The following is a 44,051-nucleotide window of genomic DNA, read 5'->3' on the forward strand; positions in this document are numbered from 1 at the left end:
GAAACGCTGGACGCCTTCCTGGTCGATCAGCCCGAGGTGCACATCCCGGTAATCGGCAAGGAGCAGCTCAACCGCAAGCTGGGCAAGGTGTTCGAGGTGCTGGAGCGCGCGGTGAAGGATAAGCGCCTGCGCTATTACGGCATCAGCACCTTCGAGGGTTTCCGCGTGGAGACGGACGACAAGATGTTCCAGTCCATCACTTCCATGCTGGGGCTGGCCGAGAACGCGGCCCGTGAGGCGACCGGCAGCCCCAATGCCCGGCATCACTTCAAGATCGCGATGATGCCGTTCAACCAGGTCATGCTGGAGGGGTTCACCCGCTTCAACACGGCGACCGGGCAGGGCAACGTGGCCTCGCCGATCCAGGCCGCGCACCAGCTCGAGGTGTACATGATGGCCAGCCATACCCTGTTCAAGGGGCATCTTGCCGGCCAGTGCCTGGACGTGGTGCGCCAGGCCATGCCCACGCTGGCCAATCCCGCGCAGTGCGCCATGCAGTTCAACCGTTCCACGCCGGGGCTGGGCACGTCGCTGGTGGGCATGAGCCGTCCCGAACACCTGGATGACCTGCTGGCCGTCGCCAAACTGCCGGTCATGGAAAGAAAGGCTTATCTCGCCATGTATCAAAAGGCCTGACCGACCGAACCTGTGTCCACCGGGACGTCCGCAGCCGGCGCCCCCGCCACCGAGTCGATTGATTATGCAAGCCGACCTCAAGCCACTGGAATTCGAAGCCGTTCGTCGCGTCCTCGAGCGTCTCACCAGCACACCCTACGGTGCGGATGCCGCACGCGGCCTCGAACCGGCGCCTTCCATCGATGTCGCGCTGAGCATGCAGCAGGCCGTGAGCACGGCCCGCAGCCTGCTCGATGCCGGCCGCCAGCCGGTCATCGGTCAGTTGCCCGATATCCGCGCCGCGCTGCGCCAGGCCTCATCCCCGGGTGCGACGCTCAATTCGCAGGCCATGTACAACCTGCAGGTGGTGATGCGCGCCGGCGCCCAGCTCGCCGAGCAGTTGGCGGGCACGGACGCCGGGGCGATCTATCCGGGCAACCTCGACGAGCTCAGGCCGCCCGCCGCGCTGACGGAACTGCTGGATAACACGCTGATGGGCGCGGGCACCCTGCGCGACGACGCCAGCCCCGAGCTCAGCGAGCTGTTCGCGCAGCGCGGCACCCTGCGCGAGCAGGTCGAAACGGTGGTGCGCAAGCGCATGGCCAGCGCCGATATCAAGGACCTGTTCGAGGACCCGAACAAGGTCAGCTGGCACAACGAGCGCGGCGTGATCATGGTCAACTCGGGCAATGCGGACAAGGTCAAGGGCGTGCGGCGCGGCACCGCCATGGGCGGGCGTGACGTGGTGGTCGAACCCATGGAATCGGTGCCGGCCAACAACCAGCTCGAAACCGTGGTCGGCAAGATCAGCGCCGAACAGCAGAAGGTGCTGCGCGCCATCACCTCGACCATCCGCGAACACGTGGACGCCCTGCAGAAACTGCTCAGCGCCATCACCTGGATCGATCTCGCCCTGGCCTGCGGCGAGATGAGCCGGGCCCTGAACGCCCATGCGCCGAAGCTGGTCGACGAGGCGCGCGTGGAACTGCGCGACGCCTACCATCCCCTGCTGCTGATGCAGTTCGCCGACGGTTCCGGCCCGCAGCCGGTGCCCTTGTCGATCGAGCTGGACGGCAAGGACAGCATTCTGGTCATCACCGGCCCTAACACCGGCGGCAAGACGGTGGCGCTCAAGACCCTGGGGCTGCTGACCGTGATGGCGCATTGCGGGCTGCACATTCCGGCCGAGCAGGACTGCGTGATCGGTAACTACCGCAAGGTCATCGTCGACGTGGGCGACGCGCAAAGCCTCTTTCATCATCTCTCGACCTTCGCCGGTCACGTCGAGGTGCTCAAGCGCATCCTGGACGAGGCGGGCGAGGATACCCTGGTGTTGCTGGACGAACTCGGTACCGGCACCGATCCGGAGGAGGGGGCGGCCCTGGCGATGGCCGTGCTGGACGAGCTGACCCACCGCCGCGTGCAGGGCATCGTCAACACCCACCTCTCGCCGCTCAAGGAGTACGCCGCGGAACGCCCCGGCATCCGCAATGCCTCCATGCAGTTCGACCACGAACGCCTGTCGCCCACCTACCGGCTGCTGATCGGCGCCCCGGGCGTTTCGCTGGGGCTGACCATTGCGGAAAAGAACGGCCTGCCCAAGGACCTGGTCGCCCGCGCCCGCGAGCACCTGGAAACGATCTGCGCCACGGGGCGGTGCGACTGAGCCCGGTAAAAGTCACGGTTTTTCCGTGAAATCCTCGGACGTTCGTATTAAGATGCAAGTTTTTCGCCCGCATCCGGGCGCGCCGTCCTAAACGGCGGTTTTTCATAAGGTTATTGCCTGCGGCCTGTTGGGAAAACAGATTCTTCCGACAGGCTGTTTCAATATTTTAAAAGTAACGGCCCTGTCCGCGGGGCCACTCTGGGCGGAGTATCGGAACGTGCAACTGACAGGTGCAGAAATCTTCGTGCGCGCGCTGCATGACGAGGGCGTGGATATCGTCTTCGGTTATCCCGGCGGCGCGGTGCTGTTCATCTACGATGAGCTGTACAAGCAGGATAAGGTCACCCACGTACTGGTACGCCACGAGCAGGGCGCCGTGCACGCGGCCGAGGGCTACGCCAAGTCCTCCGGCAGGACCGGCGTTGCCCTGGTGACCTCCGGCCCCGGCGCCACCAACGCCATTACCGGCATCGCCGACGCCTACATGGACTCCGTGCCGCTGGTGGTGTTCACCGGCCAGGTGCCCACGTCCGCCATCGGCAGCGACGCCTTCCAGGAAACCGATTCGGTGGGCATCACCCGTCCGATCGTGAAGCACAACTTCCTGGTGAAGGACGTCAAGGACCTCGCCGAGACCATCAAGAAGGCCTTTTATCTCGCCGGCACCGGCCGCCCCGGTCCCGTGGTGGTCGACATCCCCAAGGACGTCACCGCGCAGAAGGCCGACTACAAATATCCCAAGTCGATCCGCATGCGTTCCTACAAGCCGACGGTGAAGGGGCACAGCGGGCAGATCAACAAGGCGCTGGATCTGATCCTGGGCGCCAAAAAGCCGGTGCTTTACACCGGCGGCGGCGTGCTGCTGTCCGGTGCCGCGCGCGAGCTGACCGGTTTCGCCCGTACGCTCGGCTACCCCGTGACCAATACCCTGATGGGGCTGGGCGGCTATCCTGGTTCGGACAAGCAGTTCCTGGGCATGCTCGGCATGCACGGCACCTACGAGGCCAACATGGCCATGCACCACGCCGACGTGGTCATCGCGGTCGGTGCGCGGTTCGACGACCGGGTGGTCGGCAATATCGAGAAGTTCTGTCCCGACGCCAAGATCGTGCACATCGACATCGATCCGGCCTCCATCTCCAAGACCGTGAAGGTCACGGTGCCCATCGTGGGCGACGTCGGGGCCGTGCTCAAGGACATGAGCGCCCAGATCAAGGCGCGCAAGGAGAAGCCCGACACCAAGGCACTCAAGGCCTGGTGGGCGCAGATCGACGAATGGCGCGCGATGGACTGCCTGAAGTTCGACCGCGACAGCGACCTGATCAAGCCGCAGTATGTGGTCGAGACGCTGTACAAACTGACCAAGGGCGACGCCATCGTCACCTCCGACGTCGGTCAGCACCAGATGTGGGCGGCGCAGTTTTATAAATTCGACAAGCCCAACCGCTGGATCAACTCCGGCGGCCTCGGCACCATGGGCGTGGGCCTGCCGTTCGCCATGGGGGCGCAGATGGCCAACCCGGATGCGACGGTCGCCTGCGTGACCGGCGAGGCGAGCATCCAGATGTGCATCCAGGAGCTCTCGACCTGCCTGCAGTATCAGCTGCCGATCAAGATCGTGAACCTGAACAACCGATACCTGGGCATGGTGCGGCAGTGGCAGGAGTTCTTTTATCAGGGCCGCTACGCCATGTCCTACATGGATGCGCTGCCCGATTTCGTGAAGCTGGCGGAGGCCTACGGCCACGTCGGCATGCGCATCGAAAAGCCCGCGGACGTCGAGGGAGCGCTCAAGGAGGCGCTCGCCATGAAGGACCGCCTGGTGTTCATGGACTTCATCACCGATGAAACCGAGAACGTCTATCCGATGGTGCCCGCGGGTGCGGGCCAGAACGAAATGATCCTGGTCTAGGAACACGACATGCGTCATATCATTTCCATCCTGATGGAGAACGAGGCCGGCGCGCTGTCGCGGGTATCGGGGCTGTTTTCCGCACGCGGCTACAACATCGAATCGCTCAGCGTGGCGCCCACCGACGATCCCACGCTGTCGCGCATGACACTGGTGACCAACGGCAGCGAAGAGATCGTCGAGCAGATCATCAAGCAGCTGAACAAGCTGGTCGATGTGGTCAAGCTGCTCGACCTTACCGAGCATCGTCATATCGAGCGCGAGATGATGCTGATCAAGGTCGAGGTCGAAGACAGCATGGCCTGCGAGCAGGTCAAGCGCATGGCTGACATCTTCCGCGGCCGCATCATCGACGTTACGCGCAAGACGTACACCATCGAGATGACCGGCACCAGCGACAAGCTGGACGCCTTCATCGAAGCATTGAGTAACAACCGCATCCAGGAAGTGGTGCGGTCCGGTTCCATGGGTATTGCACGCGGGGACGTCGTGCTCAAAGTCTGAGCACGGGTCCGGCGGACAATCGCCACGGGTTGTTTCTGTATTTCGTTATTCGAGATCCATTGGGGTAAACAATGAATATCTTTTACGACAAAGACGCCGACCTTTCGATCATCCAGAACAAGAAGGTCACCATCATCGGTTACGGTTCGCAGGGCCACGCCCACGCCAACAACCTGAAGGATTCGGGGGTCGAAGTGACCGTCGGTCTGCGTCCCGGTTCCGCTTCCGCCGCCAAGGCCGAAAACGCCGGCCTCAGCGTCAAGCCGATCGCCGAGGCGGTGCAGGGCGCCGACGTGATCATGATTCTCGCGCCCGACGAGCATCAGGCCCATCTGTATCGCACCGAGATCGAACCGAACATCAAGCAGGGTGCGGCTCTGGCCTTCGCGCACGGTTTCAACATCCATTTCGAGCAGATCGTGCCGCGCGCGGACCTGGACGTGATCATGATCGCGCCCAAGGGCCCCGGCCATCTGGTGCGTTCGACCTACACCCAGGGCGGCGGCGTGCCGTCGCTGATCGCCGTGTATCAGGACGCCTCCGGGCAGGCGCGCGACCTGGCGTTGTCCTATGCCTCCGCCAACGGCGGCGGCCGCGCCGGCATTATCGAGACCACCTTCCGTGAAGAGACCGAGACCGACTTGTTCGGCGAGCAGGCCGTGCTCTGCGGCGGTGCCACCGCGCTGGTGCAGGCCGGTTTCGAGACCCTGGTCGAAGCGGGTTACGCGCCCGAGATGGCCTATTTCGAGTGCCTGCACGAGCTCAAGCTCATCGTCGATCTGATGTATGAAGGCGGCATCGCCAATATGCGCTATTCCATCTCCAACACGGCCGAGTACGGCGATTTCACCCGCGGCCCGCGCGTGATCACCGAACAGACCAAGGCCGAGATGGCGCGCATCCTGAAGGAAATCCAGGGCGGTGAATTCGCGCGCGAATTCATTCTCGAAAACCAGGCCGGTGCGGCCAAGCTCAAGGCCATGCGCCGTCTGGGCCGCGAGCATCAGATCGAGCAGGTGGGTGAACGCCTGCGCGACATGATGCCCTGGATCAAGGCCAACAAGATCGTCGACAAGACCAAGAACTGATCCTGCCCTTGTCCTGCCGGTATCGGGGATCACAGCCCTCGATACCGGCGGCGATCACCGTTTGACGCAAATGCCCGGCTTTAAGCCGGGCATTTGCGTTTCCGGGCCCCGTTTCTTCCCGGTGAATTTCGTATCGCCGTTCACCGGCGAAATCGGCACGTTCATCAGTATTCGATTAAATTATTAAACACTGTTTGGCACCCTGTAGGCGCGGGGAGGCACTTGTTCTGTATCCCGCTTTTATTCGTACAGCTATGGGGATGACGATCAATGTATCTATTCAATTTATTCATAAAAAAGCGTGTCTTATTGGTGCTGGGGCTGCTGGTATGGTCTGCCGCCGCCGAGGCCGGTTCCCATCCATATGCGCGTGCCCTGGTGGACATCGACGACCTGTGCGTCGTCACCAGTCAGATGGAGCGTGACTATGCGATCGAAGGCATGGGCGTTTCCCAAAAGGCCTCTGCCGACAGGCTGGCCCGTTCCGAAAAACTCTTCAAAAAGGAGTTTTCGGACGTGGAAAAGGCCAAGTTGTCGCCGGCGCTTCATCAGGAGGTCATCGGACTTCAGCAAAACTGGAATCCGATCCTGGCGATCCTGAAGGCAGCGCCGCAGAAAAATCAGATGACGAACCTGGATGCGGAAGTCCGGACGTTCGCAAGCCATTGCGAAAAGGTGGCGCAGGATATCCAGGCCAGGTCCGATGTGTCCGGTAGTGAGGATGCCCTGCTGCTCAGCAGGTACGACGTGGACACCCAGCGCCTGGCGGCGATTTACATGATGAAGGCATGGGGCGTTGCGGATGCGAACTACAGCAGCGAAGCAAAGGCGCTGCTGACGAAATCATCCGGGGTGATTTCCAAATTGCGTTCGTCCAGCCAATTGAGTTCGACGTCCAAACAGCGTCTGCAGCACATTCAGACGCAGTTCAAGCTTTTCGAGTTCATGGCGGTACGCGACACCAAACGTTTCGTGCCGGCGCTGATGAATAAAAAGGCGGACACCATCGTAAAAGAGGTCAATGCAGTCCTCGATAAAGAACTTGCGGTCCTGGGTATCGCCGGGCAAATGGGATTTCATGAGGTGAAGCCATGCTGAACAAAATAACCGGATTCAATAAATTCCTGCTGACCTTTGCATTGGCGTTTGTCGCCAACAACGCGCATGCGGCATCGGTATCCGATGATGTGCTGGCCATGGCCGGCGAACAACGTGAACTGACGCAGCAGACGGCCAAGGACTATATGTACATCGGCCAGCATATTTTCGAAGCGCGAGCCCGCAAGTCGCTCGAAACCCGCCTGGCGCGGATGGAGCACAACCAGGCTGTCTTGCGACAGGCCATCAAGGATAACGATAGCCGCGATCTGCTCGACTACGCCGATATACAGTTCAAGGAGTACAAGGCTTCGCTGGAAACGCCGTATGGTGCGGAAAGCGCTTCTCTGGTGATGGACAACAGCGACGTGCTGCTTGAGATTTATGATGAGGTCCTCAAGAAGATGATGGCGAACGACCATTCCCATTTTCTCCAGTTGTACGGTATGGCCAACTCGCAATCGGTGCGTATTGCCCGTATTGGTAAGTTTTATCTTGCCCAAAAGGATGGAATTACCGATTACAACTCAAAGAAGCAGATCCAGAGTGAGATAGTCGCGTTCGAAAAGACCAAGGCCCTGCTGGAGCAGGAAAAGGCCAATCCGGGCACCGTTGCCGATGGCCTTAATGAGGTAAATCATCTGTGGCGCCTTGTTCGCGGTTTCTTCCTGGATGTGAACAAGGAGGACCTGCCCATCGTCGTCGATACATCGACCAACTCCCTGCAGGAGTCGATGGACAAGATTGCCAAGCACTATCTCAAGGCACAAAGGAGTTAATCGAGGCACGGTCTTTTCAGGTCGGTCGGCAACACATATGCTTTAACGCATTGTTGATTGCCCGAGTCAGTCATTGATGCTGCCGATTGCTCCTGAAGGACGTTTGCTGCTACTGACGGCGGCGGCATTGGCCGCCGTCGTTCATTATTTTTTCGGTGCGGCGGTTGCCGCCCCGTTCTGGGGGCTGACGGTTTTGGTGCTGATCATGTTCAGGATCGTACCGCGGCACGTACAGGCCTCGCCGCTGGGAATCGTCAGTCCCGTTGACGGCCATGTCACTGCCGTACATCGCCAGACCGATCCCTTCCTGAAGCGCGACAGCCTGGTGATCGAGCTCGAACAGCGCTTGCTGGGTGAATTCAATATTCATAGTCCCACCGAGGGGCGGGTGATGGATGTCTGGTACCCCGGTGCGAACCCCGAGCAGCCGGGGCGTTTTGCAGTCCGGGTGCAGACCGACGAGGGCGACGACGTGGTGGTTGCGATCGGGGTCGGCGGTTGGACATCGGTCGTGCATTGCAGCCTGCAGACCGGGCACCGCATCGGGCAGGGGCATCGCTGCGGGTTCGCCGGTTTCCTCCGGCCGGTGACCATCTATCTGCCCGCCAATTCCCAACCTCAGGTACAGGCCGCCGACCGGGTGCGCTGGGGGCGGAGTGTGCTGGCCCTGCTGAGGCACGAGTAAGGCGTATACGTTGTTTCCATGAGTGTCGTCTGCGGCAGCATGCTGATATTATTGGAGATTATGAACGCACCCAACGAACAGCCCACGCTCGACAAGGACGATCAGGAACAACGCGCCCGGCGTTCGATCTATCTGTTGCCGAATCTCTTCACCACCGGCGCGCTGTTCGGCGGTTTTTATGCCATCGTGGCGGCCATGTCGGGGCGGTTCGAGGCGGCGGCGATCGCGGTGTTCATCGCCATGGTGCTGGACGGCATCGACGGCAGGGTGGCGCGCATGACCAATACCCAAAGCGCCTTCGGTGCCGAGTACGACAGCCTGTCGGACATGGTGTCTTTCGGCCTGGCGCCGGCGCTGGTCATGTACGAGTGGGCCCTGGTGCACATGAAGCTGTTCGGCGCCATCCCCGGTAAGATCGGCTGGCTGGCCGCATTCTTCTACGCTGCCATGGCGGCCATGCGCCTGGCGCGCTTCAATACCCAGGTCGGCAAGGTCGACAAGCGCTACTTCCACGGCCTGCCCAGCCCGACGGCGGCAGCCATTCTGATGAGCATGGTGTGGACCCTTCACGGTCTGGATATACAGGGCGAGTCCGTGCGCTTCCCCGCGCTGTTCGTGACCATCGTCGTCGGCGCCCTGATGGTCAGCAACTTCCGCTATTACAGCTTCAAGGACCTGGACTTCCGCAATCGCGTTCCCTTTGCCATTATCCTGTTGATCGTGCCGGTGCTGATGGTCGCCGCGCTCGCACCGGCCAAGGTGCTGTTCGCCGCCGCCACCGGTTATGCCTTGTCGGGCCCGATCCTGGCCCTCCTGCGCTGGCGTCGCCGGCGTGTCCGCCGTAGCGAGAGCCAGTAGTCAGGCGTCTGATCTGTCGGAAATTCGACGCTCTTGGTAGCGTTTTTGCCGCAGATAGTCATCACTTATTCATTCAGCATCTATACTTTCACTTCTCACCGGCTGTAAAGTCCGTGGGGCAGGCTGGGCTGGAAGCCCGGGAAGGTTCAATATCAAACCGGCGCCAGGGTAGAGGGCGTAAAGTCGAAATAATAAAGAGCCGGAAGGAATGGAGCGGCCAATCGGGTTCCAACGGGGCACACCGAGAAACCCGGACAGCAGGAGCAGCAAGGAGGACTTATGGGGGATAACCGCGGTCTGTTGTACTATCGCCCGCATCACGAAGCACAGCAGTTGCTTCCGGTATTGTCCCAGGCAGGTTGGGACGTCCATATTGCAGAATCTGCCGTTGAGGCAGTCAATCTACTCAAGGACGACCACATCAAGGTCGGCTTGGCGCCGTTGGCCGAAGGGTTGAGCAACGGGGTCGACGATCCGGAATACCTGCTCCCGGTCAACGTACCCATGCCGGCCGGTGTCGAATGGGTCGCCCTGCTGGACGAGCACAGCCTCGAATCCACCAGCTACCGCAACCTGATTGCGGAGCACTTCTACGATTACCACACTCTGCCGCCGGACCTGACCCGCCTGCTGTTCTCGCTGGGTCACGCCTACGGTATGGCGGAGATGTTGTCCGTGCAGCCCGAGGCCGACCCGGCCGGTATTGTCGACGAGCCGCAAATGGTCGGCTCCAGTCAGGTGATGCGGGCGGTGTTCAGCAATATCCGCAAAGTGGCCGGTGTGGACGCGCCGGTCATGATTACCGGGGAGAGCGGCACGGGCAAGGAGCTGGCGGCCAGGGCGGTTCACGAGCGTTCGAGTCGCGCGACCGCGCCGTTCGTTGCCGTCAATTGCGGCGCGTTACCCGCGTCCCTGATCCAGTCCGAACTGTTCGGGCACGAAAAGGGGTCCTTTACGGGGGCGCACGAACGCAAGATCGGCTTTATCGAGGCGGCTGCCGGCGGCACCCTGTTTCTGGACGAGGTCGGGGACCTGCCCCTGGATCTGCAGGTCAATCTACTGCGCTTTTTGCAGGAAGGCACCATCGAGCGTGTCGGCTCGCGTGAAAAGATCCACGTCGATGCCAGAGTCATTGCGGCCACCCATGTCGATCTCGAACAGGCGGTCGAGAACAAGCGCTTTCGCGAGGATTTGTACTACCGTCTCAACGTGCTGAACATGCGCATGCCTTCCCTGCGGGAACGCGACGGTGACATCGAATTGCTGGGCAGATACTTTTTCGATCAGTTTGCGAACGAACGCAACGGGCGTTTGAAAGGTTTCAGCGAGGCCGCGCTGAAGGCGATGCGCCTGCACGACTGGCCGGGCAATGTCCGCGAGCTGATCAACCGCATTCGCCGTGCCATCGTCATGTGTGAAGGCAAACTCCTCTCCGCGGGGGATCTCGGCCTGGGCCGTAACGAGGTCGAAAAACGTCTGATGACGCTGGAGGAGGCCCGTGCTCTGGCCGAAAAGGATGCGATACGTTATGCCCTGGAAAAAACCGGCCAGAACATCTCTCTTGCGGCACGCAGCCTGGGTGTCTCACGTGTGACGCTTTACCGCCTGATGTACAAGCACGATATTCAGACCTGACCGATCGCGCGTCGTTCGTTTGCGTCCACTTCCCGGGCCGGCTTTTGCCGGCCCTTTTTATTTTCCGTTCCTGCTACTCCGATTCGTAACACCTGTATCGCGTTGTTTACAGAGTATGGGTAAGCCCCTGAAGTTGCTTGCGTGTCCATGCTTGTCGCCGGTTTGAGCCCGGTGGGGTGTTTCGATTTCGAAACAGGCAGGGGGCCTGTTGAATATTCGCTAAAGAAGAAATCTTTATTTGAATCAGCGGGTTATTCGATTGGCACGGGGCTTGCTCTTCTTGAAACGGGACAAGCCAAAACAAGAATTCGTGACAGGGGGTGCGGATGAAGACCCCGAGGCTTGGACCGAAATAAAAGCGGGCTGCGCAACAGCCCGCTCAACGACCCCCGAAGGGGTCATCAATCAAGAGGAGAATAACTCATGAACTTCAAAATCGCACCTCTGGCTGTTGCAGTAGCGGCCGTGTTGGCGGCCCCTGCGGTGCTGGCCAGCGGCCAGAATGAGGGTGGTAACGGCTACGGCCAACATCACCGCGGCGGGTATCACGAAAGCACCAGCGTCGAGGTCAAGAACAAGGTCTCCGTCGAGACCAGCAAGAAGGACGAGTCCTCGCGCCATATCAGCATCGTGGGTGGTCTGTTGGTGGGTGGTATCGCCAACATCGACTCGTCTTCCACCTCGCTGATCGACGACAAGCAGATCAACACCAACAATGCGGTCACCAATACGCACAACGTCAACAACGCGAACGTGGGTGATTCCGCGCTGAACGGCGCCGGCGGCAACATCGGCGTGAACTCGGCGGCCGGTGACAACAACATGCAGGACAACGCAGCCGCGCTGTCCTCCGCGGATGCCAGCTTCGTGTTCGGTTCCAGCGACGCCACCGCGGTGGCCTACCAGAAAGGCGCGAATAACGCCACGCTCAACGACGGCAACGTGAACAACGCCAACATGAGCGGTTCGGCGCTGTCCGGCGCCGCCGGCAACATCGGCGTGAACATCACCGCCGGCGACAGCAACCTGCAGAAGAACAACTTCTCCGGTGCGGTCGCCACCGCGCGTGTCGCCAACGCCAACGTGACCACCATTCAGCGCAGCGGTGGTAACGAGACCACGAACCAGGGTCGTATCGACCAGCTGAACGACACCACCCAGGTTACGCTGAACGGCGGTATGACCGGGTTCTACGGCGGTCACACCAGTGGTTCGTATCAAGGTCAGACCGGTGGCCACTATTACGGCGGCTCCTATGGTGGCTACAGCGGTAATGCCTCAGGCGATACCAGCGGTACCTCCGACCAGCGGGGCAATGTCTATCTGGACATCTGGAATGCAGGCTCGAATGGAAGTGTCACCCATCCCACCGACACCGGTGCGATCGGCCACGTTGACGTGGACAACCAGGCCCAGGGTGCCCAGGACCCGAATGGGAATGGCGGCGCCTTCACCTTCGACAACTCGGGCACCTATTCCGGCACAGAGTCGGGTCGTACCTGGAGCAAGGAGCACGGCGGTTATTCCGGCGGCGAGTCCGGCAGCTACTCGGGTAAAGAGGTTGGCGGCCAGGCGCTGTGGGGTTCCTTCTCCGGTGAAGTCGTCACGACGCGGTATGTGGTCACTCCGTCCGAGAACAACGCCAACCTGAGCGGTAACGCCTTGCGCGGCGCGAGCGGCAACATCGGGGTGAACGTCTCCGCCGGCACCGGCAACATGCAGAACAACAGCCTGGCGATTTCCGCGACCCAGGCCGGCATGTCCATCCCTGGCGGTGGCGGCACTGGTGGCGAGCAGTAAAAAAAGCTGCTGTACCGAGCCCCTGGAACTCGAGAGTCGACTGATTCTTCGAGTCCCTTTGAACCCGGCCTGCAAGGGCCGGGTTCCTTCTTTTTTTCAGACCGGGAAAACGTCGTTTCGGGGGCGGCGTGGCAGTGCTGAAGCGTGGATTTTCAGTGGCTTGCCGGGTGTAACAACTGTATCCGCAGCTTTACAGGTTTCGGGCATCCCCGCTTTTCCAACCCCGCCAAGGCGTTTGGCGTTCGCGGCGTTTCCAGGTGTTGCCAAGCCCTTACACGTCTGTCCCGGCCGGGTGATCCAGCCCCATTAAAAATTAATAAAAACAGTTAGATAACAACATGGCCTGCATATTGCTCTGATTATTTGCAGAACAGGAGGAGAGTCGGCAATGCGCGACACGACCAACAAGCGCCGGTTACACAAAGCCATCGCCACAGCATGCGTGCTGGCGGGTTCCTTGCTGGTGTCCACCGCGAACGGTGGGCCGCTGTGTCAGGCGGTGTCCCGGGATCTCGCCGGTCTTCCCTGTAACGCCGTAAGCGACAGCGTGCTGCACGGCGTCAACGGCCGCGGCTACACAGCCGAGGCCAAACCGGAATTCCAACAGGCCGTCATCCTGTGGGACGAGGTCAATGGCGGGCATGGTAACAAACCCGCCCGGGTTTCCGTCCAGGACGACGGCATTAACAACCGGCAAACCAACACAGTGACGTTTACGTCGAGGTGATCAGGATGGCACTTCATCGAATCTGCAATCGCATATGGTCCAGGCGGGAAGCCTGGGTATTGCTGGCCTTGTTGGCGGTGATGCCTGGTGTTTCTCTCGCCGACGGTGCGCCGAATCAGCTCCCGAACATACCGGATATATCGGGGTGGAGCACCAACAGCTTTATCGGGGGAAATGCGGTATCCGATTTCACCGGTTTTGCAGGGGTCAACATGGCCGCCGGCCAGGAGAACCTGCAGAGCAATTCGGCGGCCATCGCCTTGGGCGGCATGCACGGCCGGGGACTGGCCAGGGCGCAATCCTCCCAATCCCTGCTGATGGGCAATGGCAGTCTGCCGGATTCATCGCGGGCGACGATTTCCGATGGTGCGTTCGCCCACGGTACGGGTGTCTTTTCCATCAACCAGGCAAGCGGTATGGGAAATGCTCAGGCCAACGGCATTGCGATCGGCGTTGGCGGCGGCATCCAGCAGATGTCCGACGTGGACCTGGCACAAAGCGTTACGGTACCCGCCAGCATGATGGACAAGATGCAGAAGAACACCGGACATCGCGAGGCCGTGGTCAGCGAGCAGGCCTTTAACGGGACGCGGGGCATTGTGCAGGTCAACCAGGCTGCCGGCGCGGGCAACGCGACGGCCAACGGGTTCTCGCTGAATGTCGGTGCGGGAGTACGTTGAGATGCTGCTGTTTCGACAAATCGCCGGTGCATTGCTGTTCATTCTGATGCTGGTGCTGGCCATGGGCATCAACACCGCAGTGTCGGCGGAAGTGCCTTTTGACGGCGTGATTCCCGGTTACGGGGTCATGCACAAGAACGTCAAGAGCATGCGCGAGCTGAGATACGCCGGCATGATCCGCCAGCATACGGACTTCAGCTGCGGCGCCGCGGCACTTGCCAGCATCCTGCATTACGCCTACGACCGCCCGATGGACGAGAAACAGGTCCTGGAGGGATTGTTCAAGGTGGCGGACCCGAAGGTGGTGCGCGAACGTGGCTTTTCTCTCCTGGATATCAAAAATTACGTGGCGACGCTGGGCATGCGGGGACGCGGTTACCGGGTCAAGATCCAGGACCTGTACCAGGTCCGGGTCCCCACCATCGTGCTGCTGGACCTGAAGGGCTACAAGCACTTTGTCGTGCTGCGTCGGGCAGAAGACGGCGAGTTTTTTCTGGCGGACCCGGCACTGGGCAACCGCGTCATGACAGAGAAGGAGTTCGCGAAGGCATGGAACGGCATCATCTTCGCGGTGATCGGTCCCGGCTTTAACCGGGATACAGAATTGCGCACGGCCGTCGCGCTTCCGACGGTGCAGCGCTTCGGCCTGGGGGCGCCGATTACCAACGCAGAGCTCTATCACTACGGCTTCACGCATGCGGACCTGTTCTGAGACAGCTTTGCTGCGGTGTAGGCCCATTTTCAATCAACCTATGTGGCGGGAGGTCATCGGGAATGAAAAACAAATTCAAACGCGGGGATTCAAGGCGAATCTCCACCTGCCTGTTGTCGACGGCGGTCGCCACCACGGCGGCGATCGGCGTCACGCTGCCCGCGCCGGCCGCCAGCTTCCCGGCTCTGCATCCGGTGGAGGTGAGCGACCCGGTTCTGGCGCAGATGCGTGGCAAGTTCGTCAGCGGCGGTCAAATCGTCTACTTCGGCGTGGAGATGATCACCCAGTTCACGACGGGGCACGGCGGTTCGTATCGGGGTGGTTTGTATGTGGGCATTCATCGTGGCTTCAACGCCTTCCGGCCAACGATGACCGTGCTCAGCAAGGCCGAGGCGAATGACGGCGGTGCGCCATCCGGTTCAGGCGGTTCCGGCAACATTCAGTCCGGCGGGCTGGGCCAGGTCAGGGGCGTGAGTCAGTCGGTTCAAGTGACCGGCGACGCCAATGCGGCTGCCAACAACGTGTCGATGAACGTATCGGACAATAACGGCGGTCAAACCGGTCCGAGCGGTTCGGGCTGGAAGTCGGGCACCACCCAGGCGGGTACCGGCGGCGGTCATGTCGCTACCCAGGTCAGCAGCGGCAGCGCCGGTGTCACCGTGACGGTTCCCGGGCAGGGTGTGGCACGTCAAAACGTCATCAACGCCCTGGGGTTGCAGCAGCAGTTGCAGCTCAGCGGCAACCTGAACCAGGTGATGAACCAGATGAATCTCGATGTGCGGGTGCAGGCGGCGACCGCCCAGATGATCGCCCGTGAAGGCATCAATAACGCCCTGGCGAGCCTGAGGAATCTGCCGGGCAGCGGGCGCTTCTGATCAGGCGCGCGCGGTCCGTAAACAACGACGATCAGAAAACAATTTGTGCCAGCCCGCATCGGGCTGGCACATCCCCGGGGGAAACGCGTACGGGGGGAATGAATAACAAGGAATAGATAATGAATATAAGACGTAGTCGAGACAAGGGGCATCTGGGATTTATCCGTCCGGCTGGCTGGATTGTCGGCGCCTCGCTGGCGTTGCTGATTTCACAGCCTTCTCTTGCTGATTTCCCCGGCGATCAAAGTGCCGAAATAGCCAGGCTCAAGGCGCAGATCCATTTGCTTGAGCAGGAAGGCCGGCAATACCGCACGCAACTCGAACAAACACGCAAACGTTTAGAAATACTCGAGGCGATGCAGGAGCGTGGGAAAGGCACTCCGGAGGGTGATACCGCCGGGACGCAAAAGGTCGCTCAGGCCGAAAGTGGCGATACCGAGGCGCGTAAAACGCCGGCACCCAGCCGCAGCGCACAGGCGGTATACGAGGAACAGCATGCACTGTTCCAGAACAAGCTGACGGTGGAGCCGAGTTTCACTTACGCCTATTCGGCGGCCAACAACCTGAACCTGAACGGCTTTTACGCCCTCGGTTCCATTTTTCTTGGTTCGTTGACGGTGCAGAAGGTCCGCTCGCATACCACGACCTTCGGCCTGCTGACCCGTTACGGATTCACGCCTCGATTCCAGGTCGACCTGGACATGCCGTTTTTGTACCGCCAGGCTACTTACCTCAGCACGGATTCGAGCAACAACGCGGTGGAAAAGACCACCCGCGTCGATCCGTCACCCGCCGTGGGGGACGTGAGCCTCGGATTCAATTTCCGGGTGTTGCAGGAGACGCTGAATCGTCCCGACCTGGTGACGTATCTGCGTGTCAAGGCGCCGACCGGCGATCCGCCCTACGGCATCAAGACGGAAACGGCCGCGGACGGCAACCTCAAGTATCCGAGCAAACTGCCAAGCGGCAATGGTGTGTGGGCCGCCTCGGTGGGATTTTCGACCGTGAAGACCGTTGATCCGGCGATCCTGTTTGCGAACCTTGGCTATACCTACAACTTTTCCCGTCACTTCAAGGACATCAGTTCCACACCGGGTACGACCCAGCCGGGCTCGGTATTGTTGGGCGATTCGATCCAGTTCGGTCTGGGTATGGCCTTCGCGCTCAACGAAACGACCAGTGTAAGCATGTCCTATTCGCAGACATTCATCAGCAAGACCAAATTAAAAAGTGACGGCGGTGAATGGCAGGGCGTCGCCGGCAGTGAGGCGAACCCGGCATTGTTCAGCATTGGCGGGACCCATTCGTTGGGAGCGAGAACCACCATGGGCGTTACCCTGGGTGTCGGCCTCACGCCCGATGCACCCAACCTGCAGGTGTCGTTCCGCTTCCCCTATCGGTTCTGAGCTGGCTGCGCGTCGATCTCGTCCGAGGGGGCTTACTCTCCGCTCGCCTGCAATGCGAGTGCGCGGGGACGGAACTGCAGCGTGTAGAACATCTGCATGTAGCGGCGGGTCTCGTCGCGTTCCAGGTCGGTCACGTAGTGCCAGAAACCGTATACGCGCGCCAGGGTCATCAGGCGTTCGGCATAGTTGCGCCAGGTATAACGATCGGCGATACGGGCCAGGGATCGCCGTGAAATCTGGTCCCAATAACCGGGTTCGTGCTGGCAGCGCTTGAAGAATTCGGCCATGCGGGCGGCCGCCTCGTCACCGTGGTTGGGGTCGATGTGAAAACCGGATACGCCGTCACGGATGATTTCCAGTGGTCCGCCGAACCGGGTGGCGAAGGTGGGTAATCCACTCGACATCGCTTCAATGACCGTCAGGCCGAAGGCCTCGAATCGTGCCGGCTGCACGAAGGCACCCTTGCGGTCGGCGATGGTGCGGTACAGCTCACCCGAGAATCCCTTGTCCAGGTGCATACCCAGCCAGCGGACCTGACCATCGAGCTGGTGATGATCCATGATCGCATGCATGCGTTCGATCTCGGTGCGCTCCTCGTCATCCTGGGAACGCGACGGATCGATATGGCCGGAGATCACCAGCAGGTTCGCCCTGCTGCGCAGTTCCTCGTTCTCGCCGTACCACTCCACCAGGCCGGTGATGTTCTTGATCCAGTCCAGGCGCGCCATGGTGAACAGCAGAGGCTTGTCAGGTTCCGCAAGGGCACCGCGGCGGTCCTCGCCGGTATCCTGACCGTCGAGCAGCGCGGCGATGTCGTCGGCCAGATGGGTCAGGCGATGCTCCGACTCGGTATAGGGGAAATAGACCTCAGGATCGGCACCGGGTGAGACGATGTTGAACTTGGGATCGTACACATCGGTGCCGTGCACCACGCGGTAAAGATCCGGCATGGTGAAGGTCATGTAGCTTTCATACTGGCCGACGGTATGCTCGGTGCCCGCGATTTCCTGATAGGTGCTGGTGATGATGAAGTCCGCCGTGTTCATGGCGATGAGGTCGGCGGTGAACTGGCAGGAGAAGTGATAGTTCGATTCGCTTTCGCGCCAGTACAGGTCGGACAGCAGATACTTGGTCTTTTCCAGCGCGTGGGCGATGTTGCACTGGGTGACGCCGAGTTTTTGTGCCATCAGCGAGCCGACCAGGTTACCGTCCGAGTAATTGCCGATGATGAGATCGGGGCGCCCACCCAGCTCGCTCACCATTTCATGCTGCGCATCCGAAGCGTAGCGTTCCAGATACGGCCAGACCTCGAAACGCGAGATCCAGTTTGGCAGCACATCGCCGGCCTCGTTGCGAAACGGCACGCGCAGGATGGCCGCGCTGCGGGTGCCGGCGATGGGTTCCAGGCGCTGGTCGCAGGTCGTGCCCTCGGCCTCGGGTATCAGGCGGGTCAGTACCAGGATGCGCGGCTCGATCTCCAGGCCCTGCGCCTCCAGGCGTTCGCGCATTTCACGCTCCAGGGCGCGGACCTGATCCAGGATGTAGACCACCTGGCCGCCGGTGTCCGGGCGGCCCAGCACGTTCGATTGCCCGAACCAGCCATGTATGGAAAGGATCGCGACCGAGAAGATCATCGGTACGCGCGCCAGGAAGTCCTCCAGGTTTTTGGGGGAGGGCGCCTCCAGGATGTCCAGCAGCAGCTGCATGGTCTCCAGGGCCTGACCGACGGTGCGCCCCCAGCCGGGTTCGAACCCGAGCTGGCGCAGCCGCTGCATCTCGTCCTCCAGCACGGTGTCCGATTCGAGATGGCGCAGCCTGACGATTGCCGCGCGCAATGCCTCGCGCAGCGCGGGCACGTCGCTGATGGAGTCGCTGAGCATCAGGGTCTGGTCGCGATAGCGATGCAGGCGCAAAAAGCCCAGCAGACGGTCGTTGCCGATGCCGCCTTCCTCGAACAGCCGGCTGGACAGGCGCCGGTTGAGGAACTCCACGCCGCGGCCGATGGAATCGGCCTCCTTGAGCTTGAATATCTCCCGCGAGAAGGGACCGAGGTCCACCTCCAACTCCCAGTCGGAGGGGGCGGGGTTGCTGATCAGGGATTCCTTGAAGAGCAGGTAGATCGAGCAGTCGACCTCTTCCGGGGTCATGGCCTCGAAATGAATCCGCACGTAAAACCATTCGCCGATGCGCGGGCGCAGGGCGAAGTGAATCCAGCCGTGGTTGACCGCGGCCTCCTGACACCAGCTGACCACGGTGGCCAGCGGGCTGTTCCACAAATCCAGCTCCGGCATGCCGTCCGCGAGTTCGGCAAAGGCATCCTCCACGTCGCTGCGCAGCAAAAAGGCGCGGCCGATCGCTTTGAAGTGATGGAGCACCTGATGGACGGCGCTGCGGTTTTCCTCCATGTAGGCGGAGAGTTCGGCGAGTAGCGATGAGCGTGAGGCTGGCGTCATGATCAAATCCCGGGTGACTGGTTTCTGCTCCGCACAGATGTGTTTGTCAGGATGGTTGGCTGTCGCTATGTTCTCAAAAAAATGCTTCGACTTCTTATCAGACCGGACAGCGGTTTGGTCATTTCGGTTCACCTTACGCCTGACGGTGGGGCTGGCGCCACCGCTGCGGGACGTTTCCGGCCGTGCTCGTATCGCACGCTTCCCGCGCGCGGGGCGGGGATTGCGTTAAAATCGCTCGTACGGCGCAAGGCGCCGAAGCGGAGGAGTAATGAACAGCGAACATTTGATCATCTTCGACACGACCCTGCGTGACGGAGAGCAGAGCCCCGGCGGAGAGCGTGCAGGACAGCACCGTCTGTGGCCTGGCGCGGGCGCTGGACCGGGACATCGACCGGGCCGGCGAGGCGCTGGCCGGTGCCAAATCCGCGCGTATCCACACCTTCATCGCCACCTCGCCCATCCATATGGAGCGCAAGCTGCGCATGTCGCCCGACCAGGTGCTGGAGCAGGCCGTGAAGGCGGTGACCCGGGCGCGCAGGTATACGGACAATGTGGAGTTTTCCCCGGAAGACGCGGGCCGCTCCGAGACCGATTTCCTGTGCCGCATCATCGAGGCGGTCATCGACGCCGGCGCCACCACCATCAATATCCCGGATACCGTGGGCTACAACATCCCGGGCCAGTTCGGCGAACTGATTCGAACTTTGCTCGAGCGGGTTCCCAACTCGGACAAGGCGGTGTTTTCCGTGCACTGCCACAACGACCTGGGCCTGGCCGTGGCCAATTCCCTCTCCGCGGTCATGAACGGCGCGCGCCAGGTGGAGTGCACCATCAACGGCCTGGGCGAGCGTGCCGGCAACGCCTCGCTGGAAGAGATCGTGATGGCGGTGCGCACCCGCCAGGACGTGTTCCCCTGCGACACGCGGCTGGATACCACCCAGATCGTGCCGGCCTCGCGTCTGGTCTCGGGCATCACCGGCTTTCCGGTGCAGCCCAACAAGGCCATCGTCGGCGCGAACGCCTTTGCCCACGAGTCCGGCATTCACCAGGACGGCGTGCTCAAGGCGCGCGAGACCTACGAGATCATGCGCGCCCAGGACGTCGGCTGGACCGACAACCGCATCGTGCTGGGCAAGCATTCGGGGCGCAATGCCTTCAAGACGCGGCTCACCGATCTGGGTTTCGAGTTCCCCAGTGAAGAGGAACTCAACGCCGCCTTCGCGCGTTTCAAGGAACTGGCGGACAAGAAGCACGAGATCTACGACGAGGACCTGCAGGCGCTGGTTTCCGAGGCCACCGCCGAACTGGAGAACGAGGTCTACAAGCTGGTCTCCATGCGGGTCTGCTCCGAGACCGGCGAGATGCCGGTCGCCACGGTCACCCTCAACGTTGAAGGTGAGGAGACCAGCGGTGAAGCGCCCGGCGGCGGTCCGGTGGATGCGACCTTCCGGGCTATCGAGGCCATTGTGCAGAGCGGGGCGACGTTGCAGCTTTACTCGGTGAACAACATCACCAGCGGCACCGACGCGCAGGGTGAAGTGACCGTGCGCCTGGAAAAGGCCGGCCGTATCGTCAACGGGCAGGGCGCCGATACCGATATCGTCATCGCCTCCGCGCGTTCCTACCTCAACGCCCTCAACAAGCTGTCGGCGGGCGCCGAACGGGCCCATCCCCAGCTGGAGCACGTCTAGAGCCTGTAGCCCCGGGTGCTCGCCCGGAGGCGATGTCTCTCCCGAACCCGGCGGCGCATCCCTGCACCGCCGATTCAAACCATCGGATGAGCAACCGGCTCGAGCGGCCGTCCGCATGAGCGCGGACGTTTCGTCGTCAATAGGGCTATAAGCAGTCTGGCTGCTTCCATATATTAGTACCCCGTGAATATCTAATACATGGAGGAGGTCGAGTCATGGCTTGGCAGTTTCCGCGAATGACCCGCCGCAGTTTTCTTAAAGGCAGCGGCGCGAGTGTGTTAGGAATGACCCTGTTTCGCCCGGAGTGGATCAAGCTATCGGGCCCGGCCAAGAATGAGGTTTCCGACTGGGGCCAGACCTGGAAGACGCGCGAGTCCTATTCCATCTGCAATTACTGCTCTTCCTTCTGCTCGGTGCGCGCGACGGTGGAGGAAAGCAACGGTCACGAGCGCATCGTCAAGCTTGGCGGCAATCCACGCTCGACCCTCAACGGCGACAAGCTTTGTGCCCGCGGCCAGTCGGGCTTCCGCCAGGTCTACAGTGTCGATCGCATCAAGACGCCGTTGATACGTGTGCCCGGCTCCAAGCGTGGCGAATGGGCCTTCCGCAGCGCCAGCTGGGACGAGGCCTACGCCTACATCGCGAAAAAAGCCAAATCCATCAAGCCTTATGAATGGACCGTTTACGGCGGCTGGTCCACCTGTTCCTTCTACATTCCGGAAACCTTCTGCTTCACCCTGGCGAACGACATCCCCAACCTGATCACCTCGCCGACGCAGAACTGCGTCTTCAACGGCCACCTGGGCACCAACTCGCTGACCGGCAACTACGTGGTGCATGGCGAGGTGATCGAGGACTACGGCAATTCCGACTACATCATCGCCTGCGTCGGCAATGCCTCCATCGGCGGTGTGTCCACCTGCCGCGCCGTGCGATTCGCCGAGGCCAAGGAGAAACGCACCAAGGTCGTCGTGCTCGACCCGCGTGCCTCGGAAACCGCGAGCAAGGCCGACGAGTGGCTGCAGGTCCGGCCCGGCAGCGATCTGGCCTTCATGCTGGCGATGCTGCGTGAGCTGATGCACGCCGGGCATTACCACGATACCTTCGTGCGCATACACAGCAATCTGTCGTTTCTGTGTTACCGCGACGAGCACGGTGCGTGGCAGCTCTACCGCTCGGCCAAGGGCGAACCGGCTGTGATCGACGGCGGCAGCGGAAGCGTGCATTTCCTGCCCGCTTTTTCCAATCGCAACGATACCGACGTCTCGGGACAGGCCGTGCACCCGGCGCTGCAGGCGCCGGCCGGATTCAAGTTGGACGGCAAAGAACTGGTGACGGTGTTCCAGGCGCAGCTGGCGGGCCTGGAGACCTATACGCCGGAGTGGGCCGCCAGGATCACGGGCATCCCGGCGGGGACGATCCGCCGCATCGCCGCCGAGTTCGGCGCCGCCAAGCGCCCGCTGCTGCAGCCCGGCTGGTCGGGTGCGCGCTACGGCAATATGCAGATGCTGCGCCGTACCCAGGGTCTGATCCAGGGGCTGGTCGGCGGCATCGACCGTCCCGGCGGCTGGCTGTTCGGGGCGGAGTGGCGCGGGCAGGTGGCGTACATGCAGGACCATATCGGCAAGCCCGGCTTCCCGCCCATGGGCCGGGCGGGCATGCCCTTCGTCGAATGGACGGGGGCATTGTTCTCCGATCCGAAGAATTTCAGTCACGGCTTTCCGGCCTGGTCGGTGGTGCACCGTGACAGCGTGGACAAGCTCAGCCCTCACTGGGCGGCCATCCCGGTTTCCACGGATGTCGGCTTCCTGCCCGCGGTAAAGGGCGAGCTCAGCTACCGGGGCAAGCCTTATCAGGCCAAGGCCATTCTGCTCAACGGCACCAACCCCATGCGCGATGCGCGGGAAAAGGTCTGGCGCGAGGCGCTGTCCGACTCCGCGCTCGAACTGGTGGTGGTGATGGATGTCATGGCCTCCGACACGGCGGCCTACGCGGACGTCATTCTGCCCGAGAGCAGTTATCTGGAGCGCGACGCACCGTCCATTTTCGGCAACGGCGTGAATCCGGACGACATGCTCATCACGCGCAACAAGGTGATCGAGCCGCTGTTCGATACGCATACGCTGCCGGATATTTTCCTCAAGCTCACCGGCGTCATCAGCGGCGACGAGCGCAATTATCCGCGTACGCTTGAACGCCTCGCCGGCGTGCCGGCCAAGCGACTGATGGCGCTGACCGAGGAGTACCGCAAGCAGAAGGTGCGCGATCCGTTCAATCAGGCGCTGCGCCGCATGCGCTTCGAGGCCAAGGCCGAGGAACTGCATGTCTCGCCCGAGCACCTGGAGCAGGTGTTGCGCGAGCAGGGCGTCTACCCGGTGGCCGAGGCGCAGGAGCTGCTGAACAGGGACGCCATGCCCTGGAAGCGGCCTCTGCCCACGCCCAGCGGCCGTGCCGAATTCTTCAGCAACCTGTACGCGGGCCTGCGCGACGGATTCGAGCTGTACAACAATCCGTTCTTCGACGTGCTGGCCACCTACATCCCGCCGCATGAGCGTCCGGACAAGCCGCTGGAGGCGCCATTGGAGGATGACGAGTTCTTCTTCACCTTCGGTATGGTGCCAACGGTTTCGCATTGTTCGCCCAACAACAACTTCCTGCCGCTGGTCGGCATCAATGCCTTCCGCGGTGACGTGTATCACGGCGTGTGGATGCATCCCGACCGCGCCAGGCGCCTGGGTATCAGCCAGGGACAGAAGATCGAACTGCGCAATGCGGTATCGGGCGAGCGTACCGAGGCCAGTGCCTACCTGACGCGGCTGACCCGCGAGGACACCTTGTTTATGTACAGCGGGTTCGGCGCCAAGACATCGGCGCTGCGTTACGCGCGCGGCGTGGGTACGGCCCTGAACGACATCACGGGCGACCTGACCGAGCCGGTCAGCGGCGGCACCAGCAATCAGGAATACACCGTGCGCGTGCGCGCACTGTGAGGAGCGAGTCATGGCACATTACGCAATGGTGATCAACGTGGATACCTGTGTGGGCTGCAACGCCTGCATGGCGGCCTGCTCGCAGGCCAACCAGACGCCGGTATGGGATTCGAGCAAGTTCCGCACCTATGTCCATGACGAGGAGTTCGAAAAGGACGGACGCTGGGTGCGGCAGTTCTTCCCGCGCCTGTGCAACCAGTGCGACAACCCGCCCTGCGTGACGGTCTGCCCGACCGGCGCGACCTGGAAAGAGGAGAGCGGACCGGTGCGGGTGGATCCCGAAATCTGCATGGGCTGCGAGGCCTGCGCCATGGCCTGCCCGTACGACGCCCGTTATCCGATCGACCGCGGGGACGTTGCCCACGCCAAGGCCTACTACGGCGAGGCATTTCTCAAGCGCACGCATCCGGCCGTGGACAAGTGCGATTTCTGCTGGGACCGCCTGCAACAGGGGCTGGAACCGGCCTGCGTGGAAACCTGCGTGGCGCATTCGCGCATTTTCGGTGACCTGGACAACCCCGATGACCTGGTCAGCAGGATCGTCGCCAGCGGCAAGGCCAAGACCCTGCTGCCCGAGATCGGCACGGGGCCCAACGTCTTCTATATCGACAAGCTTCCGGAGGGATTGGCAAATGAATGAAGCGATTCATTTGGTCGGTACGCTCACCACGCAGGACCGCTGGGTCGGGCTGGTGATCTGGTATCTGTTCCTCGGCGGCCTGGGCGCCGCGCTGGTCGCCATTTCCGTTTTTGCGCACCGCTATGCCAGGGCTTCCACGCCGCTGACCTTATGGGGCGTACTCTCCGGTGAAGCGGCCCTGGCCGTCGGTTCGCTGCTGCTGCTGTTCCACCTGCTGGATCCGCTTCATGTCTGGCGCATCCTGCTGCCGTGGAACGTGTTCGTGAATCCCACGGCATGGATCACCTGGGGAACGCAGTTCCTGATCTGGGCCATGGTGTTCGGGGTTCTGTATATCTGGCCCATGCTGTGGAAGGCGCAAGGCTTGCGGCGTATTCCGGTGTTGAACTGGTGGTTCGGCATCGGCTGGGTACGCTGGAGTGCGGAAATCTGCGAGCGCTTCGCCACCCTGCTGGCCTGGCTGTCCATCCTCATGTCGATTGCCGTGGCGGTCTACACCGGCCTGCTGCTGCGTTCCTTCCCGGCCGTGGCGCTGTGGCATAACCCGGTCATCCCGCTGCTGTTCACGGTGTCGGCGCTGTCGACCGGCCTGGCCTATCTGCTGCTGGTGCAGTATGCCGTGCTGCGCGAACATGGACCGCTGGCGCGCGCCTACGAGCGTTTCGACGTGCTGCTGATCGCCGTCGAAATGGCGTTGATCGGCTACCTGCTCTATGCGGTGCTTCCGGGAAGCGAATCCGGACGCGCGAGTTATGCCTTGCTCATGGACAACATGGGCTGGGTCGTCGGCTTCCTGTTGTTCGGCCTGCTGGTGCCGCTGTTGCTGGAGATCAAGGGCAGCCTGCGGGCCTGGAACTCACCGGTGCCGGTCATGGCGGCCGCGGTGCTGGTGCTGGTCGGCGGTTATCTGCTGCGCCATTATTTTCTTAACGCCGGTGTCTATTATTTCCCCTGGGCCAACGCGCACCACCTGGGCGTGCTGGGTTCGGATGTGATCGCGCATGTCATCCACTGAAGCCACGCCCACTCGCGCGGACGCCGCTGAGCTGCGGTTCTACGCGGCCTGCCTGGCCGAACCGACCGCCGAGGCGTTGCCCGCTTTGCGCGAAGCCGCAGGTTGGCAGCCCTGGCTCGCCGAGCCCCTGGCCGAACTGGCGGCCACCGACCTGGAGGTCTGGCAGGGCGAACACGCGCGGCTGTTCGTGGTGCCGGGTCTGGCGCCGCCGTTCGCCTCCGCCTACCGCGAGGGCATTCTCAACGGCGCCGCTGCGAGTGCCGCCGAGGCGTATTACGCGGATCAGGGATTTGCGCTGAGCGAGGGACTGCCCGGTGATTATCTCGGCAGTCTGCTCGAATGCGAGGCCTGGCTGGTCGAGGCCGGACAGGCGCAGGAGGCGGCGACTTTCCGGCAGACCTTCCTCGCCGACTGGCTGGGACGCTTTGCCGGCCGGCTGCGTGAACATGCCCGCCTCGCTTTCTACCGTCGTCTGGGTGAGCGTCTGGCGGATGCACATGACGTCGTGCTGTCGCTCGGGAAGCGGCAGGTCGGGATGGAAACGCATTGAAGACCCGGAGATATCCATGGAAACGATGAAAATCGCCGTTGCCAGCCAGAATCGCCGTGAAGTGACCGGCCATGCCGGACGCTGCCGCAAGTTCTGGATCTATACGATGGTGGATGGCGAAGTGCGGGGACGCGAACTGCTGGAACTACCCAAGGAGCGGTCTTTTCATGAACACGATGTCCGCCTGCCGCATCCGCTCGACGGTATGCGGGCGTTGATTACCGGCGGCATGGGCAGTGGGCTGGCACGCAAGCTGGCGGCGCGCGGCATCGAAGCGGTTGCGACGCCGGCGCGCGATCCCGACCGGGCAGTGGCGGACTGGCTGGCCGGCAGCCTCGAACGCCTTGCCGTTGAAGAGGAGCATGCGCATGGTGGCGGCCATGCTTGAGCAACGTTCTGGGATGTCGTGCTGCGCCGGCATCATAATCCGAGGCCGTTGCGTATGAGCTGGCAGTTGCCTGTTGGGGAATCCGCCGCCCAGCGTCTCAATGATCTGCTCGTCGCGTTGCGGGATGTCGGCGAGGCCGAGATTGCCGGCCGTTCCTATGCAAATCCTGCCGTCGGCTACGCCTGGCGCGGCCTGGCGTCGCAGGCGGACTGGGACGTTGCCTATGTGCTGACGCCGTGGATGCTGATGCGGGTATACCTGCCGCTGATGCCGCCCGCCATCGAACTGCCGTCGGCCTGGACGGCGCAGGCGCGTGCTGGACAGCCGTTTCAGCTCATCGGCCCGTCGCTAGATGTTGCGGTGGGGGAGGAACTGCACCGCCTGCATCTGCAATGGCTGCCTGATTACGGACACTTTCTGTTGCAGCCCCTGATGCAGGGGCTGAATCGCTATGCCGACGATACGGCCGTGTGGGACGCATGGGACGGCGTACTGGCCGCACGCGACCGCAGCCGCCAGGAAAAGCTGGACGAGCTGCAGCGGCGGGACGCGGAGACCACCCGGCGCGATTTTTTGCGGCGCATGATCGGGGCGGGGTGAAACGCCACCTCGATCCTGCATCGCCGGTCTGACACGTTACAATTGCCATCCGAGGAGGGTTTCGTCCACAGCAGGAGGATGGCGTGAGCGACGTCAAACGGCAGTATCTCAAGGCCATGGACATCCCGGTGTGGGTGCGGCGTACCGCGGCGCCGGTCCGGGACGTCGAGCCGGCGTCCCCGGTTGAGGATGCGGCCGCGCCCGTCAAAGCGACCGAGTCGGTGGTCGAATTTTCCGATCAGGACTGGGAAGGCCTGCGCGAGGCCGTGGCCGGCTGCACCCGCTGCGCGCTCAGCGAAAGCCGCACCCAGACCGTGTTCGGCGTGGGCGACCGCCAGGCCTCGCTGATGGTGATCGGCGAGGCCCCGGGCGCGGAAGAGGACCGCAGGGGCGAGCCTTTCGTCGGCCGGGCGGGCAAGCTGCTGGACAACATGCTGCTGGCCATCGGCCTGAAACGCGAGCAGGTGTTCATCGCCAATATCCTCAAGTGCCGCCCGCCCAACAACCGCGATCCCAAACCCGAAGAGGTGGCGGCCTGTCACGGGTATCTGGCGAAGCAGATCGAATGGGTGGCGCCCAAGGCCATTCTGCTGGTGGGTCGCATCGCTGCGCAGAGCCTGTTCGAGACCGACGCCCCCATCGGTCGGCTGCGGGGCGACGTACGGTCTATCAACGGGGTTCCGGCCGTGGCGACCTACCATCCGGCCTATCTGCTCCGGCAGCCGCGAGAAAAACGCAAGGCTTGGGCGGATCTCAAGCGGATTCGTGCCTTGCTGCAGCGTGACTGAGTGCTTGTTCTGCCGCTCAGCATCACTACAATCTGCTCAAGGCCATTTTCTCTTCGCTACATGAGTGCAGTCGTCCAAGATCGAAAGCCGGGTATCCGGCCCATGCAACCTGCGGATCTCGATGCCGTCATGGCCATCGAGAAACGCGCCTATCACTTTCCGTGGACCCGCGGCATCTTTCAGGACTGCCTGCGGGTCGGCTACTCGTGCTGGATTTATGCACAGGAAGAGCAGGTGCTGGGTTATGCGGTCATGTCCATGGCCGTCGGCGAGGGGCATATCCTGAACCTGTGCATCGCCCCGGACTATCAGGGGCGCGGCCACGGGCGGCGCCTGCTGCGCGCACTGCTGGCGCAGGCCGACGCGCACGGGGTGGGCGAAATCTACCTGGAGGCCCGCCCCTCCAATATTTCGGCCCTGCGCCTCTACCTCAGCGAGGGCTTCAACGAGATCGGCAGCCGGCGCGACTACTATCCGGCCCTGACCGGGCGGGAGGACGCGGTCGTGCTGGCGCGCACCATGGCGTCCGATTAGGGCCTGGCCACAGGTTTTAAGTCGCCGCCGCTGGTATAATGGGCGATTTTCTCCGCCCTGAGCGACATGTCCGAGCATACCCAGCAAACCGCCCGCCGCCGTACCTTTGCGATCATTTCGCACCCGGACGCCGGTAAGACCACCCTCACCGAAAAGCTGCTGCTGTTCGGCGGCGCCATCCAGCTCGCCGGTACCGTCAAGGGCCGCAAGGCGGCGCGCCATGCCACCTCCGACTGGATGGAGCTGGAGAAGCAGCGTGGCATCTCGGTCACCTCGTCGGTGATGCAGTTCCCCTACAAGGACCGCATCGTCAATCTGCTGGACACGCCCGGGCACGAGGACTTCTCCGAGGATACCTACCGTACCCTGACGGCGGTCGACTCCGCGCTCATGGTGATCGACGCGGCCAAGGGCGTCGAGGAACGCACCATCAAGCTGATGGAGGTGTGCCGGCTGCGCGACACGCCGATCATGACCTTCATCAACAAGCTGGACCGCGAGGGGCGGGAGCCGGTCGAGCTGCTCGACGAGGTCGAGTCCGTGCTCAAGATCGAATGCGCCCCGGTGACCTGGCCGATCGGCATGGGCAAGCGGTTCAAGGGCGTGTATCACCTGCTCAACGACCGCATCCACCTGTTCAGCCCCACCCACGGCGGCAAGATCCAGCGCGGCGAGACCATCGAAGGGCTGGACAATCCGCGTCTCGACGAGGTGCTGGACGGCATGGCGGACGAGCTGCGCGACGAGATCGAGCTGGTGAAGGGCGCCAGTCACGACTTCGACCCCGCCCGTTACCTGGAAGGCAAGCAGACCCCGGTGTTTTTCGGTTCGGCGATCAACAACTTCGGCATCGAGGAACTGCTGGATACCTTCGTCGAGCACGCCCCCGCGCCGCTGCCGCGCGCCACGGTCACGCGCACGGTGAGCCCGGACGAAACCAAGTTCTCCGGCTTCGTGTTCAAGATCCAGGCGAACATGGATCCGCAGCACCGCGACCGCATCGCGTTCGTGCGCATCTGCTCCGGCCATTTCACGAAGGGCATGAAGCTGTTCCAGGTGCGCATCGGCAAGGAGGTCAAGGTTCCGGACGCGCTGACCTTCATGGCGTCGGACCGCGAGCACGTGGAGGAGGCCTGGCCGGGCGACATTATCGGCATCCACAACCACGGCACCATTCGCATCGGCGATACCTTCACCCAGGGCGAAGAGCTGGCCTTCACCGGCATTCCCAATTTCGCGCCCGAATTGTTCCGCCGCGCGCGGCTGCGCGACCCGCTGAAGATGAAGCAGCTCAGCAAAGGGCTGACGCAGTTGTGCGAGGAGGGCGCCACCCAGTTGTTCCGCCCACTGACGAACAATGACCTTATTCTGGGCGCGGTTGGCGTGCTGCAGTTCGACGTGGTCGCGCATCGTCTGCGTGACGAGTACGGTGTAGACTGTATATTCGAGCCGGTGAACGTCAATACGGCGCGCTGGGTCAGCAGCGAGGACCGGAAAAAGTTCGAACAGTTTCGTGATAAGGCCGCTGCCAATCTGGCCGTGGATCACGGCGACGAACTGGTCTATATCGCGCCCACGCGCGTCAACCTGCAAATGGCACAGGAGAAATGGCCCGAGATTCGTTTCTCGGCCACGCGCGAGCACGGCATAGAACTCGCGTCCGCCTGAGCGGGGCTTTTCGATTTCGCGTACCGGCTCGCCGAAGGGTTGCTGCGACCCTTCCCGAACCGGGGTGAACCGGCTCATCCCCGGGGGTTCACATCGAGAATCGGAGGTGACGCCATGTCGAATACCATCCCGACCCGCTTGTATTCCCTGCTCGCGCTGTTGCTGCTGGCGCTGGCCATGCCGCCCACACTGGCGGCGGATGCTCCGGCCGATTCCGACATCGCGAAGACGGTCATCAAGATGCCGCTGGCGGAGGGCGTCACGATCGATGACGCGGTCGAGTCCATGAAGCTGCGCGCCAACCTGCTCAACTTCAAACTCGTTTCGGAACAGCCGCTGTCGGAACAGTTGAAGGCCATGGGGGTGAAGAACGTCCGCCGGCTGGAAATCTATCAGTTCTGCAATCCGGAAACGGCCTACGAGATGGTCAGGTTCAACATGGCCTACGCCGCCTATCTGCCCTGTCGGATCGCGGTGGTCGAGGACGAGCACGGCAAGGGCTGGCTGGTGATGATGAACCCCGAGCGCCTGATGTCGCCCGACATGCCGGCGGGACTGAAAAAGAAGGCCGAAAAGGTGGTCGACACCCTGAAACAGATCATGAAGGCCGGCGCCAACGCGGAACTCTGACGCGGGCGCCGGTTCGTTACCGGTCCGGGCGTATTCGTAAGGATGCGCCCGATTCGTGAGATTTATCCGGAACACGCTTGCCTGCCAAAACCGCAGGGCTTGCGCTAGACTGCGCCTTCCCCGGATTCAGGAACACCGATGTATTTTCTCGAACTCGCCCTGATGCTGCTGATCATTCTGCTGGCATCCGAGCTCTTTACCAATGCACTCGAACATCTGGGCGAGCAGCTGAAAATTTCCGAAGGGGTGACCGGTTCGGTGTTCGCGGCGGTGGGAACCGCCATGCCGGAGACCCTCATGCCGCTGGTCGCGATCTTCGCCGGCGGCGCCAATATCAGGATCAACGAAGAAATCGGGGTAGGCGCGATTCTGGGCTCCTCCCTGATGCTCTCCACGCTGTCGCTGTTCCTGGTCACGCTCGCCACGCTGCGCGCACGCGGCACGCGGGGCGAGTTCAGGCCCGAACCGACCGGTCTGCGCCGTGATCTGAATTTCTTTTTGTTCGCTTACGGGATTGCCGCCGTCGCGCTGTTCGTGCCGCATCACCAGCCCGGCATCCGCCTGCTGTTTGCCTCGATACTGGTGGTGGCCTATTTCATTTACCTGCTGCTCACCTTGCGCGCATCCGCGACCCTGGTGCAGAACGGACACGGAACGGACGCCGAGATGCCGCTGATGCTTTCGCGCATCGGTCTGCCCGAAAACCGCTGGATTATCCTGCTGCAGCTGTTGATCGGCCTGGCCTTGCTGATCGCCGGCGCGCGCGGCTTCGTGCACGTGGTCGAAAACCTGTCCGACACCTACCGCGTGTCGGCGCTGCTGATCGCCGTGATGGTCATCCCCATCGCCACCGAGCTGCCGGAGAAGGTCAACAGCATCCTGTGGGCGCGGCGTGGCAAGGATACGCTCGCCTTCGGCAATATCACCGGGGCCATGGTGTTTCAGGGCACTCTGTTGCCGGCCATCGGCATCATGCTGACGCCGTGGGTTCCGCGTCATGAAGTGGTCAGCGCGATCGTCATCACCCTGGCGGCGGCCCTCTGGACCCGTTTGATCCTGCGCCAGGGGCTCAAGGTCTGGCATCTGTTCCTGAACGGCGCCCTGTATCTGCTGTATCTCGGGCTGGTGCTGATCTGAACCGGCAGTGCTACAGGCGCTGACCGTCCCGGTCGAACCAGTGCAGGGCATTCGTCCGAAGAGTCAGCCGGATGTGCTGCCCGCGCTCGAGCGGCGGCGTCGCGGAGATGCGCGCGGTCATCAGTCCGGACGGGGTCCCCGCGTCGATCTGCCGTAGCGGCAGGGGGGATTCGAAGTGCAGAATCTGTTCGTGACCCAGTGCCTCCACCTCGACGATCGCCACCTCGATCGGTGAGCCGCGCTCGTTGGTTGCAGCCGGCTCGAAGGACTCGGGCCTGATACCGACGGTCGCCGCCGCAGGCGGGATCGGCGCATCGAGCGGGACGGATTGATCCCCGAAGTCCAGCCGACGCGCATCCCGCGCATCGGCGGGCGGCAGCTGCAGCAGGTTCATCGCCGGGCTGCCCAGGAAGCCCGCCACGAACAGGTTGGCGGGACGCGCGTACAGTTCGGCCGGCGTGTCGATCTGCTGCAGCCGGCCCGCGTGCAGCACGGCCACCCGATGTCCCAGCGTCATGGCCTCCACCTGATCGTGCGTGACGTACAGGGTGGTGGTGTCCATCCGGCGCTGCAGGGCGGCGATCTCGCCGCGGATCTGGCTGCGCAGCTTGGCATCCAGATTGGACAGCGGTTCGTCCATCAGGAACACGCTCGGCTCGCGTACGATGGCACGCCCCATGGCCACGCGCTGGCGCTGCCCGCCGGAAAGCTGCGCGGGTTTGCGTTCCAGCAGGGCCCCGATGCCGAGCGTTTGCGCCGCCTGCATGACGTGCGCCTCGATTTCCCGTTTCGGCATGCCGCGCATTTTGAGCGGAAAGGCGAGATTCCCACGCACGCTCATATGCGGGTACAGCGCATAGTTCTGAAACACCATGGCGACGTTGCGCTGTTGCGGGGTCATTTCGTTGACCACGCTCCGGTCGATGAGGATTTCGCCGCCGGTGATGTCTTCCAGGCCGGCCAGCATGCGCAACAGGGTCGACTTGCCGCAGCCGGACGGACCGAGCAGCACCATGAATTCGCCCGGTTCGATGGTCAGCGACAGTGAACGGATGATCTCCGGCCCGTTGTCGTAGCGTTTGGTGACGGATCGAAATTCGACTCGGCTGCTCATGTCCCTATCCCTTCAGTCCGCTGGATGCCACGCCCCGCACGAAGCCGCGTTGGAAGATCAGGAACAGTGCCAGCACCGGCGCGACCATCATGACGCCGAAGGCCAGTATCTGTCCCCAGTGCAGCGGCGGCAGGGTGAAGAAGGTGGCGATACCCAGCGGCAGCGGTCGCACCGCCGGCCCGGTGGTCATCAGCAGCGGCCACAGATAAAGGCCCCAGTAGAACAGCAGCGTGACAATGGCCACGCTGGCGAAAACGGGCCTGGCGTTGGGTACCACCACCGTGAAGAAGGTGCGCAGCGGCCCTGCACCGTCGATGCGGGCGGCTTCCTCCAGTTCGCGCGGCAGGCTCAGGAAGAAGGTATAAAAAAGGTAAATCGACAAGGGGTTGGCGACGAAGGGCGCGATCTGCACGCTGAAGTCGTCGCGCCAACCCAGCAGGCTGAGCTGATAAAACAGCGGTACCGCGATCGCCTCGAAGGGGATCACCAGGATCGCCAGTACCGCGCCGAGCACCGCGTCGCGTCCCCGCCAGCGCAGGCGGGCGAGCGCATAGCCCGCAAGGCTGTTGATCAGCAGCCCCAGGCCGACGATGAGGCCGTTGATCAGCAGCGAATTGAGCAGGTAATGCCAGAACGGCGTGCGGGCAAGCACGGCGCGGTAATTCTCCAGCGTGATGCCGTCCGGCACCAGGGCGCGCCAGCTGCCCGCTTCGCTCAGCACCCGCGCATCCGGCTTCAGGCTGCCGGCCAGCATGAACAGGATCGGGGCCAGGAACACCAGGGCGGCGCCCAGCAGCAGGCCGTAATGAATGATTTTCAGTGCCACACGTCGCACGCTCAGCGCACCTCCCGTTCGGTGCGCAGCAACCTGCGCTGGATCAGCGTGATGGCCAGCACGATGACGAAAAACACCACGGCCATCGCCGCGCCGCGCCCGGCCTGGGCGCGGTCGAAGGCGCTTTGCACGGCCTGATAGACCACGGTGGTGGTGGCATCGAGCGGACCGCCCTGCGTCATGATACGGACCTGGTCGAAGACCCGGAACGACAGGATCGACGTCACGATGACGACGAAGATCAGCGGATTGCGCAGACCGGGCAGGGTGATGTGCAGGAAGCGTTGCCACGGCCCCGCACCGTCCACGGCGGCCGCCTCGTAGCGCTCGCGGGGAATCTCCTGTAGCCCGGCCAGCAGGATCACCATCTGGAAACCCGCGCCCTGCCAGATGGAGGTGAGCATGATCGCGGGCAGGGCCAGATGGGGATCATGCAGAAAATCGCGCGGCTGCCAGTGATGCAGGGTCAGGGCGCCGAGCACGCCGTTGAGCAGGCCGTTCGGTCCTGGCGCGTAAATGAGTATCCACACCACCGCGACCAGCGACATGGGAAACACCACCGGCATGAAGAACAGGGTGCGGAAAACGGCCACACCGCGCAGCGGCCGGTTCAGCGCCAGCGCCAGCCCGAGCGCCAGCAACGTCTGCACGGGGACGACGCCCAGCGCGAACAACGCGTTGTTGATCAGGGCGCGTTGAAACGAAGCATCCTGCAGCAGGCGCAGATACTGTTCGAAGCCGACGAACTGGGCGCCCAGCGGCGAGCCCATGCGCAGGTGGGTGAGCGACATGCCGAGCGCGAGCACGAAAGGCGCTACGACGAACACGGTCAGCCCCGCCAGCGCCGGCAGCATCATCAGCCAGCCCGTGGCGTTGTCCGTCAGGGCGGTGCGCGCGGATTTGCCGGGTGTGCGTTTCATCCCCGCACGGCCTCGCGGTTCGGATAGCCCTTGTTGTCGGCGATGTCCCGGTCGATCAGGGTCGCCGCCCGGTGCAGCGTTTCCGGCACCTTGGCCCCATCGCGTACGGCATGGAACGCCTGCTGGAAGGCGGAGGTGATCGCGGGATAGGCCGGCGTGCGCGGCCGGGGCAGGGCATAGCCCTCGGCCAGTTGTTCGATGTAGAGCCGCAGCGGCCCGTCCTGGGCATACAGCGGCGAGCGGGCGACGGCGCTGCGGGTGGCGGGCGGTGCGCCGTTGGCTCCGCTCATGGCGAGCACATTGCTCGTTTGCAGCAGGTAGCGCAGAAATTCGGCGGCGGCCTCGGGGTGGCGGCAACCCGCGCTGATGCCCCAGGTCCAGGAACCTTCACCGGTACGGGCGCCTTCGCCGAAGTCCGGCAGGGGCAGCAGGGCGAGGTCCCTGCCGACGGCCTGTCGGTAGCGCGGATATTCCCAGTGGCCGACCCAGGACAGCGCTACGCGCCCGGTGGTGAAGGCGGCGTCATCGAGGTTGGGGTCCACCCGCCCGGCGGCGGTCCAGCGCTGGATATGACGCATGGCGGCGGTCGATTTTGATCCGTCGAGCACGCCCCCGGCATGCGGCGGCCGGGTGTCGCGGCTGACCAGCCCGCCGCCGGCCGACCACAGGGCAGGCGCAAAGCCGTACGTGAACCACTCGCCGCGGTAATTGAGCTTGAGGTCCAGCGGTGGCCGATTGCCGGTCGCTGCGGCGAGGCGGGCGAGCAGGTCTTCGAAGTGTTCCACCGTCCAGGCATCCCCGGGCGAGGTCGGCAGGCTTGCGCCGATGGCCGTCAGGCGGTCGCGGCGCGCGAACAGTCCGAGGCCCGAGTCGTACTGGCCGACCGCGTACAGGCGTTTGTTGTAGGTGCCCTGGGAGAGAATGGAAGGCAGCAGGTCCTCGCGCAGCGTTGCCGGCAGCAGTTCGTCCAGCGGTTGCAGCTGGCCCATCCAGGCATAGTCCGCGGTGTAGGGGCCGTCGAATTCGAATACGTCCGGGAGTTGTCCGGCGAGGGCCGCGGCCTGGAGCTGGCCGTTGTAGGCGCCTTCAGGCAGCAGCGTGAGATGCACGGCGAAGCGGCGCCGGCCGGCGTTGAAGCTGTCCGCCAGGCGGACGAGCGTGCGGCGCTCGCCGACCTGACCGGCGTGAGCCCATACCTCGAGTGTCGGTTTGCGTGCGGACAGCTTGGAGGTGCCGCTGCGGCAGCCGCCGAGCATCGCCGCCAGTGGCAGCGCTGCCAGACTGCCCAGCATCGCACGCCTGGACAGGGAGACAGGCGGTTCGCGTCGCATGCCGACCGAGTATACGGCATCGCGGCACGGCGCCCCACGGCCTCGTCGGCGGTTGGGAAATCAGCCGGGCCGGACGCCCGGCAGCGGTAGCCGGCGCCTAGCCACGGTATTTGGCGAGATAACGGCCCTCGAACAGACGCTTGGCCCAGTGCATGAGGCGCATCGGCGGCAGGATCAGGGCCCGTTGTTCGTTGCGGAACACCAGTATGCCCTTGGCCAGCGTGTCCACGATGCAGACCAGTTCCACCTTGAAGCGGTGGCGCGGCGGCCTGCCGTCCAGTTCTTCGCACAGGTTGGCGGCGGCGGCCTCGGCCTGAAGATCTGCCATGTGCGCCTGCTTGGGCATCCAGTCGGGGCCCGGGAAGCTGCCGGCGTCGCCCGCCACGTAGACGCGTTCGAAGCCGTCCACGCGCGCCATGCGGTCGGCCTGGATCATGCCACCCGGCGACAGAGGCAGGCCGCTGTCCGCCACCCAGTCCGGGCCGGTCATGCCGGGCATGAACAGGATGAGATCGGCCGGTATTTCGTCGCCCTCGGTCACCACCCTGTCGGCTTCGAAGCGCACGGGTTTGTGTCCGAGATGGGTTTCGATGCCGCGCTTTTTCATTTCCGCCAGCAACCCGTCGACGGCGCGTTCGCCGAGTCGTGCACCCGGCCGCGGGGCGGGATTGAAGAACACCAGTTTGAACCGCTCGCGCCGGCCTTCGCGCCGCAGCTGCGTATCCAGGCCGAACATCAGCTCGAACATGGGTCCGCCGCGCATGGCCGAGGGCTCATTCGGGTTGCTGGCGAACCCCAGGGCGATGGTGCCGCCCTGCATGTCCTGCAGCCGTTCACGGATGCGCTGCGCCGCCTGCGTGCCTTCGCACAACGTGATCGCATGTTCGATGCCGGGCAGTTTTTTGATGAACCGGCCGCCGCTGGCGATGATCAGGCCATCGTTGGTCACCTCGCCTTGATCGGTGACCACCGTGCGCCCGCCGTCATGGATGCCGGTGACGCGGCCGGCGTGAAATTGTATGCGCTGGCGTGTCAGGAACCCCTGCAGGTCTATATGCAGGTCTTCCGGACGGCGCAGGCCGGACGGAATCCAGATCAGGCTGGGCAGGTAGACCAGCTCGGCTCGTGGTGCGACGAGCGTGATTTCCGCATCCGGCAGCCGTTTGCGAAGGCTTCTGGCGGCGGTGAGAGCGGCGAAACCCGCACCGATAACGGTGATCTTATGCATGATGACATCAGCCTCTGTAGTCTCGGGGAACGGGGCTGGGATTCGCGGCGGCCGCGTAGCCGCCGCGCACGAAGGCATCCACGGTATCGCCATGGGCATGAATCAACTTGACCACCTCCGGGTCTCTGCTGGTTTCCGTGACCTCCACACCGTTCGGCAGCAGGGTGACCTGCATGTCGATTTTGTCCCGGTGACGAAACAGCTCGGCGTAGAGCCGGTCCCAGCGCCGCAGGGGAAAGTTTTCCTCCAGCCGCGCATGCATTGCCGGCACGTGGTCATGCAGCAGCGCGACGACCTGCGGGTCCGGCGACGTGGTGGTGGCGCGGATGCCGTTGTCCAGTTTCACCACCCGGCGCCTTAAGGCTTCGTGGCTGTCGAGCAATTGGTGAAAGACGTCCCTGTCATGTTGGTGCCGCTCGCGGCGTGCGGGGTCCGGGCCACCGCAACCGCCACGCCTCCTGTGCTGCAGCGGGGCGTGTATCGTACTCATGCGGCCAGTCCGCAATGCACGTTCGCCGGCAGGGCCTCGTCGATCCTGCGCGGGTAGGGCAGATCCAGGCCGTTCATGATGGCGACGAACTCGTCCTTGGCTTTGCCGGCCAGACGCGGGTTGATCGCCTTTTCCTGGACGATGCTGGAAACGCGGCGGCCTTCGTAGTCATGCCCCGGATAAACCAGCGTCTCGTCCGGGAAGGCGAACAGTTTCTGGATGCTGTCGTACAGGGTTTCCGCATTACCCTGCTGGAAGTCCGTGCGCCCGCAGGCGTTGATCAGCAGGGTGTCGCCGGTGAATAGGCGGTCGCGCCAGTGATAGCTGGTGCAGCCGTCGGTATGACCGGGCGTGGCGATGGCCGTGATGACTTCGTTACCGAAGCTTAGGGCGTCGCCCTGACGGATGCCGATGTCGGCGCAATCCACACCCGCGGCGTCGCCGACCACCGTCTCGCAGCCGGTGGCCTCGCGCATCAGACCGGAACCGGTGACGTGGTCCGCATGGACGTGGGTCTCCAGGCTGTAACGCAGGGTGACGCCCAGCTCGCGCAACACGGACATGTCGCGTTCGTGGCGTTCCCGTACCGGGTCGATGATGACCGCATCCCGGGTGTCGGCGTCCGCGATGATATAGGTATAGGTCGAGCTTTCGGGATCGAACAACTGTCTGAAAATCGCCATATGAAAACCTCCTAGGCGTATTCAAGTATTTCCTAAAATACTGATATGGGTGCCCGTACGCATTGATTAAAGTCATAACTGAGTAAATTGGTCAGAAATAAGTATTTACCCTTGTGAAAGCGGCGGCCTTGGCCGGTCGGCGGGGCTGTGCGATAGTCGCCCGCATGCTGCCGACACTGCCACGCCAGACTTGGGCCTGGGCGTTTTACGACTGGGCCAACTCCGCCTTCGCCACCGTAGTGATCGCCGGCTTTTTCCCGGTGTTTTTCCGGGAATACTGGAGCCGGGACGTGGCCTCTTCGGAAATCACCTTCCACCTCGGGCTGGCCAACTCGGCGGCCAGCGTGGCCATCGTGGTGCTGGCGCCGGTGCTCGGCGCCATCGCGGACAGCGCGGGTATCAAGAAACGCCTGCTGCTGCTGTTCGCCACCCTGGGCATCGCCATGACCGGCGCGTTTTTCTGGCTCGCCGCGGGTGAGTGGCAGATGGCGGCGCTGTTGTACGTGTTCGCCTCCATCGGGTTCATGGGCGGCAACGTCTTTTACGACTCGCTGCTGGTGAACGTGGCCGAGCAGCGCCACTACGATTTCGTGTCGGCCTTCGGTTACGCGCTGGGCTATCTGGGAGGCGGCTTGCTGTTCGCCTTCTGCGTGGCCATGACCATCAAACCGGCCTGGTTCGGATTGAGCGGGGCAGCGGAGGCCGTGCGTTTGTCCTTTCTGCTCACCGCCGTGTGGTGGGCCCTGTTCTCGCTGCCCGTTCTGCTGTGGGTGCAGGAGCCGAAGCCCCTGACGCGCGGCGGCCTGGTGCGCGAGATCGCCGGCGGTTTCGCCCAGCTGTATCGCACCTTTCACGAGATCCGTCGCCTGCGTGTACTGTCGCTGTTCCTGCTGGCCTACTGGCTGTACATCGACGGCGTGGATACGGTGATCCGTATGGCGGTGGACTACGGCCTGTCGCTGGGCTTCGGAACCAACCAGTTGATTACGGCCCTGCTGATCACACAGTTCGTCGGGTTTCCCGCTGCGGTCGTGTTCGGCCGGCTCGGCGAGCGTTACGGCACCAAGCGCAGTATCGAATTCGGTATTGCGGTGTTTATCGTCGTCACCATACTGGGATCGATGATGCAAAAGACCTGGCACTTTTACGCCATCGCGGTGATCATCGGTCTGGTGCTGGGCGGCGTGCAGTCGCTGAGCCGCTCGTTCTACGCGCGCATGATCCCCGCCGGCAAGTCGGCCGAGTTTTTCGGGTTCTACAACATGCTCGGTAAGTTCGCCGCCGTCATCGGGCCGGCCTTGATGGGCGGCGCGGCCGTGCTCACCGGCGATCAGCGCCTGGCGATCCTGTCTCTGCTGATCCTGTTCGTCGCCGGCGGCGTATTGTTGTACTTTGTGGATGAACAGGCCGGTATCGCAGCCGCCAAAGAGCTGTGAGCCGGGAATAATGCATCAGGAGGAGAGGGGATGAGCGAGACCAAACCGAGTCTCATGGATAGCGCCAAAAGCGTGCTGTCCGCATTTTTTGGCGTGCAGAGCAACAGGAACCGCGAGCGGGATTTCACCCAGGGCAATCCCATGCACTTTATCGTGCTGGGATTCGTCGCCGTGCTGGTGTTTATCCTGCTGGTGTGGGGGGCGGTGAAGCTGGTGCTGTACCTGGCGGGCGTCAGTTGAATCGACGCCGCCTCAGCAACGACGTACCGTCTCTGGAATTTCTTCTCTTCAATGCGCTTCCAGTTTGCCGAGCTCTTCGAGGATGGAGAGCACCAGCGACTGGGTCTGCGCATTCATGTTCTTGATCAGCTTGTCGGGGTCGCGCTCGCCGTCGACCAGACGCTTCATGATGCCGCCCACACGGGCCATGTCGCCGCCGGCCTGAGTCATCTGCTCGGCCATGTTGGCCAGCAATTCCAGCGCCTGAACCTGGCCGCGGGTGGCGTCGTGAATCATATGCGCAAGTCCCGGGGCGGCCATGCTGGGATCGGGGCGCATGTTGGGGTCGGGCAGGGTGGACGGATCCTGAATGCCGCGCAGGATGGCTTGGACAATCGTGCTGTCTTCCTCGTCCAGGCCGACCAGTATCTGTTCGTTGCGGTCGCCATTGAGAATGCGCCGGATGGCCGCGACGAGATCGGTCCAGCCGTTCTCCTCGGATACCTTGAGGGCATTCTCGAGTTCCGGGCGTGCGTCCGGATTCTGCACGGCCTTTACCACGCCGACGATGAGGTCGGCGTGGGCGATGACGATTTGTTCCTGATAACTCGGTACTTCAGGCATGGGGTGTACCTTTGTAATTCTTTAAAGAATAGGCCACAGGGGCGCGGGGTCAAAGGGCGCGAATGCGTTCCGCCTGGGCCTGGAGCTGGCCCAGCGCGCCCTGCATTTCGGCGACGCGGGCGCGCTCCTGGGCGACGACGGCTTCGGGCGCACGTTCCACGAAGTTCGGATTGGTCAGCTTGGCCTGGCATTTTTCCAGGTTGCCGCTGAGCTTGCCGATCTCCTTTTCCAGCCGGGTCAGCTCGGCCTCCTTGTCGATCAGGCCCGCGAGCGGGATCAACACGCGCATCTCGCCCACCAGGGCGATGGCCGATTCCGGTGCCTTCTCGTCGGCGCCCAGCCAGTCGACGGACGCCAGCCGGGCGACCTGGGTGACGAAGTGCCCGTTGGCCTCGAAGCGGCCGCGGTCCTCGGGGTTCCAGTTCTGCAGCAACACGGGCAGGGGCTTGCCGGGCGGGATATCCATCTCGGCGCGGATGCGGCGTACGCCGAGGATGAAGGTCTTCACCCATTCGATTTCCTGCTCGGCAAGTTCATCGATCTTGCCCGCATCGGGCGTCGGCCAGGGCTGCAGCTGAATGGTCTCGCCCGATTTGCCGGCCAGCGGGGCGACCTGCTGCCAGATTTCCTCGGTGATGTAGGGCATGTAGGGATGCAGCAGGCGCAGCAGGGCTTCGAGTGCGCGCACCAGGGTGCGGCGGGTGCCGCGCTTGGCATCCAGGGACATGCCGTCGTCGTACAGCACGGTCTTGGACAGCTCCAGGTACCAGTCGCAGTACTCATGCCAGGTGAATTCGTATAGTGCCTTGGCGGCGAGGTCGAAACGATAGTCGTCCAGCTGTGTCTTGACCTCGGCCTCCAGACGCTGCAGCAGGGTGACGATCCAGCGGTCGGCCAGGGACAGTTCGACCGGTTCGCCGCCCAGGCCGGTATCGGCCACCGTCCCGGCAGGCGCATCGTCCTCTACGCCGCACTGCATCAGGACGTAGCGCGCCGCGTTCCACAGTTTGTTGCAGAAGTTGCGGTAACCCTCGATACGTCCCAGGTCGAAACGGATGTCGCGTCCGGTCGAGGCCAGTGCGCCGAAGGTGAAGCGCAGGGCGTCGGTGCCGAAGGCGGGGATGCCGTCCGCGAACTGCTTGCGCGTGGCCTTTTCGATCTTGGCCGCGAGCTGCGGCTGCATCATGTTGCTGGTGCGTTTGGTGACCAGGGTTTCGAGTTCGATGCCGTCGATCAGGTCGATCGGATCGAGCACGTTGCCCTTGGACTTGGACATCTTCTGCCCTTCCGAATCGCGAATCAGGCCGTGCACGTAGACCTCCCGGAAGGGCACGTCGTCCATGAACTTGAGGCCCATCATGATCATGCGGGCGATCCAGAAGAAGATGATGTCGAAGCCGGTGACCAGCACGGAAGTCGGGTAGAACTGCCTGAGCTCTTCGGTGTTGTCCGGCCAGCCGAGCGTGGAGAAGGGCCACAGGGCGGAGGAGAACCAGGTGTCGAGCACGTCCTCGTCCTGGGTGAGTTCGACGTCCGCGCCCAGGCCGTATTTTTCGCGCGCGCCCGCCTCGCTGTGGGCGACGTAGACGTTGCCTTCGATATCGTACCAGGCGGGGATCTGGTGCCCCCACCAGAGCTGGCGGCTGATGCACCAGTCCTCGATGTTCTCCAGCCAGTTGAAGTAGGTCTTGTCCCAGTTCTCGGGTACGAACTTGATGCGCCCGTTGCGCACCACCTCGATGGCCGGGTCGGTGATCTCGCGCTTGCCGCCGGGACGGCCGTCGGGCTGGACGTCGCGGGTCAGGTCCACGTACCACTGGTCGGTAAGGTAGGGCTCGACCACGGCGCCGCTGCGGTCGCCGCGCGGCACCATCAGCTTGTGGTCGTCGATCTTTTCCAGCAGGCCCCGGGCTTCCAGGTCCGCCACCACGCGCTTGCGCGCCTCGAAGCGATCCAGGCCGCGGTAGGCCTCGGGGGCGTTTTCGTTCAGGGCCGCGCTGGGGGTAAAGATGTTGATCATCGGCAGATCGTGGCGCTGTCCCACCGCATAGTCGTTGAAGTCATGCGCCGGGGTGATCTTGACGCAGCCGGTGCCGAATTCCGGGTCCACGTAGTCGTCGGCGACGATGGGGATCTCGCGCTCGGCCAGCGGCAGGCGCACGGTCTTGCCGATCAGATGCCTGTAACGCTCGTCCTCCGGATGCACCGCCACGGCGGTGTCGCCCAGCATGGTTTCGGGGCGGGTGGTGGCCACCACCAGGTGCCCGCTGCCGTCGGCCAAGGGATAACGCATATGCCAGAGATGGCCGTTCTCCTCTTCGGAGACGACCTCGAGGTCGGAAATGGCGGTGTGCAGGACCGGGTCCCAGTTGACCAGGCGCTTGCCACGGTAGATCAGGCCTTCGTCGAACAGCCGTACGAAGACCTCGGTGACGGCGCGCGACAGGCCGGCATCCATGGTGAACCGTTCGCGGCTCCAGTCCAGCGAGGCACCCATGCGGCGCAGCTGCTGGGTGATGTTGCCGCCGGATTCCTCCTTCCAGGCCCAGACCCGTTTCAGAAACTCTTCTCGGCCCAGGTCGTGCCGGCTCAGGCCCTGGGCCTCGAGCTGGCGCTCCACCACCATCTGGGTGGCGATGCCGGCATGGTCGGTCCCTGCCTGCCACAGGGTGTTGCAGCCCTGCATACGGTGGTAGCGGATCAGGGCGTCCATCAGGGTGTCCTGGAAGGCGTGTCCCATGTGCAGCGTGCCCGTCACGTTGGGCGGCGGGATCATGATGCAGTAGGGGGTGCCTTCGCCCTTGGGCGCGAAATGGCCGCGGGATTCCCAGGTTTGGTACCAGCGTTTTTCTATGGCGTGGGGGTTGTAGGTCTTTTCCATGGATGCAGGCGAGGCCGGTAGCCAAAACCGCGCATTATAGCGGAGCGGCCGGGGTCATTCAGAATCGGATGGGGTATTTCGAAGCAGGCGGCGGATTTCGCGCTGCAGCTCGGCGCGGGCGGCGTCGAGATGACGTTCCAGTATTTCCGCCGCACGCTGTTCGAGC

At 63.0% G+C, this 44,051-nt stretch carries 39 protein-coding genes and 1 pseudogene; 30 read left to right on the plus strand and 10 right to left on the minus strand.

Annotation, left to right across the window (positions count from 1 at the left end; genetic code table 11):
- The 16 genes from P8Y64_07470 to P8Y64_07545 form a co-directional block, all read left to right on the plus strand.
- Positions 1–636: aldo/keto reductase (locus P8Y64_07470; protein ID MEJ2060311.1), on the plus strand; the 636-nt coding region annotated here is incomplete at its 5' end.
- 64 nt (positions 637–700) lie between these two features.
- Entirely contained in the window at positions 701–2,281 is a 1,581-nt protein-coding gene (locus P8Y64_07475) for a DNA mismatch repair protein MutS (protein ID MEJ2060312.1), read from the plus strand.
- A 217-nt stretch (positions 2,282–2,498) separates the two neighbouring features.
- Entirely contained in the window at positions 2,499–4,193 is a 1,695-nt protein-coding gene (locus P8Y64_07480) for an acetolactate synthase 3 large subunit (protein MEJ2060313.1), read from the plus strand.
- Between the two features lie 9 nt (positions 4,194–4,202).
- Complete coding sequence (gene ilvN, locus P8Y64_07485) at positions 4,203–4,697, plus strand: acetolactate synthase small subunit (GenBank protein ID MEJ2060314.1); 495 nt, start codon at positions 4,203–4,205, stop codon at positions 4,695–4,697.
- A gap of 71 nt (positions 4,698–4,768) precedes the next feature.
- On the plus strand, positions 4,769–5,785 hold the full coding sequence (gene ilvC / locus P8Y64_07490) for a ketol-acid reductoisomerase (GenBank protein MEJ2060315.1): 1,017 nt from the start codon (positions 4,769–4,771) through the stop codon (positions 5,783–5,785).
- A gap of 270 nt (positions 5,786–6,055) precedes the next feature.
- The gene (locus P8Y64_07495; GenBank protein MEJ2060316.1) at positions 6,056–6,883 is read left to right on the plus strand and encodes a hypothetical protein; all 828 of its coding nucleotides are present in this window, start codon (positions 6,056–6,058) and stop codon (positions 6,881–6,883) included.
- Entirely contained in the window at positions 6,877–7,662 is a 786-nt protein-coding gene (locus P8Y64_07500; protein MEJ2060317.1) for a hypothetical protein, read from the plus strand. Before P8Y64_07495 ends, P8Y64_07500 begins: the two co-directional genes overlap by 7 nt.
- 76 nt (positions 7,663–7,738) lie before the next feature.
- The gene (locus tag P8Y64_07505) at positions 7,739–8,347 is read left to right on the plus strand and encodes a phosphatidylserine decarboxylase (GenBank protein MEJ2060318.1); all 609 of its coding nucleotides are present in this window, start codon (positions 7,739–7,741) and stop codon (positions 8,345–8,347) included.
- A gap of 60 nt (positions 8,348–8,407) precedes the next feature.
- Complete coding sequence (gene pssA / locus P8Y64_07510; protein MEJ2060319.1) at positions 8,408–9,205, plus strand: CDP-diacylglycerol--serine O-phosphatidyltransferase; 798 nt, start codon at positions 8,408–8,410, stop codon at positions 9,203–9,205.
- Positions 9,206–9,484: 279 nt separating this feature from the next.
- Complete coding sequence (locus P8Y64_07515) at positions 9,485–10,840, plus strand: sigma-54 dependent transcriptional regulator (GenBank protein ID MEJ2060320.1); 1,356 nt, start codon at positions 9,485–9,487, stop codon at positions 10,838–10,840.
- 423 nt (positions 10,841–11,263) lie between these two features.
- Complete coding sequence (locus tag P8Y64_07520) at positions 11,264–12,640, plus strand: hypothetical protein (GenBank protein ID MEJ2060321.1); 1,377 nt, start codon at positions 11,264–11,266, stop codon at positions 12,638–12,640.
- 388 nt (positions 12,641–13,028) lie between these two features.
- Positions 13,029–13,367 carry a hypothetical protein gene (locus tag P8Y64_07525; GenBank protein MEJ2060322.1) on the plus strand — a complete coding sequence of 113 codons (339 nt, stop codon included), beginning with the start codon at positions 13,029–13,031 and terminating at the stop codon, positions 13,365–13,367.
- A 5-nt stretch (positions 13,368–13,372) separates the two neighbouring features.
- A complete protein-coding gene (locus P8Y64_07530; GenBank protein MEJ2060323.1) occupies positions 13,373–14,047 on the plus strand; it encodes a hypothetical protein in 675 nt (224 codons plus the stop codon).
- 1 nt (position 14,048) lies between these two features.
- Positions 14,049–14,759 carry a C39 family peptidase gene (locus P8Y64_07535; GenBank protein MEJ2060324.1) on the plus strand — a complete coding sequence of 237 codons (711 nt, stop codon included), beginning with the start codon at positions 14,049–14,051 and terminating at the stop codon, positions 14,757–14,759.
- Between the two features lie 62 nt (positions 14,760–14,821).
- Complete coding sequence (locus P8Y64_07540) at positions 14,822–15,634, plus strand: hypothetical protein (protein MEJ2060325.1); 813 nt, start codon at positions 14,822–14,824, stop codon at positions 15,632–15,634.
- 119 nt (positions 15,635–15,753) lie between these two features.
- Positions 15,754–17,040 carry a hypothetical protein gene (locus tag P8Y64_07545; GenBank protein ID MEJ2060326.1) on the plus strand — a complete coding sequence of 429 codons (1,287 nt, stop codon included), beginning with the start codon at positions 15,754–15,756 and terminating at the stop codon, positions 17,038–17,040.
- Between the two features lie 32 nt (positions 17,041–17,072).
- Here P8Y64_07545 and P8Y64_07550 read toward each other — a convergent pair whose 3' ends face one another.
- Positions 17,073–19,493: a sucrose synthase gene (locus P8Y64_07550; GenBank protein ID MEJ2060327.1), complete on the minus strand. Its 2,421-nt coding sequence runs from the start codon at positions 19,491–19,493 to the stop codon at positions 17,073–17,075.
- Positions 19,494–19,761: 268 nt separating this feature from the next.
- Between P8Y64_07550 and P8Y64_07555 the strand changes: the two are divergent.
- From P8Y64_07555 to P8Y64_07610, 12 genes and pseudogenes are all read left to right on the plus strand, one after another.
- Positions 19,762–21,184: pseudogene (locus P8Y64_07555) on the plus strand (2-isopropylmalate synthase).
- A gap of 284 nt (positions 21,185–21,468) precedes the next feature.
- Positions 21,469–24,174, plus strand: coding sequence for a molybdopterin-dependent oxidoreductase (locus P8Y64_07560; protein MEJ2060328.1), 2,706 nt, complete (start codon positions 21,469–21,471; stop codon positions 24,172–24,174).
- A gap of 10 nt (positions 24,175–24,184) precedes the next feature.
- Positions 24,185–24,814 carry a 4Fe-4S dicluster domain-containing protein gene (locus P8Y64_07565; protein MEJ2060329.1) on the plus strand — a complete coding sequence of 210 codons (630 nt, stop codon included), beginning with the start codon at positions 24,185–24,187 and terminating at the stop codon, positions 24,812–24,814.
- Complete coding sequence (nrfD, locus tag P8Y64_07570) at positions 24,807–25,829, plus strand: polysulfide reductase NrfD (protein MEJ2060330.1); 1,023 nt, start codon at positions 24,807–24,809, stop codon at positions 25,827–25,829. Before P8Y64_07565 ends, nrfD begins: the two co-directional genes overlap by 8 nt.
- Positions 25,816–26,379 carry a molecular chaperone TorD family protein gene (locus P8Y64_07575; GenBank protein MEJ2060331.1) on the plus strand — a complete coding sequence of 188 codons (564 nt, stop codon included), beginning with the start codon at positions 25,816–25,818 and terminating at the stop codon, positions 26,377–26,379. Before nrfD ends, P8Y64_07575 begins: the two co-directional genes overlap by 14 nt.
- Positions 26,380–26,395: 16 nt before the next feature.
- Positions 26,396–26,767, plus strand: a complete 372-nt coding sequence (locus P8Y64_07580) for a NifB/NifX family molybdenum-iron cluster-binding protein (GenBank protein MEJ2060332.1) — start codon at positions 26,396–26,398, stop codon at positions 26,765–26,767.
- Between the two features lie 54 nt (positions 26,768–26,821).
- Positions 26,822–27,367 carry a [NiFe]-hydrogenase assembly chaperone HybE gene (hybE, locus tag P8Y64_07585; protein ID MEJ2060333.1) on the plus strand — a complete coding sequence of 182 codons (546 nt, stop codon included), beginning with the start codon at positions 26,822–26,824 and terminating at the stop codon, positions 27,365–27,367.
- A 116-nt stretch (positions 27,368–27,483) separates the two neighbouring features.
- Complete coding sequence (locus P8Y64_07590) at positions 27,484–28,155, plus strand: uracil-DNA glycosylase (protein MEJ2060334.1); 672 nt, start codon at positions 27,484–27,486, stop codon at positions 28,153–28,155.
- Between the two features lie 60 nt (positions 28,156–28,215).
- The gene (gene rimI / locus P8Y64_07595) at positions 28,216–28,689 is read left to right on the plus strand and encodes a ribosomal protein S18-alanine N-acetyltransferase (GenBank protein ID MEJ2060335.1); all 474 of its coding nucleotides are present in this window, start codon (positions 28,216–28,218) and stop codon (positions 28,687–28,689) included.
- A 66-nt stretch (positions 28,690–28,755) separates the two neighbouring features.
- On the plus strand, positions 28,756–30,357 hold the full coding sequence (locus tag P8Y64_07600; GenBank protein ID MEJ2060336.1) for a peptide chain release factor 3: 1,602 nt from the start codon (positions 28,756–28,758) through the stop codon (positions 30,355–30,357).
- A gap of 114 nt (positions 30,358–30,471) precedes the next feature.
- The gene (locus P8Y64_07605) at positions 30,472–30,987 is read left to right on the plus strand and encodes a DUF302 domain-containing protein (GenBank protein ID MEJ2060337.1); all 516 of its coding nucleotides are present in this window, start codon (positions 30,472–30,474) and stop codon (positions 30,985–30,987) included.
- Between the two features lie 138 nt (positions 30,988–31,125).
- A complete protein-coding gene (locus P8Y64_07610; protein ID MEJ2060338.1) occupies positions 31,126–32,124 on the plus strand; it encodes a sodium:calcium antiporter in 999 nt (332 codons plus the stop codon).
- 10 nt (positions 32,125–32,134) lie between these two features.
- On the opposite strand, the gene ugpC is transcribed toward P8Y64_07610, so the two are convergent.
- The 7 genes from ugpC to P8Y64_07645 all read right to left on the minus strand — a co-directional run bounded on the left by ugpC (position 32,135) and on the right by P8Y64_07645 (position 38,725).
- Positions 32,135–33,238 (minus strand): sn-glycerol-3-phosphate ABC transporter ATP-binding protein UgpC, encoded by a 1,104-nt coding sequence (gene ugpC, locus P8Y64_07615; protein MEJ2060339.1) that lies wholly within the window; start codon positions 33,236–33,238, stop codon positions 32,135–32,137.
- Between the two features lie 4 nt (positions 33,239–33,242).
- Complete coding sequence (locus P8Y64_07620; protein MEJ2060340.1) at positions 33,243–34,073, minus strand: carbohydrate ABC transporter permease; 831 nt, start codon at positions 34,071–34,073, stop codon at positions 33,243–33,245.
- A 2-nt stretch (positions 34,074–34,075) separates the two neighbouring features.
- Complete coding sequence (locus P8Y64_07625) at positions 34,076–34,993, minus strand: sugar ABC transporter permease (GenBank protein ID MEJ2060341.1); 918 nt, start codon at positions 34,991–34,993, stop codon at positions 34,076–34,078.
- Positions 34,990–36,324: an extracellular solute-binding protein gene (locus P8Y64_07630; protein MEJ2060342.1), complete on the minus strand. Its 1,335-nt coding sequence runs from the start codon at positions 36,322–36,324 to the stop codon at positions 34,990–34,992. Before P8Y64_07630 ends, P8Y64_07625 begins: the two co-directional genes overlap by 4 nt.
- Before the next feature lie 97 nt (positions 36,325–36,421).
- The gene (locus P8Y64_07635; GenBank protein MEJ2060343.1) at positions 36,422–37,552 is read right to left on the minus strand and encodes an FAD-dependent oxidoreductase; all 1,131 of its coding nucleotides are present in this window, start codon (positions 37,550–37,552) and stop codon (positions 36,422–36,424) included.
- Positions 37,553–37,559: 7 nt separating this feature from the next.
- A complete protein-coding gene (locus P8Y64_07640) occupies positions 37,560–38,042 on the minus strand; it encodes a hypothetical protein (protein MEJ2060344.1) in 483 nt (160 codons plus the stop codon).
- Entirely contained in the window at positions 38,039–38,725 is a 687-nt protein-coding gene (locus P8Y64_07645; GenBank protein MEJ2060345.1) for an MBL fold metallo-hydrolase, read from the minus strand. Before P8Y64_07645 ends, P8Y64_07640 begins: the two co-directional genes overlap by 4 nt.
- Before the next feature lie 164 nt (positions 38,726–38,889).
- Here P8Y64_07645 and P8Y64_07650 point away from each other — a divergent pair, with 164 nt between their 5' ends.
- Together P8Y64_07650 and P8Y64_07655 are read left to right on the plus strand one after the other, a co-directional pair.
- Positions 38,890–40,161 carry an MFS transporter gene (locus P8Y64_07650; GenBank protein MEJ2060346.1) on the plus strand — a complete coding sequence of 424 codons (1,272 nt, stop codon included), beginning with the start codon at positions 38,890–38,892 and terminating at the stop codon, positions 40,159–40,161.
- A 30-nt stretch (positions 40,162–40,191) separates the two neighbouring features.
- On the plus strand, positions 40,192–40,401 hold the full coding sequence (locus tag P8Y64_07655) for a DUF2970 domain-containing protein (GenBank protein ID MEJ2060347.1): 210 nt from the start codon (positions 40,192–40,194) through the stop codon (positions 40,399–40,401).
- Positions 40,402–40,449: 48 nt separating this feature from the next.
- Here P8Y64_07655 and P8Y64_07660 read toward each other — a convergent pair whose 3' ends face one another.
- Positions 40,450–41,004, minus strand: a complete 555-nt coding sequence (locus P8Y64_07660; protein ID MEJ2060348.1) for a hypothetical protein — start codon at positions 41,002–41,004, stop codon at positions 40,450–40,452.
- Positions 41,005–41,053: 49 nt separating this feature from the next.
- A complete protein-coding gene (locus P8Y64_07665; GenBank protein MEJ2060349.1) occupies positions 41,054–43,885 on the minus strand; it encodes a valine--tRNA ligase in 2,832 nt (943 codons plus the stop codon).
- Between the last annotated feature and the right edge of the window lie 166 nt (positions 43,886–44,051).

This window comes from Gammaproteobacteria bacterium, assembly GCA_037388465.1.
Lineage (GTDB): Bacteria > Pseudomonadota > Gammaproteobacteria > SpSt-1174 > SpSt-1174 > JARRKE01.

Excerpts from the sequence above, each read along its gene's own strand:
- P8Y64_07660 (MEJ2060348.1), bottom strand. The coding sequence starts at position 41,004 with ATGCCTGAAGTACCGAGTTATCAGGAACAAATCGTCATCGCCCACGCC.
- P8Y64_07630 (MEJ2060342.1), bottom strand. The coding sequence starts at position 36,324 with ATGCGACGCGAACCGCCTGTCTCCCTGTCCAGGCGTGCGATGCTGGGC.
- P8Y64_07505 (MEJ2060318.1), top strand. The coding sequence starts at position 7,739 with ATGCTGCCGATTGCTCCTGAAGGACGTTTGCTGCTACTGACGGCGGCG.
- rimI (MEJ2060335.1), top strand. The coding sequence starts at position 28,216 with ATGAGTGCAGTCGTCCAAGATCGAAAGCCGGGTATCCGGCCCATGCAA.
- nrfD (MEJ2060330.1), top strand. The coding sequence starts at position 24,807 with ATGAATGAAGCGATTCATTTGGTCGGTACGCTCACCACGCAGGACCGC.
- ilvN (MEJ2060314.1), top strand. The coding sequence starts at position 4,203 with ATGCGTCATATCATTTCCATCCTGATGGAGAACGAGGCCGGCGCGCTG.
- P8Y64_07635 (MEJ2060343.1), bottom strand. The coding sequence starts at position 37,552 with ATGCATAAGATCACCGTTATCGGTGCGGGTTTCGCCGCTCTCACCGCC.
- P8Y64_07475 (MEJ2060312.1), top strand. The coding sequence starts at position 701 with ATGCAAGCCGACCTCAAGCCACTGGAATTCGAAGCCGTTCGTCGCGTC.
- P8Y64_07560 (MEJ2060328.1), top strand. The coding sequence starts at position 21,469 with ATGACCCTGTTTCGCCCGGAGTGGATCAAGCTATCGGGCCCGGCCAAG.
- P8Y64_07495 (MEJ2060316.1), top strand. The coding sequence starts at position 6,056 with ATGTATCTATTCAATTTATTCATAAAAAAGCGTGTCTTATTGGTGCTG.
- P8Y64_07580 (MEJ2060332.1), top strand. The coding sequence starts at position 26,396 with ATGGAAACGATGAAAATCGCCGTTGCCAGCCAGAATCGCCGTGAAGTG.
- P8Y64_07665 (MEJ2060349.1), bottom strand. The coding sequence starts at position 43,885 with ATGGAAAAGACCTACAACCCCCACGCCATAGAAAAACGCTGGTACCAA.
- P8Y64_07600 (MEJ2060336.1), top strand. The coding sequence starts at position 28,756 with ATGTCCGAGCATACCCAGCAAACCGCCCGCCGCCGTACCTTTGCGATC.
- P8Y64_07645 (MEJ2060345.1), bottom strand. The coding sequence starts at position 38,725 with ATGGCGATTTTCAGACAGTTGTTCGATCCCGAAAGCTCGACCTATACC.
- P8Y64_07550 (MEJ2060327.1), bottom strand. The coding sequence starts at position 19,493 with ATGACGCCAGCCTCACGCTCATCGCTACTCGCCGAACTCTCCGCCTAC.
- P8Y64_07575 (MEJ2060331.1), top strand. The coding sequence starts at position 25,816 with ATGTCATCCACTGAAGCCACGCCCACTCGCGCGGACGCCGCTGAGCTG.
- P8Y64_07655 (MEJ2060347.1), top strand. The coding sequence starts at position 40,192 with ATGAGCGAGACCAAACCGAGTCTCATGGATAGCGCCAAAAGCGTGCTG.
- hybE (MEJ2060333.1), top strand. The coding sequence starts at position 26,822 with ATGAGCTGGCAGTTGCCTGTTGGGGAATCCGCCGCCCAGCGTCTCAAT.
- P8Y64_07610 (MEJ2060338.1), top strand. The coding sequence starts at position 31,126 with ATGTATTTTCTCGAACTCGCCCTGATGCTGCTGATCATTCTGCTGGCA.
- P8Y64_07525 (MEJ2060322.1), top strand. The coding sequence starts at position 13,029 with ATGCGCGACACGACCAACAAGCGCCGGTTACACAAAGCCATCGCCACA.
- ilvC (MEJ2060315.1), top strand. The coding sequence starts at position 4,769 with ATGAATATCTTTTACGACAAAGACGCCGACCTTTCGATCATCCAGAAC.
- P8Y64_07545 (MEJ2060326.1), top strand. The coding sequence starts at position 15,754 with ATGAATATAAGACGTAGTCGAGACAAGGGGCATCTGGGATTTATCCGT.
- P8Y64_07590 (MEJ2060334.1), top strand. The coding sequence starts at position 27,484 with ATGGACATCCCGGTGTGGGTGCGGCGTACCGCGGCGCCGGTCCGGGAC.
- P8Y64_07650 (MEJ2060346.1), top strand. The coding sequence starts at position 38,890 with ATGCTGCCGACACTGCCACGCCAGACTTGGGCCTGGGCGTTTTACGAC.
- P8Y64_07515 (MEJ2060320.1), top strand. The coding sequence starts at position 9,485 with ATGGGGGATAACCGCGGTCTGTTGTACTATCGCCCGCATCACGAAGCA.
- pssA (MEJ2060319.1), top strand. The coding sequence starts at position 8,408 with ATGAACGCACCCAACGAACAGCCCACGCTCGACAAGGACGATCAGGAA.
- ugpC (MEJ2060339.1), bottom strand. The coding sequence starts at position 33,238 with ATGAGCAGCCGAGTCGAATTTCGATCCGTCACCAAACGCTACGACAAC.
- P8Y64_07540 (MEJ2060325.1), top strand. The coding sequence starts at position 14,822 with ATGAAAAACAAATTCAAACGCGGGGATTCAAGGCGAATCTCCACCTGC.
- P8Y64_07520 (MEJ2060321.1), top strand. The coding sequence starts at position 11,264 with ATGAACTTCAAAATCGCACCTCTGGCTGTTGCAGTAGCGGCCGTGTTG.
- P8Y64_07535 (MEJ2060324.1), top strand. The coding sequence starts at position 14,049 with ATGCTGCTGTTTCGACAAATCGCCGGTGCATTGCTGTTCATTCTGATG.
- P8Y64_07605 (MEJ2060337.1), top strand. The coding sequence starts at position 30,472 with ATGTCGAATACCATCCCGACCCGCTTGTATTCCCTGCTCGCGCTGTTG.
- P8Y64_07625 (MEJ2060341.1), bottom strand. The coding sequence starts at position 34,993 with ATGAAACGCACACCCGGCAAATCCGCGCGCACCGCCCTGACGGACAAC.
- P8Y64_07640 (MEJ2060344.1), bottom strand. The coding sequence starts at position 38,042 with ATGAGTACGATACACGCCCCGCTGCAGCACAGGAGGCGTGGCGGTTGC.
- P8Y64_07530 (MEJ2060323.1), top strand. The coding sequence starts at position 13,373 with ATGGCACTTCATCGAATCTGCAATCGCATATGGTCCAGGCGGGAAGCC.
- P8Y64_07500 (MEJ2060317.1), top strand. The coding sequence starts at position 6,877 with ATGCTGAACAAAATAACCGGATTCAATAAATTCCTGCTGACCTTTGCA.
- P8Y64_07565 (MEJ2060329.1), top strand. The coding sequence starts at position 24,185 with ATGGCACATTACGCAATGGTGATCAACGTGGATACCTGTGTGGGCTGC.